53 protein-coding genes (1 of these 53 cut by a window edge) are annotated in these 57,671 nt (G+C 56.6%); 28 read left to right on the top strand and 25 right to left on the bottom strand.

The window, feature by feature from the left end:
* Nucleotides 1-2: 2 nt before the first annotated feature.
* The 10 genes from G7090_RS18320 to hypA form a co-directional block, all read right to left on the bottom strand.
* The gene (locus G7090_RS18320) at nucleotides 3-1,187 is read right to left on the bottom strand and encodes an MFS transporter (RefSeq protein WP_166183673.1); all 1,185 of its coding nucleotides are present in this window, start codon (nucleotides 1,185-1,187) and stop codon (nucleotides 3-5) included.
* Between the two features lie 200 nt (nucleotides 1,188-1,387).
* Complete coding sequence (proX, locus tag G7090_RS18315; protein ID WP_166183671.1) at nucleotides 1,388-2,383, bottom strand: glycine betaine/L-proline ABC transporter substrate-binding protein ProX; 996 nt, start codon at nucleotides 2,381-2,383, stop codon at nucleotides 1,388-1,390.
* 9 nt (nucleotides 2,384-2,392) lie between these two features.
* Nucleotides 2,393-3,463, bottom strand: coding sequence for a glycine betaine/L-proline ABC transporter permease ProW (gene proW, locus G7090_RS18310; RefSeq protein WP_166183668.1), 1,071 nt, complete (start codon nucleotides 3,461-3,463; stop codon nucleotides 2,393-2,395).
* Nucleotides 3,456-4,658, bottom strand: a complete 1,203-nt coding sequence (gene proV / locus G7090_RS18305; protein ID WP_166183665.1) for a glycine betaine/L-proline ABC transporter ATP-binding protein ProV — start codon at nucleotides 4,656-4,658, stop codon at nucleotides 3,456-3,458. The genes proW and proV overlap by 8 nt, the downstream gene beginning before the upstream one ends.
* A gap of 340 nt (nucleotides 4,659-4,998) precedes the next feature.
* Complete coding sequence (flhA, locus tag G7090_RS18300; protein ID WP_166183663.1) at nucleotides 4,999-7,086, bottom strand: formate hydrogenlyase transcriptional activator FlhA; 2,088 nt, start codon at nucleotides 7,084-7,086, stop codon at nucleotides 4,999-5,001.
* 43 nt (nucleotides 7,087-7,129) lie between these two features.
* Nucleotides 7,130-8,140 (bottom strand): hydrogenase expression/formation protein HypE, encoded by a 1,011-nt coding sequence (hypE, locus tag G7090_RS18295; protein WP_166183661.1) that lies wholly within the window; start codon nucleotides 8,138-8,140, stop codon nucleotides 7,130-7,132.
* Nucleotides 8,137-9,258, bottom strand: coding sequence for a hydrogenase formation protein HypD (gene hypD, locus G7090_RS18290; RefSeq protein ID WP_166183658.1), 1,122 nt, complete (start codon nucleotides 9,256-9,258; stop codon nucleotides 8,137-8,139). The genes hypE and hypD overlap by 4 nt, the downstream gene beginning before the upstream one ends.
* Entirely contained in the window at nucleotides 9,258-9,536 is a 279-nt protein-coding gene (locus tag G7090_RS18285; protein WP_106994529.1) for a HypC/HybG/HupF family hydrogenase formation chaperone, read from the bottom strand. The genes hypD and G7090_RS18285 overlap by 1 nt, the downstream gene beginning before the upstream one ends.
* Nucleotides 9,527-10,399, bottom strand: a complete 873-nt coding sequence (gene hypB, locus G7090_RS18280) for a hydrogenase nickel incorporation protein HypB (RefSeq protein WP_166183656.1) — start codon at nucleotides 10,397-10,399, stop codon at nucleotides 9,527-9,529. The genes G7090_RS18285 and hypB overlap by 10 nt, the downstream gene beginning before the upstream one ends.
* 3 nt (nucleotides 10,400-10,402) lie before the next feature.
* On the bottom strand, nucleotides 10,403-10,753 hold the full coding sequence (gene hypA, locus G7090_RS18275) for a hydrogenase maturation nickel metallochaperone HypA (RefSeq protein ID WP_106994531.1): 351 nt from the start codon (nucleotides 10,751-10,753) through the stop codon (nucleotides 10,403-10,405).
* A 233-nt stretch (nucleotides 10,754-10,986) separates the two neighbouring features.
* Between hypA and G7090_RS18270 the strand changes: the two genes are divergently transcribed.
* The 10 genes from G7090_RS18270 (at nucleotide 10,987) to G7090_RS18225 (ending at nucleotide 19,318) form a co-directional block, all read left to right on the top strand.
* Nucleotides 10,987-11,445: a transcriptional regulator gene (locus G7090_RS18270; protein ID WP_166183654.1), complete on the top strand. Its 459-nt coding sequence runs from the start codon at nucleotides 10,987-10,989 to the stop codon at nucleotides 11,443-11,445.
* 76 nt (nucleotides 11,446-11,521) lie between these two features.
* Nucleotides 11,522-12,127, top strand: a complete 606-nt coding sequence (locus G7090_RS18265; RefSeq protein WP_166183651.1) for a 4Fe-4S dicluster domain-containing protein — start codon at nucleotides 11,522-11,524, stop codon at nucleotides 12,125-12,127.
* On the top strand, nucleotides 12,127-13,950 hold the full coding sequence (gene hycC / locus G7090_RS18260; protein WP_166183649.1) for a formate hydrogenlyase subunit 3: 1,824 nt from the start codon (nucleotides 12,127-12,129) through the stop codon (nucleotides 13,948-13,950). The genes G7090_RS18265 and hycC overlap by 1 nt, the downstream gene beginning before the upstream one ends.
* 2 nt (nucleotides 13,951-13,952) lie before the next feature.
* Nucleotides 13,953-14,876, top strand: coding sequence for a respiratory chain complex I subunit 1 family protein (locus tag G7090_RS18255; protein WP_166183646.1), 924 nt, complete (start codon nucleotides 13,953-13,955; stop codon nucleotides 14,874-14,876).
* A gap of 15 nt (nucleotides 14,877-14,891) precedes the next feature.
* On the top strand, nucleotides 14,892-16,601 hold the full coding sequence (hycE, locus tag G7090_RS18250; protein WP_166183644.1) for a formate hydrogenlyase subunit HycE: 1,710 nt from the start codon (nucleotides 14,892-14,894) through the stop codon (nucleotides 16,599-16,601).
* Nucleotides 16,602-16,613: 12 nt separating this feature from the next.
* Complete coding sequence (locus G7090_RS18245; RefSeq protein ID WP_166183641.1) at nucleotides 16,614-17,159, top strand: formate hydrogenlyase complex iron-sulfur subunit; 546 nt, start codon at nucleotides 16,614-16,616, stop codon at nucleotides 17,157-17,159.
* Nucleotides 17,156-17,920 (top strand): NADH-quinone oxidoreductase subunit B family protein, encoded by a 765-nt coding sequence (nuoB, locus tag G7090_RS18240; protein WP_106994538.1) that lies wholly within the window; start codon nucleotides 17,156-17,158, stop codon nucleotides 17,918-17,920. Before G7090_RS18245 ends, nuoB begins: the two co-directional genes overlap by 4 nt.
* Nucleotides 17,920-18,330: a formate hydrogenlyase maturation HycH family protein gene (locus tag G7090_RS18235; RefSeq protein WP_166183639.1), complete on the top strand. Its 411-nt coding sequence runs from the start codon at nucleotides 17,920-17,922 to the stop codon at nucleotides 18,328-18,330. Before nuoB ends, G7090_RS18235 begins: the two co-directional genes overlap by 1 nt.
* Complete coding sequence (hycI, locus tag G7090_RS18230) at nucleotides 18,323-18,778, top strand: hydrogenase maturation peptidase HycI (RefSeq protein WP_166183637.1); 456 nt, start codon at nucleotides 18,323-18,325, stop codon at nucleotides 18,776-18,778. Before G7090_RS18235 ends, hycI begins: the two co-directional genes overlap by 8 nt.
* Nucleotides 18,779-18,943: 165 nt before the next feature.
* Entirely contained in the window at nucleotides 18,944-19,318 is a 375-nt protein-coding gene (locus tag G7090_RS18225) for a cell envelope integrity TolA C-terminal domain-containing protein (protein ID WP_166183635.1), read from the top strand.
* 191 nt (nucleotides 19,319-19,509) lie between these two features.
* Here G7090_RS18225 and G7090_RS18220 read toward each other — a convergent pair whose 3' ends face one another.
* Both G7090_RS18220 and G7090_RS18215 read right to left on the bottom strand, forming a co-directional pair.
* A complete protein-coding gene (locus tag G7090_RS18220) occupies nucleotides 19,510-20,007 on the bottom strand; it encodes a hypothetical protein (RefSeq protein WP_166183632.1) in 498 nt (165 codons plus the stop codon).
* A 291-nt stretch (nucleotides 20,008-20,298) separates the two neighbouring features.
* Nucleotides 20,299-22,140: a retron Ec67 family RNA-directed DNA polymerase/endonuclease gene (locus G7090_RS18215; protein WP_166183630.1), complete on the bottom strand. Its 1,842-nt coding sequence runs from the start codon at nucleotides 22,138-22,140 to the stop codon at nucleotides 20,299-20,301.
* Between the two features lie 750 nt (nucleotides 22,141-22,890).
* Here G7090_RS18215 and G7090_RS18210 point away from each other — a divergent pair.
* On the top strand, nucleotides 22,891-23,661 hold the full coding sequence (locus G7090_RS18210; protein WP_166183629.1) for a DUF3800 domain-containing protein: 771 nt from the start codon (nucleotides 22,891-22,893) through the stop codon (nucleotides 23,659-23,661).
* Nucleotides 23,662-23,952: 291 nt separating this feature from the next.
* Here the strand turns inward: G7090_RS18210 and G7090_RS18205 are convergent, their stop codons facing one another.
* Nucleotides 23,953-24,408 carry a hypothetical protein gene (locus G7090_RS18205; protein WP_166185440.1) on the bottom strand — a complete coding sequence of 152 codons (456 nt, stop codon included), beginning with the start codon at nucleotides 24,406-24,408 and terminating at the stop codon, nucleotides 23,953-23,955.
* A gap of 504 nt (nucleotides 24,409-24,912) precedes the next feature.
* On the opposite strand from G7090_RS18205, the gene hydN reads away from it, so the two are divergent.
* From hydN to cspA, 6 genes are all read left to right on the top strand, one after another.
* On the top strand, nucleotides 24,913-25,458 hold the full coding sequence (hydN, locus tag G7090_RS18200) for an electron transport protein HydN (RefSeq protein WP_106994900.1): 546 nt from the start codon (nucleotides 24,913-24,915) through the stop codon (nucleotides 25,456-25,458).
* Nucleotides 25,459-25,498: 40 nt separating this feature from the next.
* Nucleotides 25,499-27,649 carry a formate dehydrogenase subunit alpha gene (gene fdhF, locus G7090_RS18195; protein ID WP_166183627.1) on the top strand — a complete coding sequence of 717 codons (2,151 nt, stop codon included), beginning with the start codon at nucleotides 25,499-25,501 and terminating at the stop codon, nucleotides 27,647-27,649.
* A 3-nt stretch (nucleotides 27,650-27,652) separates the two neighbouring features.
* The gene (hypF, locus tag G7090_RS18190) at nucleotides 27,653-29,878 is read left to right on the top strand and encodes a carbamoyltransferase HypF (RefSeq protein WP_166183624.1); all 2,226 of its coding nucleotides are present in this window, start codon (nucleotides 27,653-27,655) and stop codon (nucleotides 29,876-29,878) included.
* Nucleotides 29,879-29,892: 14 nt separating this feature from the next.
* A complete protein-coding gene (locus G7090_RS18185) occupies nucleotides 29,893-30,912 on the top strand; it encodes a HoxN/HupN/NixA family nickel/cobalt transporter (RefSeq protein ID WP_166183622.1) in 1,020 nt (339 codons plus the stop codon).
* 161 nt (nucleotides 30,913-31,073) lie between these two features.
* A complete protein-coding gene (gene fdhF / locus G7090_RS18180; protein WP_166183620.1) occupies nucleotides 31,074-33,221 on the top strand; it encodes a formate dehydrogenase subunit alpha in 2,148 nt (715 codons plus the stop codon).
* Between the two features lie 425 nt (nucleotides 33,222-33,646).
* Nucleotides 33,647-33,859 carry an RNA chaperone/antiterminator CspA gene (gene cspA / locus G7090_RS18175; protein WP_106994905.1) on the top strand — a complete coding sequence of 71 codons (213 nt, stop codon included), beginning with the start codon at nucleotides 33,647-33,649 and terminating at the stop codon, nucleotides 33,857-33,859.
* Between the two features lie 121 nt (nucleotides 33,860-33,980).
* Here the strand turns inward: cspA and G7090_RS18170 are convergent, their stop codons facing one another.
* The 3 genes from G7090_RS18170 to G7090_RS18160 form a co-directional block, all read right to left on the bottom strand.
* Nucleotides 33,981-35,438 carry a GGDEF domain-containing protein gene (locus tag G7090_RS18170; RefSeq protein ID WP_166183618.1) on the bottom strand — a complete coding sequence of 486 codons (1,458 nt, stop codon included), beginning with the start codon at nucleotides 35,436-35,438 and terminating at the stop codon, nucleotides 33,981-33,983.
* On the bottom strand, nucleotides 35,439-37,688 hold the full coding sequence (locus G7090_RS18165; RefSeq protein WP_166183615.1) for an EAL domain-containing protein: 2,250 nt from the start codon (nucleotides 37,686-37,688) through the stop codon (nucleotides 35,439-35,441).
* 364 nt (nucleotides 37,689-38,052) lie between these two features.
* Nucleotides 38,053-38,952 (bottom strand): LysR family transcriptional regulator, encoded by a 900-nt coding sequence (locus G7090_RS18160; RefSeq protein WP_106994910.1) that lies wholly within the window; start codon nucleotides 38,950-38,952, stop codon nucleotides 38,053-38,055.
* A gap of 162 nt (nucleotides 38,953-39,114) precedes the next feature.
* Here G7090_RS18160 and G7090_RS18155 point away from each other — a divergent pair, with 162 nt between their 5' ends.
* Nucleotides 39,115-39,984, top strand: a complete 870-nt coding sequence (locus tag G7090_RS18155; RefSeq protein WP_166183613.1) for an aldo/keto reductase — start codon at nucleotides 39,115-39,117, stop codon at nucleotides 39,982-39,984.
* 41 nt (nucleotides 39,985-40,025) lie between these two features.
* Here the strand turns inward: G7090_RS18155 and nrdF are convergent, their stop codons facing one another.
* From nrdF to G7090_RS18130, 5 genes are all read right to left on the bottom strand, one after another.
* Nucleotides 40,026-40,985, bottom strand: a complete 960-nt coding sequence (nrdF, locus tag G7090_RS18150; protein ID WP_106994912.1) for a class 1b ribonucleoside-diphosphate reductase subunit beta — start codon at nucleotides 40,983-40,985, stop codon at nucleotides 40,026-40,028.
* A gap of 9 nt (nucleotides 40,986-40,994) precedes the next feature.
* Nucleotides 40,995-43,139, bottom strand: coding sequence for a class 1b ribonucleoside-diphosphate reductase subunit alpha (gene nrdE, locus G7090_RS18145; RefSeq protein WP_166183611.1), 2,145 nt, complete (start codon nucleotides 43,137-43,139; stop codon nucleotides 40,995-40,997).
* Complete coding sequence (nrdI, locus tag G7090_RS18140) at nucleotides 43,112-43,522, bottom strand: class Ib ribonucleoside-diphosphate reductase assembly flavoprotein NrdI (protein WP_166183609.1); 411 nt, start codon at nucleotides 43,520-43,522, stop codon at nucleotides 43,112-43,114. The genes nrdE and nrdI overlap by 28 nt, the downstream gene beginning before the upstream one ends.
* Nucleotides 43,519-43,779, bottom strand: a complete 261-nt coding sequence (gene nrdH, locus G7090_RS18135) for a glutaredoxin-like protein NrdH (RefSeq protein WP_166183607.1) — start codon at nucleotides 43,777-43,779, stop codon at nucleotides 43,519-43,521. The genes nrdI and nrdH overlap by 4 nt, the downstream gene beginning before the upstream one ends.
* 226 nt (nucleotides 43,780-44,005) lie before the next feature.
* The gene (locus tag G7090_RS18130) at nucleotides 44,006-44,332 is read right to left on the bottom strand and encodes a DUF883 family protein (RefSeq protein WP_032613488.1); all 327 of its coding nucleotides are present in this window, start codon (nucleotides 44,330-44,332) and stop codon (nucleotides 44,006-44,008) included.
* Between the two features lie 161 nt (nucleotides 44,333-44,493).
* On the opposite strand from G7090_RS18130, the gene G7090_RS18125 reads away from it, so the two are divergent.
* On the top strand, nucleotides 44,494-44,838 hold the full coding sequence (locus G7090_RS18125) for a DUF2002 family protein (RefSeq protein ID WP_106994917.1): 345 nt from the start codon (nucleotides 44,494-44,496) through the stop codon (nucleotides 44,836-44,838).
* A gap of 32 nt (nucleotides 44,839-44,870) precedes the next feature.
* On the opposite strand, the gene alaE is transcribed toward G7090_RS18125, so the two are convergent.
* The gene (gene alaE, locus G7090_RS18120; protein ID WP_166183605.1) at nucleotides 44,871-45,320 is read right to left on the bottom strand and encodes an L-alanine exporter AlaE; all 450 of its coding nucleotides are present in this window, start codon (nucleotides 45,318-45,320) and stop codon (nucleotides 44,871-44,873) included.
* Nucleotides 45,321-45,824: 504 nt separating this feature from the next.
* On the opposite strand from alaE, the gene stpA reads away from it, so the two are divergent.
* Nucleotides 45,825-46,229, top strand: a complete 405-nt coding sequence (gene stpA / locus G7090_RS18115; protein ID WP_106995043.1) for a DNA-binding protein StpA — start codon at nucleotides 45,825-45,827, stop codon at nucleotides 46,227-46,229.
* Between the two features lie 42 nt (nucleotides 46,230-46,271).
* Here stpA and G7090_RS18110 read toward each other — a convergent pair whose 3' ends face one another.
* Nucleotides 46,272-46,451, bottom strand: coding sequence for a hypothetical protein (locus G7090_RS18110; protein WP_106994919.1), 180 nt, complete (start codon nucleotides 46,449-46,451; stop codon nucleotides 46,272-46,274).
* A gap of 222 nt (nucleotides 46,452-46,673) precedes the next feature.
* Between G7090_RS18110 and G7090_RS18105 the strand changes: the two genes are divergently transcribed.
* Nucleotides 46,674-46,832: a YqaE/Pmp3 family membrane protein gene (locus G7090_RS18105; protein WP_032613478.1), complete on the top strand. Its 159-nt coding sequence runs from the start codon at nucleotides 46,674-46,676 to the stop codon at nucleotides 46,830-46,832.
* On the opposite strand, the gene G7090_RS18100 is transcribed toward G7090_RS18105, so the two are convergent.
* The gene (locus G7090_RS18100; protein ID WP_166183603.1) at nucleotides 46,829-47,761 is read right to left on the bottom strand and encodes a LysR substrate-binding domain-containing protein; all 933 of its coding nucleotides are present in this window, start codon (nucleotides 47,759-47,761) and stop codon (nucleotides 46,829-46,831) included. The two genes, G7090_RS18105 and G7090_RS18100, sit on opposite strands and share 4 nt — an antisense overlap.
* Nucleotides 47,762-48,080: 319 nt before the next feature.
* Here G7090_RS18100 and G7090_RS18095 point away from each other — a divergent pair, with 319 nt between their 5' ends.
* From G7090_RS18095 to G7090_RS18070, 6 genes are all read left to right on the top strand, one after another.
* Nucleotides 48,081-48,686 (top strand): ankyrin repeat domain-containing protein, encoded by a 606-nt coding sequence (locus G7090_RS18095; RefSeq protein WP_166183601.1) that lies wholly within the window; start codon nucleotides 48,081-48,083, stop codon nucleotides 48,684-48,686.
* A 104-nt stretch (nucleotides 48,687-48,790) separates the two neighbouring features.
* The gene (fdrA, locus tag G7090_RS18090; protein WP_166183598.1) at nucleotides 48,791-50,332 is read left to right on the top strand and encodes an acyl-CoA synthetase FdrA; all 1,542 of its coding nucleotides are present in this window, start codon (nucleotides 48,791-48,793) and stop codon (nucleotides 50,330-50,332) included.
* Entirely contained in the window at nucleotides 50,332-51,747 is a 1,416-nt protein-coding gene (locus G7090_RS18085; protein WP_181247306.1) for a DUF1116 domain-containing protein, read from the top strand. The genes fdrA and G7090_RS18085 overlap by 1 nt, the downstream gene beginning before the upstream one ends.
* 11 nt (nucleotides 51,748-51,758) lie before the next feature.
* Nucleotides 51,759-53,312 carry a xanthine permease gene (locus G7090_RS18080; protein ID WP_166183596.1) on the top strand — a complete coding sequence of 518 codons (1,554 nt, stop codon included), beginning with the start codon at nucleotides 51,759-51,761 and terminating at the stop codon, nucleotides 53,310-53,312.
* A complete protein-coding gene (locus tag G7090_RS18075) occupies nucleotides 53,309-54,256 on the top strand; it encodes a carbamate kinase family protein (RefSeq protein ID WP_166183594.1) in 948 nt (315 codons plus the stop codon). The genes G7090_RS18080 and G7090_RS18075 overlap by 4 nt, the downstream gene beginning before the upstream one ends.
* Before the next feature lie 47 nt (nucleotides 54,257-54,303).
* Complete coding sequence (locus G7090_RS18070) at nucleotides 54,304-55,692, top strand: amidohydrolase family protein (protein WP_166183593.1); 1,389 nt, start codon at nucleotides 54,304-54,306, stop codon at nucleotides 55,690-55,692.
* A 100-nt stretch (nucleotides 55,693-55,792) separates the two neighbouring features.
* Here G7090_RS18070 and G7090_RS18065 read toward each other — a convergent pair whose 3' ends face one another.
* Complete coding sequence (locus tag G7090_RS18065; RefSeq protein WP_106994927.1) at nucleotides 55,793-56,713, bottom strand: LysR substrate-binding domain-containing protein; 921 nt, start codon at nucleotides 56,711-56,713, stop codon at nucleotides 55,793-55,795.
* Nucleotides 56,714-56,928: 215 nt separating this feature from the next.
* Between G7090_RS18065 and G7090_RS18060 the strand changes: the two genes are divergently transcribed.
* On the top strand, nucleotides 56,929-57,671 hold the 5' portion of the coding sequence (locus G7090_RS18060; protein WP_106994928.1) for an MFS transporter. 589 nt of this gene lie beyond the right edge of the window; only the first 743 of its 1,332 coding nucleotides appear in the window; the start codon lies at nucleotides 56,929-56,931; the stop codon falls past the right edge of the window.

Here is a 57,671-nt window from a genome sequence, read left to right as displayed (position 1 = left end):
CCTTATTGAATAGCTTCCTGACGATGGTAGCCGCGCCACCACACCAGCAGGTTCAGGATCGCCATCACCGTCCCGGCCACACAGACGCCCGTCCAGCCGCCATGCTGCCACGCGTAGGCGGAGATCAGTGACCCGGCGGCACCGCCGATAAAGTAGCTGGTCATATACCCGGCCGTGAGGCGGTTACGGGCGTCCGGCTTGACGCGGTAGATCACGGTCTGGTTGGTGATATGCACCCCCTGCACGGTGAGGTCCAGCACCAGGATGCCGACAATCAGCGCCAGCACCGAGATGTGCCCGTACCAGATCGCCGCCCAGGAGAGGAGCAGCATCACCAGCCCGACGGTAGTGGTGATATGCGATTTGCCCTTGTCCGCCAGACCGCCCGCAGGACGCGCCCCCAGTGCCCCGGCAGCACCCGCCAGGCCGAACAGGCCGATCATCCCTTCAGAATAGTTGAATGGCGGAGAGGCCAGCAGGAAGGCCATCGACGTCCAGAGGATGCTGAAGTTGGCGAAGGTGAAACAACCCAGCAGCGCCCGGGTACGCAGCAGTTTATCGCGGGTGAACAGGCTAAAAACGGACCCCAGCAGCTGGGGATAGTTAAGATGCGTCTCAGACTTCACCTTCGGCAGGCCGCGCCACAGGGCGAGAGCCATCACCACCATCAGCACTGAGGCCACCCAGTACACGGTGCGCCAGCCGCCGATACCCGCCAGCAGACCCGCCACGGTACGCGCCAGCAAAATCCCCAACAGCAGGCCGCTCATGATGGTCCCGACCACCTTGCCGCGTTTTTCCGGCGAGGCGAGGGTGGCGGCGAGCGGGACTAAAATTTGCGCCACCACCGAGAACAGCCCGGTCAGGGCGGTACCAACGATCATCATTGCCAGCGACTGGCTGGAGGCGGTAATCAGCATCCCGCCAGCGGCCAGCAGGGTCATGGAGACAATCATCGCCCGGCGCTCGAACATATCTCCCAGCGGGACGAGGAACAGCAGGCCCACGGCATACCCCAGCTGAGCGGCGGTCACGATAAAACCGGCCGAGCTGGCAGACAGGGAAAAGTTGCGAGCGATGGTTTCCAGCAGCGGCTGAGCGTAATAGTTACTGGCGACTGCCAGACCGGTTGCCACTGACATCAGCAGAATGAGAGCAGGGCTAAGCCCTTGATTATTTTTTGTCATCAGGTTTTTGAAATCATTAGTTGAGTGATTATTTTTTCAGAAACCATAATAACGGATGAAGAAGGGAGGCGGGGAGTTGTTGAGTGATAGATCGTGCGGTCTGATCCCCTCACCCTAACCCTCTCCCAAAGGGAGAGGGAATTTGTACACCCTCTCCCTTTGGGAGAGGGCCGGGGTGAGGGGACACAGCGTGCAGTGACTTACTTCTGCGCAGCCAGCGCCTCATTCACCCACGCATCAAACTGCTGCTGGTGGGCTTTGATCCAGCCGTCAACGTGACCCTGGACATCGGCTTCAGAGGATTTGCCCGCGTGCATCATCGCGTTCTGGGCGTTGATATCCGCCAGCGGCAGCTTCATTACCGAGAACAGCTTCGCCGCAGCCGGGTTTTTCTCAGCCCAGGCTTTGTTGGCCACGATGTGCATGGTGTTGACCGGGAAACCGTAGTTCATGCCGTTAGGCAGTTTGGTGTCGATCTCTTTCTGCTCGCCCGGCAGGGAGGAGAATGGCACCTGCAGCCAGACCACATCTTTACCCGGCTTCAGCACGTCGCTCACCCAGTACGGCGTCCAGGTGTAGTAGATGACTGGCTTGCCTTCTTTAAAGCGGGCAATGGTGTCGGCCATCATCGCTGAGTAGTTGCCGTGGCTGACGTCGACGGTTTTCGCCAGGTCAAAGGTTTTGTTCTGGTGGTTAATCACCGCTTCGCAGCCCCAGCCCGGGGAGCAGCCCATCATGTCGGCTTTGCCGTCACCGTTGGTATCAAACAGTTTGGCGATCTTAGGATCTTTCAGCTGTTCGATGTTGGTGATGTGGTACTGATCGGCAGTCTTTTTGTCGATCAGGTAGCCCTGTGCGGCGCCGGAGACAAAGGTCCCTTCACGGTAGAACTTCTTATCGCCGCCCGCCGCGCTGTACATATCGTCATGCAGCGGCTGCCAGTTCACGGCCGTAAAGGTGGCATCGCCGGAGGCAATCGAGGTATAGCCCACGTTGTAATCCACTTCGCTGGGCTTGCTGACAGTATAACCCAGCTTCTCCAGCGCCCGGCTCACCAGCCCGGTCTGGAACGACTCTTCGGAGATTGTGCTCTGTACCGGTTGCACGGTAATGCCTTTGCCCGGCAGATCGGCAGCAAATGCGCTGGTGGAGGCAAGGGTGGCAAACGCTGTGGCAAAAATTACGCTATGTCGCATCGTTGTTCCTTATTTTACGAATGGGCGGGTGATTAACCCGACAGGGCCGGTGTTGTACCAGCGACGGTTGCCGCGACTGCGTGAATCACGACCGACAGCCTGGGTCAGGCGGTCAAGAATAATGGCGAGGATCACGATCCCGACGCCGCCTACGGTGGCCAGTCCCATATCGAGACGGCCGATCCCGCGCAGCACCATCTGGCCCAGACCGCCCACGGCGATCATCGAGGCGATCACCACCATCGACAGGGCCAGCATCAGGGTCTGGTTCACACCGGCCATAATGGTCGGCATCGCCAGCGGGAGTTGCACCTTAAACAGCATCTGGCGCGGGCTGGCACCAAACGAGCGTGAGGCTTCGATCAGATCCGCCGGCACCTGGTTAATCCCCAGAATGGTCAGACGCACAATCGGCGGCAGGGCGAAGATAATGGTCACCACCACGCCCGGCACGTTACCGATACCGAACAGCATCACGATCGGCACCAGGTAGACAAACGCCGGGGTGGTCTGCATCGCATCCAATAGCGGGCGGATAATTTTGGCTGCCCGCGGACTGCGCGCCAGCCAGATCCCCATCGGCAGGCCTATCACCACGCAGAAGAGCAGGGCGGTCAGCACCAGCGCCAGGGTGATCATCGCCTGCGACCAGGCGCCGATCGCGCCGATCAGGATCAGCGAGATCAGCGTCGCCACGCCCATTCCCGCGCTGCCAAACTGCCAGGCAATCAGCGCGAACAGCGCAATCGCCACCGGAGCAGGCATCCCCAGCAACATCTGCTGGAAGCCGTTCAGGATGTAATCCACCGGCACGCGAATGCCCTGGAACACCGGACGGAAGTGGGTGACCACCCAGTCGATCCCTTCGGTAACCCAGCTGTCGAGCGGGATCAGCGTCTTATGGAACGGGTCCATAATATTGAAATGCTCGGGTGCCGGCGCCGGCGCGCTGGTCAGCCAGTCTGCCGCGCCGCCATCGGTTGGCGCAGGAGCTGCGGTGGAAGAGCCCCACGCGTCAGCGGATTGTGCCGCGCTGTCCGCAGCCTCGGTGGTGCCCCACGGGTTTGATTGATCAGCCATTGTTTGCCCCCTCGCGATCTAAAGCCTGCAGCAACATGCGTTTTGAGATGATGCCGACGTACTGTTGTTCCTCTCCGACTACCGGTACCGCGCAGGGCGCCTGACCGACATGGGAGAGCAACTCGCTGAGCGGCGTTTCCGCGTCCACGGCAAGCGGAGCGTCAATTAACGCCGCATCGATACCCTGATTTTCGCCAAGGGCGGTTTTCAGAGAATCGATGGAGACAACACCCACAAATTTATTACCGCGTTCAACCAGATAGCCGTATTCGCGGTCTTCATCCTGCAGCAGTTTGAGCGCCGATCGCGGGCCGAAACCTGGCGTTTTACGGATAATGCCGTTCGGGGTTCGGCGGGCAATATCTTTGGCGCTGAACACCTGGCTAATATCGACTCCGCGGAAGAAGGTACGCACATAATCATTCGCCGGATTATTGAGAATTTCATCCGGGGTTCCCACCTGCACCACTTCGCCGTTTTGCATAATGGCAATCCGGTCGCCAATACGCATGGCTTCATCGAGGTCATGGGAAATAAAGACAATGGTACGTTGATGACGCGACTGCAGTTTTACCAGCTCATCCTGCATCTCGGTACGAATTAAGGGATCGAGCGCCGAGAAGGCCTCATCCATTAATAATATATCGGGATTGATCGCTAATGCGCGGGCTAATCCGACGCGCTGACGCATCCCGCCGGAAAGTTCATCCGGGTACGCGTGGGCGTAATTTTCCAGCCCTACCTGACGCAGTGCATCCAGCGCTTTTTCCTGGCGCTCATTGGCCGGTACGCCGGCTAATTCCATACCAAAGGCGGTGTTATTTAACACCGTCATATGCGGCATCAAAGCGAACGACTGAAACACCATCGCGATCTTTTTTCTGCGCACCTCGCGGAGCTCGGCGTCCGATATTTTGGCAATATCAACGCCATCTATCAGCACCTGTCCGCGGGTGGGTTCAATCAGGCGATTGAGAAGGCGAACCATAGTGGATTTACCCGAACCGGATAACCCCATGATGACAAAAATCTCGCCTTCTTCAATGGCCAGACTGGCGTCTTTAACGCCAAGCGACAGCCCGGTTTTTTCCAGAATTACTTCTTTTGAAAGGCCTTTTTCAATATATTTGAATGCGCGCTGCGGGTGCTCGCCAAATACTTTATAAAGATTCTTAACTTCTAATTTAATTGCCATGCAATAAAGAATGTCCCGTTATTTATTTATGTCGATATCATTACCAGTGAATATAATTAACCGGCCATACCCTAACATACTCAGAATCTGAGACAACCCTGGATCGGCTTGTGGCATGATTTTTGCCGCGCGCGAATCGGCGCAATTTCCCATGAGATAAGGGCTGAACGCGGTATGAATTTTTCTTGAGAAATGTCTTATTGTGACGAAATTCGCGGAGCGAAAACAAAAATGCAGAGGAATATGACAGGAGAATGACGCGGATGATGACAGGGAAATAGCACCCCGAAAACCTGAGTATTATATTCCACTCATGCGGGTGATATTTCCCTGCAGGGCCTTACAAAATAGCGTTCTTATCGATCCCCAGCCGCTTCATGCGCGACAGGAGCGTGGTGCGCTTCAGTCCCAGCCGTTTTGCTGCCCCTTTAGGTCCGGCGATCACACCGTTGGTCTCTTTCAGCACCCGCATAATGTGTTGATATTCCTCCTCGCCTTCGCGAATCGGACTGACTGGCGCCTCCGGCGTCGCGGTGCTGGCGAAGCGAGGATAATCGATATCCGGGAGCGACAGTTGCAGGACATTGCCACGGGTCAGGAGCACCGCGCGCTCAATCACGTTTTCCAGCTCACGCACGTTGCCCGGCCACTCCATTTTGCTGAGCTGACGCAGGGTATCCGCCGGGATGCTGTCGATATTGCGTCCCAGCCGGTGGGCGATCTTGAAGGTGAACGACTTCACCAGCAGGGGGATATCTTCCGGGCGTTCCCGCAGCGGCGGGAGGAAGATCGGGAACACATTGAGCCGGTAATAAAGGTCGCTGCGAAACTCACGATCGGCGACCATTTGCGTTAAGTCGCGGTTAGTTGCGGCAATCAGGCGCACGTCAGTGTGAATAGTGCGATTGCTGCCGAGCCGCTCAAACTCCTGCTCCTGGAGCACACGCAGCAGCTTGGGCTGCAGCTCAATGGGCATATCGCCCACTTCATCGAGAAACAGCGTGCTCTTGTCTGCCAGCTCAAAGCGGCCAATATGCTGGGCGCTGGCGCCGGTAAATGCCCCGCGCTCGTGGCCGAACAGGTCGCTCTCCAGCAGCCCGGCGGGCATCGCCGCGCAGTTCATCTTCACCATCCGCCGCTCGCTGCGTCCGCTCAGATTATGAATGGCGCGGGCAATCAGCTCTTTACCGGTCCCGGTCTCCCCCAGGATCAGCACCGTACTGTTGCTGTGGGCCACCATCTCCACCTGCTTCATCACCGTCATCATCGGCGAGCTGCGGCCAATGATTTCGCCAAAGTCGGTGGCGACATTGTTGATCTGCTCGGTCAGGGCGAGGTTCTCGTCGATCAGCCGCTCCTTGAGGTGGCTGATTTCGCGGTAGGAGAGGGCGTTATCCACCGCAATGGCGATGCGTTCGGCAATCTGGTTCAGCAGCTCCAGATTCGAGGCGGTAAACACCTGGGCTTTGCACTGGGCCAGCTTCAGGGTGCCGAGGATCCGCTCGCGGAAGATCAGCGGGAACAGGCACAGGGTCTGATCCTGTTCGCCCCACATATCAAACAGCATCCGTTCGTAAGGGGCGTGCTGGTCACGACTGTGCAGGTTAAGCATCAGCATCTTTTTGTTACGCATCACTTTTTCGGACAGCGTGCCTTTCTCGTCCACCTCGCTCTGATCGTACAGCGGGGCGTTTTTATCCAGGTAATGGGTGGAGTAGACGAGGAGCTTGCCCTTGCGCTCGCTGCGCAACACCATGCTGATGGAATCAATGCCGAAGTTGCGCTGGATCTCCCGGGAGACCTCCGTCACCAGCTCATCAAGGTCGAGTTTAGACAGCACCGCGTTGGTGATGGCGACCAGCAGGCGAAAGTCGTTGCGCTCCCGGCACAGCACATCGTAGCTGTCGCTGTTATTCTGCCGGGCCAGGATCTGCTCCACTGCCAGACCGGCTGCCTGGGTCAGGGTTTGCAGCCGGGAGAGATCGCTCTCGCACCAGGGCAGATCGTCGTCGCGCAGGAACTCGCAGCCGCCGAAGATCCGTCCGTCGGCGGCCAGCGGGGTCAGGCAGTAGTGGGCAAAGGGGGCATAAAGATCCAGCCCGGCCAGCGCTGGCCAGGTCTCTTTAAAGGTGTCCGCCTGACAGTGCAATACGTCCGGGCGCGACAGCATGCGGCGGAAAGGTCCGTTCGCCAGCAGCGGCTCATCTTCATAGCGGATATCCCGATCCTGCTCGTCAGTACCGTACAGACAGACGCGACGCTGCTCTAACTGCCAGAGCAGAATATGGGCGCGATCGGCCAGGTTCATCTGCCGGGCATGCCAGGTCAACGATCGCGCCAGGGCGCAGAGAGCGGGCTGTTGCAGCAGGGTACGGGTAATATCGAACAATCCTTGATCGAGGGGATCGTTCGTGGGTGTATACGACATGCGTTATATCCAGAAAATGAGAAGCTAATAGGTGCTGCCGGGGTCAGCAAATACGCGGTAGCGGTTCGGCATGCGGTAAGTTCAGGGTTCGCTTCACGCCGTACAGTCCGGTGAGCCGGACACCCTGGCGTTCCACCACCTCGCCGATGATGGCCGCGTCCTGGCCCAGAGGATGCTGGCGTAATAAGCCTAGCACGCGCTCCGCTTCATGGCGTCCGACCGCAATCACCAGCTTGCCTTCGTTGGCGAAGTTGAGCGGATCCAGGCCCAGCAGTTCGCACGCGCCGCGCACGGCGGGCTTCACCGGCAGGGCGTTCTCCTGTAATTCGATCCCACAGCCGCTGCTGGCGGCAAACTCATGGGCGACAGCATTCACGCCGCCGCGGGTAGCGTCGCGCAGGGCTTTGATGCCCGGCTCCGCCCGCAGCGCCTGAATCAGCGGCGTCAGAACGGCGCAGTCGCTTTGCAGATCGCCGTCCAGGCCTAAACCTTCACGCAGATTCAGGATGGTCGCGCCGTGATCGCCCAGCGTACCGCTGACCAGCAGCACATCGCCGACCGCAATCTGGCGCATGCCCCAGTTTACGCCCTCGGGAATCGAACCGATACCGGCGGTGTTAATAAACACCTTATCCGCCGCGCCGCGAGGAACCACTTTGGTATCGCCGGTCACAATGGTGATGCCTGCTTCAGAGGCGGCGGTGGCCATGCTGGTGACGATGCGTTCCAGCGTCGCCATCTCCAGCCCCTCCTCAAGGATAAAGCCGCAGGAGAGCCAGCGTGGGATCGCTCCGCTGACCGCCACGTCGTTGGCGGTGCCGCAGATCGCCAGCTTGCCGATATCGCCCCCGGGGAAGAACAGCGGGTCAATCACGTAGCTGTCGGTGGAAAAGGCCAGCCTGTCGCCCTGAGCGGTAAGCTCCTGCAGGGGAATACGGGCCTGGTCTTCCTGCTCGTTCAGCAGTGGGTTGGCGAAGGCGCGCATAAAAAGCTCGCCGATCAGCTGCTGCATGGCCTGGCCGCCGCTCCCGTGGGCGAGGGTTATCTGTTTCAACTTTCACACTCCTGAGAACGGTACTGATACCAGGCGCTACACGCCCCTTCGGATGACACCATCAGCGCGCCAAAGGCGCTTTGCGGGGTGCATTTATTACCAAACAGCGGGCACTGGGCCGGTTTGCAGCGCCCGGTCAGGACAGCCCCGCAGCGTGCCTCAGGATCGTCGCAGATGTCTTGCGCCCGGGTGCTGAAGTGGCGCTCGGCGTCAAACTGGCGATACGCTTCGGTGAGATGTACGCCGGAGTGTTCGATCACCCCCAGCCCGCGCCATTCGCTGTCGCCTTCAATGCCAAACACCTCGGCAATCGCGGTCTGCGCCACGGTATTACCCGCTTCCGGCACGATGCGGCGATACTGGTTTTCGACCTGGCTGACGCCGGCGATTTTCTGCTCCACCAGCATCAATACGCCCTGCAGCAGATCCACCGGTTCAAAACCGGCCACCGCCAGCGGGCGCTGATGTTCAGCGGCGATAAAATCGTAGGCGTGGGTGCCAATCACCATGCTGACGTGCCCCGGGGCCAGAAAAGCGTCGATGCCGTTCTCCGGCTGTTCCAGCAGGCTTTTCAGCACCGGGATCAGGGTGATGTGCTGACAGAAAAAGAAGAAGTTCTGCACCTGAGCGGCCTTAGCCTGACGCAGGGTCAGGGCGGTGGCGGGCATGGTGGTTTCGAACCCCAGGCCGAAGAAGACCACTTTACGATCCGGGTTCTGCTGGGCCAGCTTCAGGGCGTCGGCGGGGGAGTAGATAATCCGCACGTCCGCGCCGCGCATCCGGGCATCCAGCAGGGAGCCGTTTTTACCCGGGACCCGCATCGCATCCCCGAAGGTACAGAAGATCACCTCCGGGTGGCTGGCGATCTCAATGCAGGTGTCGATCCGCCCCATCGGCAGGACGCATACCGGGCAGCCGGGGCCGTGGATAAACTCAATATTCTCCGGCAGGAGTTGATCGAGCCCGAACTTAAAGATGGCGTGGGTGTGCCCGCCGCACACCTCCATAATCCGCAGCGGACGCTGGGGGGTATAAGGCAAGGCTTCGGCGCGGGTTTTCAGCGTCTCAATCAGGCGCATCACCTTCTGCGGGTCGCGGTATTCGTCAACAAAGCGCATCAGCGGGACTCCTCGCCAAACAGCAGCGGGCCGACGTCCGGCTCGACGTCGAACATATTCTGCAGGGCGGCGAGGGTATCCAGCGCCTCCTCTTCATTAATCACGCTCATGGCGAAGCCGACGTGGACTAACACCCACTGGCCGAGACGGCTGGTGCCGTTTTCGTCGTGAGCACCCACCAGGGTCAGATCCACATCGCGCAGCACGCCGCAGACCTCAACTTTGGCCTGCATACCGTCCACGATGGCGCTGATTTTTCCGGGTACGCCTATGCACATCGCTGCGCCTCCAGCCAGTCAAGCCAGGCGTCCATCCCGTCCCCGCGCGTGGCGGAAACCAGCAGGATCGCAATATCCGGATTCACTTCCCGGGCGGCGGCGAGGCACTTCTCCACGTCAAAGTTGAGGTACGGCAGCAGGTCGACCTTATTGAGCAGCATGATGGAGGCGGCAGCGAACATGTGGGGGTACTTCAGCGGCTTGTCCTCGCCCTCGGTAACGGAGAGCACCGCCACCTTGTGACGCTCCCCGAGATCGAAGCTCGCCGGGCAGACCAGATTGCCGACGTTCTCGATAAACATGATCCCGCCCTCATCCAGGGGTAGGCGCTGCATCGCGTCGTGAATCATCTGGGCGTCGAGGTGGCAGCCTTTGCCGGTATTGACCTGGATCGCCGGGGTGCCGGTGGCGCGGATCCGCTCGGCGTCGTTTACGGTCTGCTGATCGCCTTCGATCACCGCGCAGGGCACGCGCTGCTGTAAGCGCTTTAAGGTCTCGGTCAGCAGGGTGGTTTTACCGGAGCCGGGGCTGGAGACCAGGTTCAGCGCCAGCTGCTGCCGGGCGCTGAACCGCTGGCGGTTCTGCTTAGCGAGCTGATTATTTTTGCTCAGCACGTCGATCTCAATCTCGACCATCTTGCGCTGGCTCAGGCCCGGCGCGTGAGTGCCTGCGGCGCCCTGGCCGTAATCAAGCTGGCCCGGCTGGTGTTCTGAAGGGGCAAACTCCCCGCCGTCAATCCGCGTGACGTTAAACGCCTGGCGTGGTGCCGGAGAGAAGGGGGCGCTGCGAAAAGCGGAATGGGCATTCCGCTCGTCACCTTCTATATAGAGGTTGCCTTGGGCGCAACCGCAGGTGGTACACATGATTTACTCCTGTTCAATTTCCAGACGCGTGATATGCAGTCCGTCGTCGGCGACGATATTCAGACTTGCGCCGCCACAGTCGGGGCAGCGTCGTACGCGATGGGTAAGCAGCTGGACATAAGCCTGACAGTCCTGACACCAGCATTCCGCCTGCTGCTCTTCGAGATGCAGCCCGCAGCCTTCGGCCAGGGTGCCGCGGCACACCAGCTCAAAGCAAAATTCCAGCGCGCTGCTTTCGACGCAGGAAAAGGCGCCGACGCGCAGCCAGACATCCGTCACCCGCTTCGCGTGGTGCTGATGGGCCTGTTGTTCGATCAATTCCAGCGCCTGCTGGCAGAGGGTGATTTCGTGCATTGTGCTATTCCCGTTGAAGTCGTGGGGGTTAAGCAATATTGATGCCAGCTTTTAGAGAGGAGAAAGGGCGGGAAAAGCGTGAGCCCTGACAAAGATGACGAAATGACATGTCATTTTTTGTGATCGGGCAGGCTTCAAAAAATATTTATCATGAAATTCAGTGTGTTAAAAAATGGCATGGATCGTGCTTAGTGAAGCGAACTCTTTACATATGACGCATCAGGTACTTCACCATGACACTTACCGAATTGAGCGAAAAAGCCAATTTTATTGCCGGGCACCAGCGCGTGCTCCGCGCCCACTGGAATCACTACGGCAATTCACTGGTTCAGGCCATTACCCTCTCCAGAGCCAGTCTGCACCTGAGCGTGGGCTGCAATAACGACAATGGGCTGGGTTTCTGGCTGTTTGACCACTTCCTGATCCGCGTGACGCCTGAGCAGGCGTTCAACGGGCATATCTTCAATTACACCATTGAAGCGCGCGACGACGACGCGCGAGTGCTGATTGGTCGTGCCCGACTGAGCGATGACGGGATGCTGGACGGCACTATTCACATCGACCAGCGCGAGGCGGTGTTCAACCATTTCCTCGACAAAATCAACGGCGTCTATACCGCGCTGTATGAAGCCACCGAACGCGGCGAATCGCTGACCCTGGCGACACTCGCGCAGCACCACGCTGCGGTCTGAATTCGATGTCGTCAGGTGTCGAAAATGACACTTCCGCCATTTTTCGTCAAAAATGACTATCACCAGAGGACTCCAGGTGAATCGTTTTGTAATTGCTGATCCCACGCTGTGTATCGGGTGCCACACCTGTGAAGCGGCCTGCTCAGAAAACCATCGCCAGCATGGCCTGCAAAGCCAGCCGCGACTGAAAGTGATGCGCAACAACACCGACTCCGCGCCGCAGCTTTGCCATCACTGCGAAGATGCCCCCTGCGCCCAGGTGTGCCCGGTCAATGCCATCACCCGCATCGACGGCGCTATCCAGCTCAATGAAAGCCTGTGCGTTAGCTGCAAGCTGTGCGGTATTGCCTGTCCGTTTGGCGCCGTTGAGTTTGCCGGCAGCCGCCCGCGGGCCATTCCTGCCAACTGTAATACCAGCAAGGCACCGATGGCCCCCCCGGCACCCGCCCGCGTCAGCCCGTTCCTCGACTGGGTGCCCGGCGTGCGCGCCATCGCCGTGAAGTGTGACCTCTGTTACTTCGACCCCGATGGTCCGGCGTGCGTGCGTACCTGCCCGACCAAATCCCTGCGTCTGATTGATAACCAGGACATCGCGCTCGCCAGCAAACGCAAACGCGAACTCACCCTGCACACGGATCTGGGCGATCTGTCGCTGTTCCAGTCGCAACAAGGAGAGCTTTGATGAACGCCTTATCGTTAATTAACCAGGCGCTGGCGTGGTATGTCATCAGCGCAGTGCTGGCCCTCATTTTTTGCGCCAACCGCTCAGTCAGCTGCGCCATCGCCGGGATCGGCGGGGCGATTGCCAGCGCCATGGCGGTGGGGGCAGGGGCGATCGCGCTGCTCTCTTCGCAACCTCAGCACGCAGAGATGGCCTGGCTGCACCTCGGCATGCAGATGTCCGGCATCCGGGCGATATGGCTGATCGCCATCGGCCTGCCGATGTGCCTGATCAGCCTGTATACCATTGCCTGGCACCGCCACCCGCAGGCGAAAGCCAACGGCCTGCTGACCAACCTGCTGATGGCCGCCGCCGTGGCTGCCATCATGGTCGATAACCTCGGCTGGCTGGTGGTGATGGCCGAAGTGATGGCCCTCTGCGCCGCGTTTCTCACCGGCTGTGCCCAGTCCGGCAAGCTGTGGTTTGTGCTGGGGCGTCTGGGGACGATCCTGCTGGCTATTGCCTGCTGGCAGGCGTGGAGCTACTACGGCACCCTGAACTTCGGGGCGATGAGTGCCCTGGCTACCGCCCAGGCACCGGGGGCCAGCATCTGGCTGCCGGGGCTGGCGGGCTTTGGCCTGCTGGCCGGGGTGATCCCGCTGCACGGCTGGGCTCCGCAGGCCCATGCTAACGCCAGCGCTCCGGCTGCCGCGCTGTTCTCCACGGTGGTGATGAAGGTCGGTCTCTACGGCATGCTCACCGTGGCCCTGAGCGGGGCGTTACCGCCGCTGTGGCTCGGGGTACTGCTGCTGGTGATGGGGATGCTCACCGCCTTTATCGGCGGGCTGTACGCCCTGATGGAGCACAATATCCAGCGCCTGCTGGCGTACCACACTCTGGAAAACATCGGCATTATCCTGCTCGGCCTCGGGGCGGGCGTCACCGGTATTGCGCTGCACAGCAACCTGCTGATTGCGCTCGGCTTCACCGGCGGCCTCTACCACCTGGTCAGCCACGGCCTGTTTAAAACCACGCTGTTCCTCGGCGCGGGCGCGGTGTGGTATCGCACCGGTCATCGCGACATCGAGAAGCTCGGCGGCATCGGCAAAAAAATGCCGCTCATCTCGCTGGCGATGCTGGTGGGGTTGATGGCGATGGCGGCCCTGCCACCACTGAACGGCTTTGCCGGAGAGTGGGTGATCTATCAGTCCTTCTTTAATCTCGGCACCCACGACGCCTTTGTTGCCCGCCTTCTGGGGCCGCTGCTGGCGACCGGCCTGGCGATCACTGGCGCGCTGGCGGTGATGTGTATGGCGAAAGTTTATGGCGTCACCTTCCTCGGCGCACCGCGCACCGAAGAGGCGGAAAATGCCTGCTGCGCCCCGTGGCTGATGACCTTCAGCACCGTGCTGGCAGCGCTGTGCTGCGTGGCGGGTGGGGTGGCTGCGCCCTGGTTCCTGCCGATTATCAGTGGTCTGTTCCCGGTCAGCGGCGGGGAGATATCCACCGTCTCGCAACCGATGATGACCCTGCTGCTGCTCGCCGGTCTGCTGCTGCCGTTCATCCTGCTGGTGCTGTTCAAGGGCGACCGCCTGCCGAACCGCTCCCGCGGCTTTGCCTGGGTCTGCGGCTACGATCACGAGGCCTCAATGGTCATCACCGCCCACGGCTTTGCGATGCCGGTGAAAGAGTCCTTTGCCCCGGTGCTGAAGCTGCGCAAGTGGCTTAACCCGGTGCGCTTCATCCCTGGCTGGCAGTGCGACGGCACCGCCGTATTGTTCCACCGTATCGCCCTGATTGAGCTGGCGGTGCTGGTGGTTGTTGTTATCTCCCGAGGAGCCTGAGCATGACCCTCATCTTCGCACTGATTCAGGCGCTGGTGCTGTTTGCCGCTGCGCCGCTGCTGGCGGGCATTACCCGCGTGGCGCGTGCCCGTCTGCACACCCGTCGCGGGCCGGATATCTTCCAGGAGTACCGGGATCTGATCAAACTCCTGGGCCGCCAGAGCGTGGCCCCGGCGGCGTCCGGCTGGGTCTTCCGCCTGATGCCCTTTGTGATGGTGGCGGTGATGTTTGCCATTGCCACCGCGCTGCCGGTGATCACTATCGCTTCACCGATGCCTGCGCTGGGGGATCTCATTACTCTGATCTACCTCTTCGCCATCGCCCGCTTCTTCTTCGCCATCGCCGGGCTTGATACCGGCAGCCCGTTTACCGGGATTGGCGCGAGTCGTGAAGCGATGCTCGGCGTGCTGGTGGAGCCGATCCTGCTGCTGGGTCTGTGGGTTGCCGCGCAGGTGGCAGGCACCACCCACATCAGCGCCGTCACCGCGACGATCTACCACTGGCCGGTGGCGCACTCCGTGACGCTGGTACTTGCCCTGTGCGCCTGCGCCTTCGCCACCTTTATTGAGATGGGCAAGCTGCCGTTTGACCTCGCCGAAGCCGAGCAGGAGCTGCAGGAAGGCCCGCTGTCGGAATACAGCGGCGCGGGCTTTGCGCTCCTCAAGTGGGGCATCAGCCTGAAACAGCTGGTGGTGCTGCAGATGTTCGTCGGGGTGTTTATCCCCTGGGGACAGATGACGCAGTTCTCCGCAGGCGGCCTGCTGCTGGCGCTGGTCATTGCGGTGGTCAAGCTGGTCGTGGGCGTGCTGGTGATTGCTCTGTTTGAGAACAGCATGGCGCGTCTGCGCTTTAACGCCACCTCACGGATTACCTGGACCGGTTTCGGTCTGGCATTTTTAGCTTTCGTCTCCTTGCTGGCGGCGTGACTGTAGAGAATAACCATGTCTGAAGAAAAAGTTGGTCAACACTATCTCGCCGCACTGCATCAGGCCTTCCCTGGCGTGGTGCTGGATGAAGCCTGGCAGACCAAAGATCAAATCACCGTGACGGTGAAAATTAACTACCTGCCGGAAGTGGTCGAGTTCCTGTACTACAAGCTGGGCGGCTGGCTGTCGGTGCTGTTTGGTAACGACGAACGCCAGCTCTGCGGCAGCTACGCCGTTTACTACGTGCTGTCGATGGAGCAGGGCACCCGCTGCTGGCTCACCGTGCGCGTGGAAGTGGACGCTGACAAGCCGGAGTTCCCGTCCGTCACCCCGCGCGTACCCGCAGCAGTGTGGGGCGAGCGCGAAGTGCGCGACATGTACGGCCTGATTCCGGTGGGCCTGCCGGACGAGCGCCGTCTGGTGCTGCCGGATGACTGGCCGGACGAACTCTATCCGCTGCGTAAAGACAGCATGGACTACCGTCAGCGCCCGGCCCCGACCACCGACAAAGAGACCTACGAGTTCATCAACGAACTCGGTGACAAGAAAAATAACGTGGTGCCGATTGGCCCCCTGCACGTCACCTCCGATGAGCCGGGCCACTTCCGCCTGTTCGTCGACGGCGAGAACATCATCGACGCCGACTACCGCCTGTTCTACGTCCATCGCGGCATGGAGAAGCTGGCTGAAACGCGGATGGGCTACAACGAAGTGACCTTCCTGTCGGATCGCGTCTGCGGCATCTGCGGCTTTGCCCACAGCACGGCCTACACCACCTCGGTGGAGAACGCGATGGGGATCGTGGTCCCGGAACGCGCCCAGATGATCCGCGCCATCCTGCTGGAGGTGGAGCGTCTGCACTCGCACCTGCTAAATCTCGGCCTGGCCTGCCACTTTGTCGGCTTCGACTCCGGCTTTATGCAGTTCTTCCGCGTGCGTGAGACCTCCATGAAAATGGCGGAGATCCTCACCGGGGCGCGTAAAACCTACGGCCTGAACCTGATCGGCGGCATCCGTCGCGACCTGCTGAAAGAGGACATGATCGCCACCCGCCTGCTGGCCCAGCAGATGCGCCGCGAGGTGCAGGACCTGGTAGATATCCTGCTGAGCACGCCGAATATCGAGCAGCGCACCGTGGGCGTGGGCCGTCTCGACCCGCAGATCGCCCGCGACTTCAGCAACGTCGGCCCGATGGTGCGCGCCAGCGGCCACGCCCGCGACACCCGCGCCGATCACCCGTTTGTCGGCTACGGCCTGCTGCCGATGGAAGTCCACACCGAGCAGGGCTGCGACGTGATTTCCCGCCTGAAAGTGCGCATCAACGAGGTCTACACCGCCCTGAACATGATCGACTTCGGCCTCGACAACCTGCCGGGCGGCGAGCTGATGGTAGAAGGCTTTACCTATATCCCGAACCGCTTTGCGCTGGGCTTCAGCGAAGCGCCGCGCGGGGATGATATCCACTGGAGCATGACCGGCGACAACCAGAAGCTGTGGCGCTGGCGCTGCCGGGCGGCCACCTACGCCAACTGGCCGACGCTGCGCTACATGCTGCGGGGCAATACCGTCTCCGACGCGCCGCTGATTATCGGCAGCCTCGACCCTTGCTACTCCTGCACCGACCGCATGACGGTGGTGGATGTACGCAAGAAGAAAAGCAAGGTGGTGCCGTACAAAGAGCTGGAACGCTACAGCATTGAACGCAAGAACTCGCCGCTGAAATAACCCGGAGCACCCATGTTTACCTTTATCAAAAAAGTGATCAAAACCGGCACGGTGACGGCGTCCTACCCGCTGGAGCCGATTGCGGTCGACAAAAATATGCGCGGCAAGCCGGAGCACGACCCTAAGCAGTGTATCGGCTGCGCGGCGTGCGTGAACGCCTGCCCGTCGAATGCCCTGACGGTGGAGACCGATTTAAAGAACGGGGAGCTGTTCTGGCAGTTCAATCTGGGGCGCTGCATCTTCTGCGGACGCTGTGAGGAGGTCTGCCCGACCACCGCCATCAAGCTCTCCCAGGAGTACGAGCTGGCGGTGTGGAGCAAGGCCGATTTCCTCCAGCAGTCGCGCTTCGACATCTGCCACTGCCGGGTGTGCGAGCGCCCGTACGCGGTGCAAAAAGAGATCGACTACGTCATCGAACTGCTGCGCCACAACGGCGACAAACGCGCTGAACGTCACCGGGAGAGTTTTGAGACCTGCCCGGACTGCAAGCGCCTGCAGGGGCTGACCCCTTCGGACAAAATCCATCTGATCCGCGAGATGAAGGACGCGACACAATGAGCGAACTGTTAGGGCCACGTAACGAACAGGGGATCCCGGTGCCGGTGACGGTGGATGAGTCCATCGCCAGCATGAAGGCCTCGCTGCTGAAAAAAATCAAGCGCTCCGCCTACGTCTACCGCGTCGACTGCGGCGGCTGCAACGGCTGCGAGATTGAGATCTTCGCCACCCTGTCGCCGATTTTCGACACCGAGCGCTTCGGCATCAAGGTAGTGCCATCCCCGCGCCACGCCGACATTCTGCTGTTTACCGGGGCAGTCACCCGCGCGATGCGCTCCCCGGCGCTGCGGGCGTGGGAATCCGCCCCGGATCCAAAAATCTGTATCTCTTATGGCGCATGCGGCAACTCCGGCGGCATCTTCCACGACCTGTACTGCGTCTGGGGCGGCACTGACAAAATCGTCCCGGTAGATGTCTACATCCCCGGCTGCCCGCCGTCGCCAGCCGCCACCCTGTACGGTTTTGCCATGGCGCTGGGGCTGCTGGAGCAGAAGATCCACGCCCGCGAACCGGGGGCGCTGGACAACCAGCCCGCTGAACTGCTGCATCCGGAGATGGTTCAGCCCCTGCGGGTACGTATCGATCGCGCCGCGCGCCGCCTGGCGGGCTACCGTTATGGCCGCCAGATTGCCGACGATTTTATGCGCCATCTGCTGGAAGGGGATAAAAGCGTGGCGGACTGGCTGGCCCGGGAGAACGATCCGCGTCTGAACGAAATCGTCGGCAACCTCATCCAGGTGGTCGGGCAGGAGCGTATCTGATGAGCGAAACCGTGGTCTTCAGCCAGCTCAGCCGCAAGTTCATTGACGAAAATGACAACACCCCCGACGACGCCCAGCAGGTGATCTACTACGGGCTGGCCATCGGCCACCATCTGGGGGTCATCGACTGCCTGGAGGCGGCGCTGACCTGTCCGTGGGAAGAGTACCTGGCGTGGATCGCCACCCTGGAAACGGGGAGCGAGGCGCGGCGCAAAATGGAGGGCGTGCCGCGCTACGGGGAGATTGTGATCGACGCGAATCATATTGTGATGCTGGCCAGCGCCTTTGACGCCGCGATGACGCGACAGACGGCGCAGCAGCAGACGTGGAGCCGGGCGATGCTCGGCATGCTCCACGCCATTCACCAGGAAAACGCCATCTATCTGATGGTTCGGAGGCAACGTGACTGATGTTTTACTCTGCGTCGGCAACAGCATGATGGGCGACGACGGTGCCGGTCCGCTGCTGGCCGAGATGTGCCGCGAAGCGCCGCGCGGCGACTGGGTGGTGTTCGACGGCGGCAGCGCCCCGGAAAACGACGTGGTTGCGATCCGTGAGCTGCGCCCGGCTCGCCTGCTGATTGTCGATGCGACGGATATGGGGCTCAACCCCGGTGAGATCCGCCGCATCGACCCGGATGATATCGCCGAGATGTTTATGATGACGACGCACAATATGCCGCTTAATTATCTGGTGGATCAGCTTAAGGGTGATGTGGGGGATGTGATCTTCCTCGGGGTGCAGCCGGATATTGTGGGGTTTTATTATCCGATGACGGAGAAGGTTAAAGAGGCGGTGGAGACTGTTTATGAAAGTCTGCTAGACCGAGATGGGGTGCTGGTGTTTGGCGAACTGTAGTCGTTCAGGTTAGCGGGGTTTGTGAAAGGAGTTCGCTGATTTGCGGGCTCTTTTTTTGTTTCCGGACAAGGTAAAGTAGGCTGCCGTAGCTTGATAATCCGCCATGCCGGAAATAACTCGCCAACAATTTTAACAGGAGCACGCGAAATGCCAGGGAAGATATTCATGCTTGTGGTTGTGGTCAGCCTGATGGCAGGTTGTGCGGCCTTACATCCTTCCGGATGCCACAAAACCACGGCATTAGGGAGTTGCGGTTCTGGCCGCTGGGAGGATCAGGATGAATGGGGCGCGCAGGCGCGGGGGATTAAGGCTGCAATAGAAGATAAAATTGCTGAGCCACAACGCTGGAAGGGCAAAAAATGTCGGCTGCATATGGAATTTGCTCAGGATGGTAGGGCGTTGAAGGTATCAGCCAGCAAGGGCAACAAAGAGTATTGTGAGGCGGTGAAACTGGCGGCTCAAAAAGCGAAGTTTCCGGCGTTTAGCAATCCAGAAGTGTATCGGGATTTTCAAAAGGTTGGGTTTGATATGGAGGGATAGGCAGGGAATTATTGTATGGGCTGCTTTGTGCCAGAAGCCGACATTCATAGCACACAGTCTTGTTAACAACTAAAAATAAGCTTAGGAATAATTGTATATCTATTAAATATACAATTATTCAAATAAAAGAGACATTTTCGGCATGCTGGAAACAGTAATAAAAAAGGCGCAGGTTAATTATTTTTCATTAATTAACTTTTAAACCATAAGTTATCTCGATTGAGCAGACTAATTTTCGTTGCATCTTTTGATGCTAGAGTCGTACACTCTCCTTTATCAAACTCATCTAGACTCACAAATGTGAATTCATCACCATCTTTTTCTTTCGGAAACACCATGAAGACTACTTCGAAAGTACAATCATTATAAGCGTTTTTTAAGAATTGCTGAAGTGCTCGATACTTTCCTATTTCACAATCAGTAAGTGTAAAGGAGGTACACCCATCTGTTGAATGATACTTCGCATCTAAAAGAATATACGAGGAATCGTCAGTCTCAATAATAAAATCGGGGCGTTTCCCCCCATATGATTTCAAGTTTGCAGATAAGGTATTTGTTCCTTGCTCAACACATTCAAATTTCCACTTGGATTTTTCCAGCCATTTACTAGCATAGTTCTCACCATCTTGACCTGCTGTTATAGAGTTTTGTTTTCTTAACGCGCGGCGCATTTCGTCTAAATCTAACATAAATTACATCTTCTTTTTTTAGTTTAATTACTAATATCGGCAGCACTTAATAATTCTTTAAATATAAATTTTCAGGATCATGCCAATTATATCTGCAAGCATAACTATCAAGCATATCCGAGACTTCTGCAATTCGCTCAAAACGGGCCCCATCACCACCGTCCCCGTCTGCTCCGTGCCAAGATCGGACTGATACTTTCATGTTCGACCGCATTCGGTAAAACCCGCAGTTTATCGGCAATCAAAACCTTACCAGTACCTGGGTTTGATATCTACCTGCTATAAGCGAGATTACTTTATGGAATTATAGTGATCTATCACTTTTTCTATGCGTTCTAAAAGATGAGTAAACCGTGAAAAATCAATAATACCTTTCTGCGCCTTAACAATATGCGTCGCAAATGCTTCTTTACTTAGGTCATTAACTTTGTCACGGTCGGCGATCGTATTAAAACGCTTTCCTTTATGTTGCCTGAGCCGATCAGCATCACTAAAGAAATACTCAATATCAGTCTCAGAGCTTCCCGCTCCCTGAGGAGTGAGCACCAGATAAAGATTGCAAAAAATATGAACAAACTCAGACTGACGGATGTCGGCCACACCTACACCCGCCGGGAAAATATCAATGCTTTTAACTCTTTTAACTTCATTAATCAGGTTATTAGGTCCGGAGTCATTATCCACGAATATAATTACTGGGTACGATGGTTTAGGTGCTTTGTAAGCATTAAACAATTCTTTGTAATTGGCTACAAAATCCCTCAGATAATCACCACCACCAAAAAGTTCTAATAAGTATCGGGTTCGCTCATTATATTTGAAAAACTGAGTCAAAGTCTTATAAGGCTCTGTGGCACTTTTCCCAGTTGCCAGTTTAGGGAATTGGGCTGCGAGCTTCCATATTGCTGACTTTAAATAAATATTATCAGTCTGACCTTCAGTAAGAATCGTAGGTTTGGTGTTACCATAGAACCAGCGATAAAAAAGAAACTTACTAAATGTTGTCTCTCTGGACGTATGTAAATAACGCCTTCTTGATGGGTTACTTTTTCTGATGGCGTCTTTTTTTAAATGATACTTAGGATTTAACTTTTCGTTCTGACGAAGCCGGTTATAATGATCAACCTGGTCAATGAAAGTCAGTTTCCCTTCGAGCCTGTGAATGTTGCCAGTCACCTCAGCGCCATTTATCGTCTCTTTAAACTCGCCCGTGTTAAACAGATGATTGCACTGAGCGCGCACAAGCCGCCAGTATTCTTTTTTAGTATTTGGCTTTTTATTTACAACTAACCCCGTAACTTCCTGCCGGGAGTCTTTGTATTGATCCCTCGTTTTAGATTCATTAATCGAAAATCCTGAACGGCCAATCTCTCTTCTGATGACCTTCCCTGCAACAAAAGTATGATTATCTGATTTCGCTACAGAAGAGGGTAAACTTTTCTTCCTGGTTGAAAAAGTTATATCGTCTGCATATCTCGTATACGTACATGAATGTTTTGCGGCGACCGCCGCTAATTTAATATCTAAAGCATGAGTGATTAAATTAGAAATGACGGGCGAGCACGGACTGCCCTGAGGCAGTTCATTATTATAACATGCTATTTTTGCAATCACCGTGGCTATTTCTGGTTCAAGCAAAAAGTTTCCGTTTTTAATGAAAAAACCTCTCACCCTTCCGAAATTAAAACTACCGAAGAAGTTTTCTAAATCAATATTGAAGACGTGCTTTTTCCCTAAGTGCATCATTGCATTGGTAATAATTGAACGTTTTCTTTCAAATCCATGCGAAAGCGAGGGCTGTTTTGTTTCTGAGCCAGAGCACTTCACTTTTAAAAAAAGAGAGTTTTTTGCGTTTTGCCTCGTTATCTCTGAATCGGGGAACTTCAGAAAGATAATTTCATCCAGGCAGTCAAGTAATAAATCTGAAAGGGAGGATTGCAGGTTTTTTAGCATTCCTGAGGGAGCGCTGATAATTCTTTTACCCCCGTTTCTCTTGGGGATCTCGAATTGTAGGTATTGATTTTCAGGCTTAACGATATATAAGCAATGCGTTAATGTAGAAGGTTTTACGCCTAAAATTCTTGCTAAATCCGGCTTTGTCTTTGCCGATTTTAATAATAAAAGTCTATTCACTATACGTCACCATTTAAAAAGGTTTATGGGCACTCTTACGCAAACTTGACAAGAATCTAAGAAGCGCCAGGACAATGAGTTCCTGAAAGGGCAATCCTACCGGACATTTTTTTCACTGATCGCGAAACGCGACCCAAAATCTGCCCATAAACCATCTTCAATATATCAAAAATTGGGCGGCTTGCAATTTCTCTGTTCCTGCCCGACTGACATTTTGTGATTTCAGCAGCATCCGCTTCTTGTACGGAGGGACGTTGTTAACATTTCACGGCCTGACCGCCCCTGATGTTTTTTCTTTCCTTTCGGTAAAACGCCAATTCTATCGAATCGCCCTGCTGCAACGCTGAACGCTACATATTGTGCCTCTCTCAGTCAGGAGACATACCAGATATAGGGGGCTGGCGGTCATCACCGGGCAAGAACGCGCCGGTTTGCCTACTACGCCATTCGGTAAAACTCCGGCAGCGGAGGCTTGGAACGAGTACGATTTACCGCCAGCGGAGCTTTTCACCTTGCTTTTTTACAGACTTCACAAGGGTTAGGTGGAGTTAGAAAATGTAATTGCTGACATTAATCAAATGTCCGCTTTTCGCTCATAGAAGACCTTTGTCCTACCCGTCAAGTGCCGTGAGTAGATTTTGCGAGCGTATGGATACACTAGATACCTAAAGCTCTTGAGCAGACCTACAAACATTGTCTGTCGCTTGGGTTGAGCATAAAATAGCCATTCAATTTTATGTGGGTTTTTATATGGAATACGTGGCTTTTGGTGATGAGAGTGGTACGACAGGGAGTGACCGCTGTTATGGCATTGGTTTGCTGTGTGTGCGTAAAGACACGTTGCACATCTTCAATGAGCGCGTCCAGAAATTAAAAGATAAGCACGGGATTGTCGGTGAGTTGAAGTGGTCCAAGATTAAGAACAGTGCAGGGCAGGCAAACATCTGCATTGAACTGCTGGCTATGGTGCTCAAGAACTCGTGTTGCTTCCACTCGATTGTTGTAGTTAAGAACATTTACAACAACTGGCAGACGGACAGGGAGTTGGCTTTTTACCAGACGTATACAATGCTCGTTAAGAACGTTGCTAAACAGATTAAGAGTGACGTAGACGTAATCATTGACCAGAAGATTGATAAATACAAAAAGAACGATGAAGTGACAGGTATTGTTGCTAACAACATGCTGGCCAAGGCAGGGATGAAGAAGCTGGTTAAGTCTGTGACGATGCACGACTCTAAGCATCATCTTGGATTACAAGTTGTCGACATTCTGACCGGAGCTGTGAACTCTGGATACTTGAAGTACCTTAATCCTCGGTTGGAACTATCAGTGGCTAAGGAGCTAGCTTTTGAACGTATGGCTGCTTTGCTTGGCTGGGATTTATTCCATTACGATACATTCCCGAACAAGGATTTTAATATCTGGCATTTTCCGCAAGAGATGCGAGCCATGCCGGGTTCAAAGAGTATTCGACCTGATTACAGCGTTCCATTGGTTAAGCGGGAAGAGCTGTCCTAACCTTGACTTTAAAAATCGATTGTTAATGTATAGGCCGACCAGATTTAAAGGATAGGCATCAATCGATAATGTTGTGGTGTACTAAATTTGGCCTCTGGAACAAATATGTAAATGTACGATTCTCGTTTATACCAAGTTCATTGTTTCTCATATATTACAGTCGAAGTTGTTTGCTTTTAAAAAATCGAACTCCAGTCCCCAACGCCACCCTATCCTTAATGTATTCAGGGGCCCACCACAGCCCCTTATCAAACCTGAAATAAGTCAGCCTTCACCAACTTCCAGCCGCACTCAATGCACCGTAATATACGGCTCCTTCACAAACTCATTAACCAGCCAGACCAGATCGTGCAGCAGCCCCGACAGTTCTTTCTCAACACTTGCGGGCAAGGTTCCACCCAGAATTGCCTGCGCCAAAGCCAGCGCATAATCCACCTGAGGAGCGGTTTCCTGCCAGCAGTCCGGCATACAGGAGGTGAGTGTTTCCCCCTGGATCAACTGGGCGATAAGGTGCGGCGGGAGTTCGGCATCACAGCGTTCACGCAGCTGACGCAGTGCGTACAGCAGACCTTCACAGAGCGCAGTGCGGGATGCTCTGTCGTCAGTTTCGATCAATACGCTCACCAGTGCGGCGCAGCGATCGGCGACCTCAAAGAGATCCGCAGCAGCAGAAAGCGGCGTAGTCAGGGAAGCGGGAATAACCTGTTCGTCAGATTGCGGGTAAGTCAGGGTTAGGATAGTAGTCATCATGACATCCTCTACATGCTATTTAAATTAGCCACCCTATGAGTTCCTACGCTCGAGGGAGGCAGCGCTGACGGAGGTAGGAATACCGCGCACATAGAAAACGGCCAGCCTCTCGGCTGCTCCGCCAGCGCCACCGTGATTGTAACGGGATAAACGCTGCCACGACATAGTGAATGTCGATACATGCTAACGGGTTCCTACACCCGATTGCGGATGTGCCGCAACGCAGTCACTTTACGAGCCTGATTACGGGAATAAAAGCCTTAACCCTGAATTACATAAGGTTACTTTGAAGTTTGCGAGGAGCTTTCCAGAAAGGCCATGCCGGGGGCGCTTCGCTTGCCCGGCCTACAAGGACTAAAGCAAATCCGTCAATCCTGTCATCGTCACTTATGACGATGACAGCTACACCCCCAAATAAAAACCTTTAATTTCATCAACTTAATATCTGGCCCAATTTATGCATACCTCCGGCAAGCTAACCATCATTCCCGGAGAGTAAGGATGAACCGTTTCATCATTGCCGATGCCAGCAAATGCATCGGCTGTCGTACCTGTGAAGTGGCCTGCGTGGTGTCGCACCACGACACCCAGGACTGCGCCTCGCTGACCCCGCAGAACTTCCTGCCGCGCATTCACGTCATTAAAGGCGTCAACGTCTCTACGGCCACCATGTGCCGCCAGTGTGAAGACGCCCCTTGCGCCAGCGTCTGCCCGAACGGGGCGATCACCCGCGATAACGACTTTGTTCACGTCCACCAGGAGCGCTGCATTGGGTGCAAAACCTGCGTCGTCGCCTGCCCATACGGCGCGATGGAAGTGGTGCTGCGTCCGGTTGTGCGCAGCATCGGTGCCGGGCTGAACGTGATGTCGGAGAAGGCCGAGGCCAACAAGTGCGACCTCTGCTACCACCAGCCGGACGGCCCGGCGTGCATTCAGGCCTGCCCGACCAATGCCATTGTCTGCATCGACAGGCAGAAGCTGGAGCAGCTGAGTCTGGAAAAACGTCGCCGTGCGGCGCTCGACAACATGTCTTCGCTGGCGCTGTAAGCGTCAGCATTACTTTTCACTTTTAGCAGGTCTGTTACTGATGAAAAAAATCACCAGCGTCTGCCCGTACTGTGGTGCGGGCTGTAAGTTAAAACTCGTCGTCGATAACAATAAAATTGTTCGTGCGGAGGGCGCGCAGGGCGTCACCAACCAGAATCAGCTGTGCCTGAAGGGCTATTACGGCTGGGATTTTCTCAACGATACCCGGCTGCTGACGCCGCGCCTCACCCAGCCGATGATCCGCTATCAGAAAGGCGGCAAGTTTGTGCCGGTCTCCTGGGACGAGGCGATTCGCTACACCGCCCGCCGCCTGAGTGACATCAAAGCCAGTCACGGGCCGCGCGCCATCATGACCACCGGATCGTCCCGCGGCACCGGGAATGAAACCAACTACGTGATGCAGAAGTTTGCCCGCGGGGTGCTCAACACCAACAACGTTGACTGCTGCGCCCGCGTCTGCCACGGCCCGAGCGTGGCCGGACTGCAGGAGACGCTGGGCAACGGGGCGATGAGCAACTCCATCAGCGATATCGAAAACTCAAAATGCCTGCTGATCTTCGGCTACAACTGCGCCGACTCGCACCCGATCGTCGCCCGCCGGGTGATCAAAGCCAAACAGAACGGTGCCCGGGTGATCGTCTGCGATCCGCGCAAAATTGAAACCGCGCGCATTGCCGACCGGCATCTGCAGATCAACAACGGCTGCAACATGGCGCTGGTGAACGCCTTCATTTACACCCTGCTGGACGAGAGCCTCTACAACGCCGACTACGTGGCCCGCTATACCGAAGGGCTGGACGCGCTGCGCGCAACGGTCAGCAATTACGCCCCGGAAAACGTCGAGGGGATCACCGGGGTCAGCGCCCGGCAGATCCGCGAGGCGATGCGTATATACGCTGCCGCGCCGTCCGCCACCGTGATGTGGGGGATGGGCGTGACCCAGTTCGGGCAGGCGGTGGACGTGGTGAAAGGGCTCTCCACTCTGGCGCTGCTCACCGGCAACCTCGGGCGCGAACACTGCGGCGTCGGCCCGGTGCGTGGACAGAATAACGTCCAGGGGGCATGCGACATGGGGGTGATCCCCAACCAGTTCCCTGGCTATCAGGATGTCACCGACCCGCAGGTGCGGGAGAAATTCGCCCGGGCGTGGGGCGTCGATCCCGCGTTGATGGATGACCAGGTCGGGGTGCGGATCACCGAAGTGCCGCACCTCGCGCTGGCGGGCAAGGTCAAAGCCTATTACATCATGGGGGAAGATCCGCTTCAGACCGAAGCCGACTTAGGGTTGGTGCGCAAAGGGTTTGACGCGCTGGACTTCGTGGTGGTGCAGGACATCTTTATGACCAAAACCGCCGAGGCGGCGGACGTGCTGCTGCCCGCCACTTCCTGGGGCGAACACGGCGGGGTCTTCACCTGCGCCGACCGCGGCTTCCAGCGCTTTGAAAAAGCCGTTGAGCCGAAGGGCAACGTCAAGCGCGACTGGGAGATCATCAGCCTGATCGCCACCGCGATGGGCTACCCGATGGCGTACCGCGATAACCAGCAGATCTGGGACGAAATGCGCGAGCTCTGCCCGCTGTTCTACGGCGTGACGTACGAAAAAATGGGCGACATGGGGCATATCCAGTGGCCGTGCCCGAGCCTCGACCACCCGGGCACGCCGTGGCTCTACGAGGGCAACCGCTTCGACACCCCGAGCGGCAAAGGCCAGCTGTTTGCCGCCCCGTGGCGCAAACCGGCGGAGATGCCGGACGCCGACTATCCGCTGGTGCTCTGCACCGTGCGCGAGGTGGGGCACTACTCCTGCCGCTCGATGACCGGCAACTGCGCCGCATTGCAGACTCTGGCGGATGAGCCGGGCTTTGTGCAGATGCATCCGCAGGATGCACAGAAACTCGGCATCCGCGATCGCCAGCTGGTGTGGGTCAGCTCCCGTCGCGGGAAGGTGATCAGCCGCGCGGAGGTGAGCGAACGCATCAATCAGGGGGCGGTGTACATGACCTATCAGTGGTGGATCGGGGCCTGCAACGAGCTGACCCAGGACAACCTCGATCCGGTCTCGAAAACCCCGGAAACCAAATACTGCGCGGTGAAGATCGACCCTATTGCCGATCAACACTGGGCGGAAAATTATGCCCAGACCACCTACAGCGCGATGAAACAACGCCTGCGAGAGGCGGTAGAGAGTTAACGCATGTGTACAAACGGCACGCTGCTGCGCATTCGCGGCAAAGTCCAGGGCGTGGGGTTTCGTCCCTGGGTCTGGCAACTGGCCCGGCAACTGGGGCTGAAGGGCGACGTCTGCAACGACGGGGCAGGGGTGGTGGTACGCCTCACCGGCGAGTCGCAGGACTTCATCACCCGGCTGGCCGCCGGAGGCCCGCCGCTGGCGCGGATTGACGACATCAGCGAACAGCCGTGGCACTGGGCGCCGCTCCCGCTGGATTTCACCATTCTGCCCAGCCGGCAGGGGCAGATGACCACCCAGGTGGTGCCGGATGCTGCTACCTGCCCGGCGTGCCTGGCCGAGATGAACGATCCGCGCGAGCGTCGCTACCGTTATCCCTTTATCAACTGCACCCACTGCGGGCCGCGCTTCACCATTATCCGGGCGATGCCTTACGACCGCCCGGCCACCACCATGGCGGAGTTTGCGCTCTGTCCGGCCTGCGCGGCGGAGTATCGCGATCCGGCTGACCGGCGCTTCCACGCCCAGCCGGTGGCCTGCCCGGACTGCGGGCCGCAGCTGAGCTGGGTGTGCGGCGAGGAGCATAAAGAGAAGGAGAGCGCCTTGCAGGCCGCAGTGGCCGCCCTGAAGCAGGGCGGGATTGTGGCGGTGAAAGGTCTCGGCGGCTTCCATCTGGCCTGCGATGCCCGCAATGAGCAGGCGGTGAACCGGCTGCGCGAGCGCAAGCGGCGTCCGACGAAACCGCTGGCGGTGATGATCCCGCAGCGGTTAGCTGTTGCGCTTCCGGCAGAAGCTCAGGCCCTGCTGCGTTCAACCGCAGCACCGATTGTGCTGGTGGATAAACGCGATATCGCCTGCTGCGAAGCTATCGCCCCCGGGCTGAACGAGGTGGGGGTGATGCTGGCGGCCAATCCGCTCCAGCACCTGCTGATGCAGGATCTGGACTGCCCCCTGGTGATGACCTCCGGCAACCTGAACGGCTGTCCGCCTGCGCTGACCAACGACCGGGCCAGGCAGGATCTGGACGGGATCGCCGACGGCTGGCTGGTGCATAACCGCGACATCGTCCAGCGCATGGACGACTCGGTGCTGCGCGCCAGCGGCGACATGCTGCGCCGCTCCCGGGGCTTTGTCCCGGACGCGCTGCCGCTGCCGCCCGGTTTTAATAATGTGCCGTCGCTGTTGTGTCTCGGCGCGGATCTGAAAAACACCTTCTGTCTGGTGCGCGGCGGGGAGGCGATCCTGAGCCAGCATCTGGGCGATCTGGACGATGACGACGCCCTGGGCCAGTGGCAGCAGGCCCTGACTGCCCTGCAGGATCTCTGGCAGTTTAGCCCCGAGGGCGTGGTGACCGACGCCCATCCCGGCTATCGCTCCACTCGGCTGGGAGAGCAGATGCCGTATCCGCACCATCAGGTGCTGCATCATCACGCCCACGCCGCGGCCTGTCTGGCGGAGCACGGCTGGCCGCGCGATGGCGGAGATGTTATCGCCCTGGTGCTTGACGGTATCGGCCAGGGGGAAAACGGCGCGTTATGGGGCGGGGAGTGTTTGCGGGTCAACTACCGCAGCTGTGACCGGCTCGGTGGCCTGCCTGCGGTGGCACTTCCCGGCGGTGACCTCGCGGCACGTCAGCCGTGGCGCAACCTGCTCGCCCAGTTCCAGGCCTTTGTCCCCGGGTGGCAGACGTTGCCGGAGACAAGTCACCTGGCCGATAAACCCTGGCCGCCGCTGGCCCAGGCGATCGCCCGTGGGGTCAATTCCCCGCTGGCCTCGTCCGCCGGACGGCTGTTTGACGCCGTGGCCGCGGCTACCGGCTGCGCCCCGGCGCAACTCAGCTACGAAGGGGAGGCCGCCTGTCGGCTGGAAGCGCTGGCGCAGCGCAGCGGGCCGATCAGCCACCCGGTCACGCTGCCGATCATCGACGGCGAGCTGGATATGGCCACCTTCTGGCAGCAGTGGCTGGGCTGGCAGGCCGCTGCCGGGGAACGCGCCTGGGCATTTCACGACGCGCTGGCTAACGGGCTGGCGACACTGGCGGCAGAGCATGCCCGCCGCTGTAACCTCGACACCATCGTCTGCAGCGGTGGTGTCATGCATAACCGACTCCTGCGGGAACGCCTGCAGTTGTGGCTGAGAGATTTTACCGTGCTGGTTCCCGGGCGGCTGCCCGCCGGAGACGGCGCGATTGCATTTGGACAGGCAGTGATCGCTGCCGCGTCTCTTTCTTAAATTGGGATATCACGATGTTTATCAAATACTTCAATAATCAACCCAAAGCCATGGCGCTGATGCTGGCCTTGATCGTCACCAATATTGTCGCCTGGGGGACCGCGTTTTACCTGTTTCACACCACCCCGTCGCTGATGGCGGCCAGCCTGCTGGCCTGGTGCTACGGCCTGCGTCACGCGGTGGATGCCGACCACATCGCCGCCATTGATAACGTCACCCGCAAGATGATGCAGCAGGGCAAGCGCCCGTGCGGGATAGGGGCCTGGTTCTCGCTGGGCCACTCCACCATCGTGGTGCTGGCCTCGATTGCCATCGCTGCGACCGCCACCGCCTTCAGCCGCAACATGGAGTGGTTCCATGAGACCGGGGGCATGATCGGCACGGCGGTGTCGGCCTTTTTCCTGCTGGCGATGGCGCTGGTCAACCTGGTGATCCTGCGTGACGTCTGGGGCAGCTTTAACAAAATGAAGCGCGGCGAGAAGGTGCCGGAAGAAGTGTCATTTGCCCGGGGCGGGGTGATGAACTGGCTGTTCCGCTCGGCGTTTCGCCTGGTGACCCGCAGCTGGCATATGTATCTGGTGGGCTTTCTGTTTGGTCTCGGCTTTGATACCGCCACCGAGATCGGGGTGCTGGGGATCTCGGCGGCCGGGGCCTCCAGCGGCATGTCGGTATGGGCGATCATGGTCTTCCCGCTGCTGTTTACCAGCGGCATGGCGCTGATCGACACCCTCGACAACCTGATTATGGTGGGTGCTTACGGCTGGGCCTTCAACAAGCCGCAGCGCAAGCTCTATTACAACATGACCATCACCGGCACCTCAGTGGTGGTAGCCTTGTTTATCGGCGGGCTGGAAGCGCTGGGTCTGCTGGCGGATAAGTTTGGCCTGACGGGCGGACTGTGGAACGGCGTGGCCGCGCTGAATGACAACCTCGGTAACGCCGGGTTTGTTGTGGTCGGGCTGTTTATCCTCTGCTGGATCGCCTCGCTGATTAACTACCGCTTCAAAGGCTACGACGCGCTGGTCGTCCGCTAACGTCATCGCTGCCCGTTCGTCATGACATTTATGACGAACGGCTTTCTCTTCGCAAAACCTCTCCCGCATTTTTGCACTATTTCAGCCACTTAACTTCAAAATGCAGGCTGGCACACTTCATGCATACCGCTGAGGACATATTACTAACGGAGTAACTACCGATGAAGAAAGTCGTCACGGTTTGCCCCTATTGCGCATCGGGTTGCAAAATCAACCTGGTGGTCGATAACGGCAAAGTCGTCAAGGCTGAAGCGGCACAGGGTAAGACCAATCAGGGCGATCTCTGCCTGAAAGGCTATTACGGCTGGGATTTTATCAACGATACGCAGATCCTGACCCCGCGCCTGAAATCACCGATGATCCGTCGCGAGCGCGGCGGCAAGCTGGAGGCCGTCTCCTGGGACGAGGCGCTGGATTACGTTGCCACTAAGCTCAACGCGATTAAAGCGGCACACGGCCCGGATGCGATCATGACCACCGGGTCATCCCGCGGCACCGGGAATGAAACCAACTATGTAATGCAAAAATTTGCCCGCGCGGCAGTCGGCACCAATAACGTCGACTGCTGCGCGCGCGTCTGACACGGCCCATCGGTTGCAGGTCTGCACCAGTCGGTCGGTAACGGCGCAATGAGTAACTCCATTGTTGGCATTGAGAATGCCGATATGGTCTTTATTTTCGGCTATAACCCGGCGGATTCGCACCCTATCGTGGCGAACCGGGTGATCAAAGCCAAACGCAAAGGGGCGAAGATTATCGTCTGCGATCCGCGCAAAATCGAAACCGCGCGCATTGCCGATATGCACATCGCCCTGAAAAACGGCTCCAACATCGCGCTGCTGAATGCGATGGGGCACGTGATTATCGAAGAGCAGCTGTACGACCGCGCCTTTGTGGCGGCCCGTACCGAAGGCTTCGAGGAGTATCGCAAAATTGTCGAAGGCTATACGCCGGAGTCCGTGGAAGCGATCACCGGGGTTAGCGCCCAGGAGATCCGTCAGGCGGCACGGATGTACGCCGCAGCGGAAAACGCGGCCATTCTCTGGGGCATGGGCGTGACCCAGTTCTACCAGGGCGTGGAAACCGTGCGTTCCCTGACCAGCCTGGCGCTGCTCACCGGCAACCTCGGCAAGCCGTACGCGGGAGTTAACCCGGTGCGCGGTCAGAACAACGTCCAGGGCGCGTGCGACATGGGTGCGCTGCCGGATACCTATCCGGGCTATCAGTACATCAACAACCCGGAGAACCGGGCGAAGTTCGCCAAAGCCTGGGGTGTGGACGCTCTGCCTGCCCATACCGGGTATCGCATCAGCGAGCTGCCGCACCGGGTTGCGCACGGCGAAGTGCGTGCTGCCTACATCATGGGGGAAGATCCGCTCCAGACGGATGCCGAGCTGTCTGCGGTGCGTAAAGCGTTTGAAGAGCTGGAACTGGTCATTGTGCAGGATATCTTTATGACCAAGACCGCGGCCGCCGCCGATGTGATCCTGCCGTCCACCTCCTGGGGTGAGCACGAAGGGGTCTACACCGCCGCCGACCGTGGTTTCCAGCGCTTCTTCAAAGCGGTCGAGCCGAAGTGGGACCTGAAAACCGACTGGCAGATCATCAGCGAGATCGCCACCCGGATGGGCTATCCGATGCACTATGACAACACCCAGCAGATCTGGGATGAACTGCGTCATCTGTGCCCGGATTTCTTCGGTGCCACCTACGAGAAGATGGGCGAGCTGGGCTATATCCAGTGGCCGTGCCGGGACGAGTCAGAGGCCGATCAGGGGACGGATTACCTGTTCGAGAAAGAATTCTCCACCCCGAACGGGCTGGGGCAACTCTACACCTGCGACTGGGTTGCGCCGATCGACAAGCTCACCGACGAGTACCCGCTGGTGCTGTCGACGGTGCGCGAAGTCGGCCACTACTCCTGCCGCTCGATGACCGGTAACTGTGCGGCGCTGGCCGCGCTGGCGGATGAACCGGGCTATGCGCAGATCAACACCGCCGACGCGAAGCGCCTCGGTATTGAAGACGAAGCCCTGGTCTGGGTCACGTCGCGCAAAGGCAAAGTCATCACCCGCGCCCAGGTGAGCGATCGCCCGAATGTTGGTGCGGTGTACATGACCTACCAGTGGTGGATTGGTGCCTGTAACGAGCTGGTGACCGAGAACCTGAGCCCGATTACCAAAACGCCGGAGTATAAGTACTGCGCCGTGCGCGTGGAGCCGATTGCTGACCAGCAGAGGGCGGAACAGTATGTGATTGATGAATATCACAAGCTGAAAAAGCACCTGAAGGAACTGGCAAAAGGGTAAGCGCAGCGCCACCCGGCATAAAGGCAAGCGTTATCATATACAGCAGCCCTCAGGGCTGCTTTTTTAATTGGCACATTAAATTAAAAACCAGAGGCATCTCATTCTTTAATCGGGAATATATTCCTTCGGTCGGAAAAGCTGAAAAATATAACTGGCAGGGGAGGGCAGCCATTCAGCCATCCGGGTGTTTACATGGGTAAAATAAATAATATAAACATTGCGCAGTTAATTTATCTGTGTCTTAATAGCGCCATCGGTTTGGAAAACAGACCTTACGAAAGCAGTTTTAGTAAAGCAGTCCTCAGTTCAAGTGTTATCCAAAGATACCCTTCTTCATGAGTCTCCTCCTAAGTGCCAGGTAAGTAACTCTCGCAATACAGGCCATCATCGCCGCGGTTAAGTGGCTCATCATTAAGGAATTATCTATGTCTAATAAAATGACTGGTTTAGTAAAATGGTTTAACGCAGATAAAGGTTTCGGCTTTATCACCCCTGATGACGGCAGCAAAGATGTCTTCGTACACTTCTCTGCTATCCAGAGCGACAGCTTCAAAACGCTGGAAGAAGGCCAGAAAGTCTCTTTCACCATTGAAAATGGCGCGAAAGGTCCTGCTGCCGGAAACGTCACAGTCCTGTAATCTGCGTTAATTATCAGTAGTTATTACGATAGCGATGAAGGTAATAGCCTGAGCAGTTAATCTCCGCTGATAATAAAATAAACCCGCCCTGAGCGGGTTTTTTATTTTCTTCATTTGCTGACTATTGTGCCTGCCGCTTTTTCATTTTGTACATCTCCTTATCAGCCAATAAGATGCTGGTTTTGAGGTCCCGGTTAAACCTGCTCACCCCATATGAAATGGTGCTGGTTATCACGTCGTCATTCACCCCAATCGACCGCCGGGCAATCTCTTCAGCGATTCGTTCCATCACCAGCAGCGCATCGCTTTTCTGTTCGGTTTTGATAATGATCAGAAACTCATCCCCGCCATAACGAATGGCGATATCTTCTTTACGGATCGTCTGTTTAATCACGTCGGCGACCATCTGTAGCACTTTGTCGCCAACGGCATGACCGTACCTGTCATTAACGATTTTGAATTTATTACAGTCAACCAGCGCAAAAAAACGTCTTTCAAGGGTGGCGGGCTTGAGTTCAGATTCGATTTTCCTGCTGTACAGACCGGTTAAGTGGTCGATTAATGTGTGTCTTGCAACACGCGTCAGATAGCGTGATGTCAGTTTTACCATCAGCATAAACAGCAGCAAGGTGACCGGGATAAGCAGCTTAAACATCACGCTGTGATAAACAGACCCGAACATGTCGATATGGGTTATCACCTTAAACTGCGATGACAGCCCTGATTCAACGTTAGTCTGGAAATGATGATCGATATCGCAGCCAAAAATGCACAACTCGTTCAGGCTACCCGTCTCACGCAGCGTGATCCTCACCCATTTATTATGGCGGAACAGGGTATCCGCCAGGCCGTGAAGCTCTTCAAGATTGTGATCGTAGAGCAGGTAGGCGACCGGCACATTGCTACTGTTCAGGTCATAGATAAAACTCACCACGCTGTAGGCGTTGGATTTAGTGATCATGTCGTGATAAATGGGGGTCGCGACTGTGCCCTTTTGCGTCAGTTTATGGGTCAGTTTGCGCTTATAGTAATCCGGCATGGTGGGAATATAGAATTGAAGATTATTGAACATGATTGAATCTTCAATGGCAAAATTGTCTGTATCGATGCGACTAAAAAAATAGAACATTTTTTGCCGTGTGGAAATGATATAGCGAAACCCCTCTTTAGTGGAAAGATCGCTTTTCGCAATATTGTCCCGCACAAAAATCGCCGACGAGAGCAGGCATCGCTCATTTAAAGTGGGCTGGGTATTCATAAACAGGCTGCCATGATCCCCGGCGGCACTGGATTTCTGCCAGTGCCACTGGTCATTATCCTGTACCAGCGCCGGGATTTTACACCCGCCATTTTGCAGGGAGGTGGTATATTTGGTCGTAATCGCATCGGCTATATTTTCATTTTCATCAAATATGTTCAGCAGTTTAGCCCGCACCTCATTGGTCAGCTTGATGGCTTCATTCTTTTGATGGAGGAAAATAAACGCCATCATGATCGCTAAAAATATTACGCAGGCTGCTGCGGAGATCGAATAGACTTTGCTGGCGATTTTCTTTCTGGAAAAGAGATACATAACCATTTACCCCGGATAATCTTCACTGGATGCTGCTTTTTCTTTCATAATGCACGCCAGCGGCAGCGGTTTCGCGATGTGATATCCCTGGAGATAATCAACGCCAAGCTGCGATAACAACACCTTGTGTTCCTGCGTCTCCACATACTCAGCCACGACAGACATCCCCCTGGCCCGGGCAATATCAATGATCGACTTCACAATCAGCTGATCCACTCTGTTACTGATAATCTCTCTGATAAACATCCCGTCGATTTTGACGATGTCGGCATCAAGATTTTTCAGCCTTTCATAGTTAGCATACCCGGTACCAAAATCATCAATAGCAATTTCAAAGCCATAATGACGCAAGCTGTTAATGTTGTTAATGACATTTCTTTCATTTAAGAACAACTGTTCTTCCGTCACTTCAAAGACAATGTTGTCTGGTTTTTTATTCTTATTCTCAAACATGGTGATAATTCTTTCCGCCGTATTTTCATCCGCCAGAGTTTCCGGCGTGATATTCAGTGAAAAACGGATGTGTTGGCACGTAAGCACATTTTGATGATAAAAATCGATAAAGGCCTCCAGCACCTTGAAGTCGAGCAGTCCGCACAGACCAAACTCCGTAATCGTCGGAATAAATTTATCCGGTGTCACGATCTTTCCGTCGAGTTTCATCCTGCAGAGGATCTCATAATACTGGGTGTCGCAAAGAGTATGTTCTATTTTTTGTGCATACAGCACGAGGTCATTATGAAGCAAGGCGTGCTTCAGTTTTTGCAAAAACGCGATATCCAGCGTCATATGTTGCTCAATGAAATGAAGGTTTTTATCCAGCGCACTAATGTGATCCTGGCCTTTGGTTGTCGCAAGATAATCAAGCTCAGAGATAGACTTGCTTAAATCAACCTGCGCGTTAAAGGTCATCCAGGAGAGGCCGAACGCGACGTCCACGTCGCTCACCCTGGTAGAGGATTTTGCCTGATTCAGTTTCTTCAGCAGCCCCTGCATGACGCTGCGGCCCTCTTTCTCCGGCAGAACAACCAGCAAATCGCCATACGGAACGGAATAGACGCTGCAGTTTTTTGGCAGGAATTTTTTCAGTAGATAATAAACGGCGACCTTGGCGTTAACCCGGAAGGTAAAGCCAAGATGCTTATCAAGATTATCGGCAGAAAATATTTTTACGTAACAGAGCATAGCCGGATGGGTAAGCTGCTGCAGATCTTTATTCAACAGCATCATGTTCGGCAGCATGGTCAGCGGCTCCCTGAGGGCGGCGCTGGTTATTTTTACGTTCGCCTGCTTCAGGTTTCGCTTCATCGTGGCGAGATAGGCATTGGCGATAGTGAACACGATAAAAAAGGCGGAGAAAGAGGTTAAGAGCTGACCTTTTTCGACAGTTTTAATAAACTGAGGATTCCCGGTGATAAGTATAAAGATGGCAAGCGGCCATGTCAGCGAGATGATCGCCGCACTAAAATTAATGACGCCGTACACAAAAGCCAGAAAGACCAGCGGAATGGCATAGCTGGAGATAACCGGGTACTGGCTGACGCTCGTATAGGTACAAATCAGCACGCTAATAACGAACATCCAGACGATTAATGCATTCCGGTTGCTGGCATCCAGAATATTCTTTGTGCAGAACTTACGGGTATAATTCCATGAGGTCAGTAATCGTAATAAATAGTATAAACCGGAGCTGAAGACCACGGCGGGCATCATCAGGCTTTGCAGGTTGAGGATCAACAGACGAATTTCGCTGGCGGAAAAGTAGTATTGAAAATCGTCCGGGATGAGGGTTAGCGCGCCAACAATATACATTGCCGCCTGGGCGAGAATAGGATAAATAAAACCATAACACCACAGCCGGGAAAAAATCCCCGTACTGTTGGTGATATCTATTCTGGCATAGCGCCCCAGTCTTTTATGTAATATAAACTGGGCAACCGCCAGGGGGATCATTAGGCTGAGCGTTACCGCCCAGGTCTGGGTGGCGTTGAGGAGCAATTCCCGGTGCAGGGACCAATATGTTGCCAGCGTTAGCGCAGGCAACACGCTGGCACCATAAATACCTACCAGCGCGATAAAAAGACTGATGGGCAGATACGCCACGTAAATAACAGTATGATCTATCGCCACGCGCGGAGAAAATTCTCGCAACACAGGCAGAAAAAGCAATACCGTAATAAATGTGATCACTGTGTGAAGAATTTTGCTGCTTTTGTATAAATTATAGTGAGACTTTATAGATTCAATAATTTTCATAAAATGTTCGTTACAGATTAGAGTTACCCTGAAGCAATGTGCGGCATCCCTTCTGGTTCGATAACATGCATATCATATGCAGATTAATCTTAACGCAAATTTGTTTTTTATGAAAATGATTATCCTGGTTTCCGCTATTCGCTTTCGAATAAAGATATAGTCCTTATAAATTGAAAGCGTGCAAAGCGATATTTCCAAAAATATAACCCCGCCAGCCTTCATTTTCCGACGGCAAACCACCGACCGATGGGATTAATGAAATTGTCTCATTTTTCTATTCTGATAATGGCTATTAACACGTCGTTTTATTCTGTTAACAATAGCTGGAATAATCTCCCTAATACCGTATCCACCGTTTCATTCGTCAGGGATGCTTATAGTGGCGTAGCGCGTCCACCACCAGCTGGAACGCTTTCGACAGATTGCGATTTTCCGGGTAGTAGATGTAATACCCCTCCCAGTAGGGACACCAGTCTTCGAGCACGCTAATCAGTTCCCCGCGGGCGATGTGCTTTTCGGCGATATCCCGCGGAACATGCGCCAGTCCATACCCTTCCACAGCCGCCTGGAGATTCTGGTAAATACGGCTGAATACCAGCTGACCGCTGACTTTAACATTCAGGCATTTTTCCTCTTTCTCGAACTCCCAGACGTACAGGTTACCGTGGGTGGGAAAGCGCAGATTGATGCAGTTGTGATCGATGAGGTCGTGAGGATGCTGCGGGTAAGGGTTGCGGGAAAAATAGTCCGGCGAGCCGACGACGGCAAAGCGCACATCCGGGCCAATGCGCACTGAAATCATGCCGTTGGAAATTTGCTCTCCCAGACGGGTTCCGGCATCGAACCGGCCAGAAACGATATCCGTCAGGGCATAGTCATCAATCAACTCGAGATTAATATCCGGGTAGTCCCGGAGCAGCGGTTCAAGTTTCGGCCAGATGACCGAGCTGATGGCATAATCCGAGGTGGATATTCGCACGGTGCCGGCGGCTTTGCTGTTGAGATCCTTCAGCGACTGTAACCGTCCCTGGATGCCATCGATGTACGGACCCAGATCGTCCAGCATGGATTGGCCGATATCGGTTAACGCTATGCTGCGGGTGGTACGCGTCAGGAGTTTCATCCCCAGACGGGATTCCAGGGTTCGCATGCTGTGACTGAGGGCGGATTGTGAAATGCCTAACTGGGCCGCCGCTTTGGTAAAACTCTTTTCCCGTGCGACAACGATAAACGTCATCAAATCATTCAGGTTTTCCCGCGCCACGTTCTGCCCCTTACTGCCGAAAAAATGAAAAGCCAGTGTAGCGCAACGTCAAACGGAAGTGATTCATGAATTATTTGCATAATTCATATCAGGTTCCATCGCCTAATCACTGTCGTCTTTTCATTTTAGAATGGACGTTTGACAGGGCAGAGGAGTGCAAGCGTGGAATATGCAGAATTAAGCAACAGCCTGAAAATGCCGATGGCCGGTTTTGGTGTTTTTCAGGTCACCGACAAAGACGAGTGTAAACAGTCCGTATTGAGCGCGATCCGTGCAGGCTACCGTCTGATCGATACCGCTGCGGTCTATGGCAATGAAGATGCCGTGGGTAACGCCGTTCGTGAAGCCATTGCCGAAGGTCTGTGCACCCGCGAGGAATTGTTCATCACCTCAAAACTGTGGGTACAGGACATGGCCAGCTACGAGACCGCTAAAGCCGGTATCGAGGCGTCGTTAGAAAAATCGGGACTGGAGTATTTTGATCTCTACTTACTGCATCAGGCCATGCGGGACTACTTCAGCGCGTGGCGGGCGATGGAAGCGGCCTATGAAGCCGGTAAACTGAAAGCCATCGGCGTGTCCAATTTTTATGCCCATGTATTAGCCAACTTCTGTGAAACTGTCCGAATCAGGCCGATGGTCAATCAGGTCGAACTGCATCCGTACTTTGCCCAGCCTGCCGCCCTGGACACCATGCGCTATTACAACGTGCAGCCTGAAGCCTGGGCCCCGTTGGGCGGCGGGCGACACAAGCCGTATGACAATGAGATGCTGCAGGGCATTGCCGACGCCCATAACAAAACCATTGCTCAGGTGGTCCTGCGCTGGAACGTCCAGCGTGGCGTGACGGTGATTCCAAAATCGACCCATCAGGAGCGCATTGAAGAGAATTTTGCCATCTGGGATTTCTCCCTGACGGAGAGCGAAATGGCCCGGATCGACGCCCTCGACCTGGGTTACGTCGGGGAGTCCGTGAAGCATTTTAACCCCGACTTTGTTCGCGGTTGCCTGGGCGTCAAAATTCACGACTGAGCGGATGCGCCAACGTTTCACCCCTTCCCGGGGTGAAACCATCAGAAATTCCAGTCCTCGTCCTCGGTCTCCACCGCTTTCCCCATCACGTATGACGAGCCCGATCCCGAGAAGAAGTCGTGATTTTCGTCGGCATTCGGTGACAGCGCGGCGAGGATCGCCGGATTCACCTCCGCCATCTCCGGCGGGAACAGCGCCTCGTAGCCGAGGTTCATCAGCGCCTTGTTGGCGTTGTAGCAGAGGAAGGCCTTCACATCCTCCTCCCATCCGGTTCCGGCGTACAGCTCCTCGGTATAGGCCAGCTCGTTGTCATACAGATCCATCAGCAGATCCAGCGCAAAGCCTTTTAACGCCTCCCGCTCCGCCTCGCTGACTTTCTCCAGCCCTTTCTGGTACTTATAGCCGATGTAGTACCCGTGTACCGCCTCATCGCGGATGATCAGCCGAATCAGGTCCGCGGTGTTGGTCAGCTTGCCCCGGCTCGACCAGTACATCGGCAGCCAGAAGCCGGAGTAGAAGAGGAATGACTCCAGGAACACGCTGGCGATCTTCTTCTTCAGCGGCTCGTCGGCGCGATAGTGTTCCAGTACTCGCTGGGCTTTACGTTGCAACGCGTCGCTCTCTTCGCTCCAGCGGTAGGCGGCATCCACGTCTTTGGTCTGACAGAGCGTCGAGAAAATCGAGCTGTAGGAGCGGGCATGCACCGCCTCCATAAAGCTGATGTTCGACATCACCGCCTCTTCGTGCGGGGTCAGCGCATCGGCGATCAGCCCCGGCGCGCCCACCGTGTTCTGCACCGTGTCGAGCAGGGTCAGGCCGGTAAAGACGCGAATGGTGAGCTGCTGCTCGGCGTGGCTCAGGGTGGCCCAGGCCTGGACGTCATTCGACAGGGGCACCTTTTCCGGCAGCCAGAAGTTGCTGGTCAGGCGGTTCCACACCTCCAGATCCTTATCGTCTTCAATCTTGTTCCAGTTAACGGCCTGTACCCGTGACAGTTTCATCCTCTCTCCTTACAGCGCGCAGGACACGCAGCCTTCTGTTTCGGTGCCTTCCAGCGCGAGCTGGCGCAGGCGAATGTAGTACAGGGTTTTGATCCCTTTCTTCCACGCATAAATCTGCGCTTTATTGATGTCGCGCGTGGTAGCGGTATCCGGGAAGAACAGCGTCAGCGACAGCCCCTGATCGACGTGCTTCGTCGCCTCGGCATAGGTATCGATAATCTTTTCCGGGCCGATCTCGTAGGCGTCCTGATACAGAGCCAGATTCTCGTTGGTCATAAACGGGGCAGGGTAGTAAACGCGCCCGGTTTTGCCCTCCTTGCGGATCTCGATTTTCGACACGATAGGGTGAATGCTGGATGTCGCATGGTTGATGTACGAGATCGACCCGGTGGGTGGCACCGCCTGCAGATTCTGGTTGTAGATGCCGTACTGCATCACGTCGTCCCGCAGCTGCTGCCACATCTCCCGCGTCGGCAGGGTCACGCCCGCCCGGGCGAACAGGGCGCGCACCTTCTCCGTTTTCGGCTGCCAGTCGTTTTCCAGATACTGACTAAAATAGGCCCCGCTGGCGTAACGCGATTGTTCAAAGCCCGCGAAACGCTGCCCCTTTTCGCGGGCCAGCATCATCGAGGTATGCAGGGCGTGCCAGGTGATGGTGTAGAAATAGAGGTTGGTGAAGTCCAGCCCCTCCGGGCTGCCGTAGGCGATCCCCTCCCGCGCCAGATAGCCGTGCAGGTTCATCTGCCCGAGGCCGATGGCGTGGGAGGCGGCATTCCCGGCCTCCACCGACGGCACGCTGCGGATGTGGCTCATGTCCGACACCGCCGACAGGCCGCGCACCGCGGTCTCGACGGTGCGGCCAAAGTCCGGCGAATCCATGGTGTGGGCAATGTTCAGCGAGCCCAGGTTGCAGGAGATATCGTGCCCGACGCGGGTGTAGTCCAGATCCTCATCGTAGGTCGAGGGGCTGTTGACCTGCAAAATCTCAGAGCACAGGTTGCTCATGTTGATGCGCCCGGCAATGGGGTTGGCGCGGTTCACCGTATCTTCATACATGATGTACGGGTAGCCGGACTCAAACTGGATCTCCGCCAGCCGCTGGAAGAAGTCGCGGGCGTTGAGCCAGGTCTTCCGGACCCGCGCGTCCGCCACCAGGTCGTCATACAGCTCGCTCACCGCCACATCACCAAACGGCTTGCCGTAGAGACGCTCCACGTCGTAGGGGGAGAACAGCGCCATGTCGGCGTTCTCCTTCGCCAGACGGAAGGTGATATCCGGGATCACCACCCCCAGCGACAGGGTTTTGATGCGGATCTTTTCGTCGGCGTTTTCGCGTTTGGTATCGAGGAAACGCAGGATATCCGGGTGATGAGCGTGAAGATAGACCGCCCCGGCTCCCTGGCGTGCGCCGAGCTGGTTGGCGTAGGAGAAGGCATCTTCCAGCATTTTCATCACCGGGATCACCCCCGAGGACTGGTTCTCAATGCGCTTGATCGGCGCCCCCGCTTCCCGCAGGTTGGAGAGTAAAAACGCCACGCCGCCGCCGCGTTTGGAGAGCTGCAACGCCGAGTTCACCGCCCGGCCAATCGACTCCATATTGTCTTCAATGCGCAGCAGGAAGCAGGAGACCAGCTCCCCGCGCTGGGCTTTGCCGCAGTTGAGGAAGGTGGGCGTCGCGGGCTGAAAGCGTCCGGCGAGCATCTCGTCGGTGAGCTGGCGGGCGAGGGCCTCATCCCCCTGGGCGAGGGTCAGGGCCACCATCACCACCCGATCCTCAAAGTGCTCGAGGTACCGCTTGCCGTCGAAAGTTTTCAGCGTGTAGCTGGTGTAAAACTTCCAGGCGCCGAGGAAGGTCTGGAAACGAAAACCGCTGGCGTGAGCGTGGGCGAACAGGCTCAGCACAACGTCGCTGTCGTAGCGCGACAATACCCGGGGGTCGTAATAGCGCTCGCTGACCAGGTAGTCGAGACGCGCCTGCGGGCTGGCAAAGGCCATGCTGTTGGGGTAGACGTGGGCGTTAAAAAAGGCGTCCACCGCCTCATGATCTTTGCTGAACTGGATCTTCCCGTCCCGATCGTACAGGTTCAGCATGGCGTTCAGCGCATGGAAATCGGTCGATCTCTGCATTACGCGCTCTGCGGTTGTCGTTGCCAAAATTCGTTCACTCCTTTACGCACATTGTCGACGTCCTGCTGGGTCCCCATCAGCTCGAAGCGATAGAGGTACGGCACGCCGCATTTTTGTGAGATGACGTCCCCGGCGCGGCCAAACGCCTCACCGAAATTACGGTTGCCGGCGGCAATTACCCCACGGATAAGCCGCCGGTTATGCGGATCGTTGAGAAAGCGGATCGCCTGCCGCGGCACCGCCCCGGCCGTTCCACCTCCGCCGTAGCTGGGCACCACCAGAATAAAAGGCTCGTCTACCTGGATCCGCTCCCGCTCGTTGAGCGGAATGCGTACGGCGGGCAGCCCGACACGCTCGATAAAACGGTGCGTGTTCTCCGAGCTGCTGGAGAAGTAGACGAGCAGGCTCATGCCCGGGCGGCCTGGGCTGGCTGCGGAAGACGGTTAATCAGATCCGGGCGGAAGCCGGACCAGCTGGTCTCCCCGGCGATCACCACCGGCAGCTGACGGAACCCCTGAGCTTTGAGCGTCTCTGCCGCGTCAGGAACCAGGTCAACATTCACCATTTCAAAGGTCACGCCCCGGCTCTCCATGGCGCGTTTGGTGGCATGGCACTGCACACAGTCGTTTCGAGTGTAAATAATAATGCGCATGATTCGTATTTCCATTTAGAATAGGAGTCCGACGCCAGTGAGTGCGTCACCCAGAGTCTGTCTTGCTTAAAGGAATACTAGATGTAGTTGTCTTAAGTTTCAACCATACAAGATATGGGAAAATTTGCCAGATTGACTGTCGTTGTCAGGTTCAGCGGGAGAGGGAACGCACGGGCTAAAAAAAGAAAAACCCCCATACCGCAGGGCATGGGGGCTGAGAAGGATTGAGCCGGATCGGGGATTATTTGCGCAGGGCGAGCAGCGCGCCGATAAAGATCCCCACCGCGGCGACGGTACCTACCGCACACATCGGACGTTCACGGATAAAGGTGTTCGCGCAGCCGATAGCATCGCAGGCGGCCTGCTTGCCGGTGGAACGACCCTGCAGACGCGCACGGGTTTCGCGCAGCAGGGACTTAGCTTTACGTCTGGCGTCATCCGCTTCGCCCTTCGCATCCGATCCCCAGGATTTCAAAACGCTTTCCAGCGAATCCGCTAATTTCCTGACATCGTTATGGATATCCTGAACATCGTCATCAACATCGTTTCGGTTCGAACGGTTAAACATATGCTTCTCCCTTGAATTTGCGGTAATTAACAGTTTAGACCACCTTTTTAATATCTGAAGCCGGTCACGGCTTATCAGGCCGTTTATGGATTTTTCTGAAAGCGCTGCTATTGCTGAATACGGTAAGGTTGCCCCGCAGGAAATGATAACGAGGAAAGAATATGTATTTACGACCCGATGAGGTTGCGCGCGAACTTGAAAAAGCGGGATTTACCGTGGATGTGGTAACCCAAAAAGCATACGGGTACCGTCGTGGCGATAATTATGTTTATGTGAACCGGGAAGCCCGTATGGGGCGCACGGCGCTGATCATTCACCCGACGCTGAAAGAGAAAAGTCTTACCTTTGCGGATCCTGCGTCAGAGATGAAAACCAGCGACCATTATCAGCAGTTCCCGCTCTATTTAGGGGGCAACAACCAGGAGCATTATGGTATTCCCCACGGCTTCAGCTCCCGCATGGCGCTGGAACGTTTTCTGAAAGGCCTGTTTGGCGACTCGCAATAACGACGCGACTGGCTTTCGCCAGTCGCTGTGCCTTACGCTTTGACCTGATGATACTGGCTGACTTTGAACAGGCGTCGGCAGTAATCGAGGAAATAGCCGTACACCGCCCCCATCAGCATCGACACCACGATATTCGAACTTACCGCCGCGGCGATCTGGTGCCAGTCGGCGCCTACCGTGAGCAGAATCGCGACATAGACCGGCGACTGGAAGGTAACATAGGCCACCACGTCCGCCAGATTTTTCATCCAGCCGGAAGGCGAGTAGCGACGGGCAACGCGCATTACCGCATCACGGTAGAAACCGTAGGGCCATGCAATAAGGATATTCACCGGGACCGCCACCAGTCGGGAGGAAAGCGACTGCTCGAAGCTCATTCCGGAGAGGAATATTTCAATCAGCATGTTCACCACCGAACAGTAGACCACCATGGCAAAGGTATCCGCTACCGCGTGGCGCAGGCGAGACTGCCGAGAGAACATGTCCTGACTCCTTGAAGGTCATATAACAGAGAGGCTAAAGCGGGTTAGGTTAGTGCTTTAGTTTGCTTTATTTTTCGTGTATAGCGTATCTCTCTGCATTGAAACCTACAATTAGTGATAAATTTTTATTTAATGGCGTTTTGTCCCTAAAATTCTCTAAACGAATCGGTTTTGCCAGCGCGGCGGCATTTTCTCTTCGCTCTTTAACTTTCCTGATGACAAACAACGGGTTATGTTTTTATTTCTCGGCGTCCGGCACGCGCTGTGTTCAGGGGGTGATTTACGGGAAATTTCCCTGGAAATGTTCAGGAATTAAATAATCATCAAACGGTTTATCAGGATAAATCATACAAAAAGAGAAGCACCGCGCTTTATATTTTCTATATTTGATTTAATTTGACATAAATTATATTTTCGTGCGCTGTTGTCTGGATGTTCATAAACAAATGAATTACCATGGCCGCTATTGCTTATTTTATCGACTTGAAAAGGTTTTCATTTAATATGACTTCGCTGTTACAGAATCTTAATAATATTCGTACCCTGCGCGCAACGGCGCGCGAATTCTCGCTGGACGTGCTGGAAGATATGCTCGAAAAGCTTCGCATCGTCACGGAAGAGAAACGTAATGAACAGGCTGAAGTTGAACAGCAGCGTGCCGCGCAGAGTGAGAAAATTAACGCCCTGCTGGAAAAAATGAAAGCCGACGGTATTTCAGCAGAAGATCTGCTGGGTTCCGATCTGCTGAACACCCCGGCGCAGCCGAAAAAACGCCAGGCGCGTGCGGCAAAATATCGCTTTACCGATGTCGATGGTCAGGAAAAAACCTGGACCGGTCAGGGCCGTACGCCGAAGCCTATTGCCACGGCACTGGCAGAAGGCAAATCCCTGGATGATTTCCTGATTTAATCTCTGCCTGCGGGCGGAATTACACCGCCCGCCAGCGTCTGCTTAGCAGACGCCAAAATCACCTTCTTCTTTATACAGCGTCACGTCCGCTGCCTTGAGGGTGAATTTCTCACCTTGTTCGTTACTCGCCTGCACCGCCACAATCTGATCGTCGTGCACTTCGATCACTTTCAGTTTCGGGCCGCCCATACGCGGTTGTACATAATCGCCAACAGAAAACATGGTTATCTCCTCATGATTGTTTCGACCCTAACAGTAGCCCACCCGCAGGCCGGGGTACAGCGTCCCGCGCGGATTACTCCTAAATCGCCAGCCTAAACCTGTGTAAAGAGGGTAAAAGAGGGTAAAACTGCACGCGAACGCTGGCAGGTCTGCGTAGACTCACTACGCTTAGAGTTAAAATCTCTTTTTATACAATGACCTGACTGCTTGCATGGAGAATTTATGGGTTTCTGGCGTATCGTAATTACCATCATTTTACCGCCCCTTGGCGTGCTGCTGGGCAAAGGCTTTGGCTGGGCGTTTATCCTGAACATCATCCTGACGCTGTTGGGCTACATCCCGGGCCTGATCCACGCGTTCTGGGTCCAGAGCCGCAGCTAATAATCTCGCCACAGTAAATCGCTGTAGATCCCGGTCAACACCCCCTGGGACGCAAACTGCTGTTTGATCCAGCGGGTGACCTGGCCGGTAGCCGCATGCTGCGTGGCGAGCAGCATGCGCGAGTCCTGGCGCGGGTTATTAATCCGTCGCGTGACCAGCAGTCCCGCCTCCATCGCCTCTCTCGCCATATGCTCCGGTAAAAACCCAATCCCTTCCCCCAGAATCTGACACTGACACTTGGTATTAAAATCCGGGACCAGAATCGCCTCCTGACCGTGCAGCAGCCAGCCCACTTTTTTGTTGATGGTGTGGGCGGTGTCTTCCACCATGATGTTGGGGTACAGCCGCAGCTGGCTCTCGGCCAGCGGCTCCGGGGCTAGCGCCAGCGGATGGTCCGGGGCGATGGCAAACACCCAGCGGATGGCACCAATCTCGGTGTAATCGATCCCGCCGCCGTCCAGCAGAGTATCCGGGGCACCGATGGCGATATTCGCCTGGTTATTGATGATCGAATCCCAGACGCCGTTGTACACCTCGGTGGTGACGGTGATCTGGCAGGTAGGGAACTGCTTTTTCAGCACCTGCAACAGGCGGGCGGTGTGGCGGGGGGTATAGAGCAGCTGATTGATGCAGATCCGCACCCGGGTCTCAATGCCCTGCGAGATGGTATCGATCCCGCGCTTGATGGCGTGGAAGTCATTCAGCAGGTCTATGGCTTTGCGGTAGAAGTAGAACCCCGATTCGGTCAGCTCGATGCTGCGGGTGTTACGCACAAACAGCACCACGTCGAGGCCGGTCTCCATCCGTTTGATGGTGTAGCTGATGGCCGAGGTGGTCACCCCCAGCTCGGTGGCGGCTTTGCTGAAGCTGCCAAAACGCGCCGCGGTGGTGAAGGCCAGCAGGTTCTCTTCGGTAAAGATGGAATTCATATCATGGCTCCGGACACCCATCAGTTTTGAACATATTTTAACAACGCAGTTACAACTCACTTGATGTCGGTCACAGTTCTGCTAATTTGCTGCAGGCCGCGCGGCGCAAGGGCTGCGTAAACATAAGCAGAATGCAGTTTAAGGGCTTAAAAAGCGGTAAAACATAAGGAAAAGGTTGCACAGACGCACATTTTGACTCCACTGTTAAATTTAACTCAACAATGAATTGGCTGTCGATGAATCATTTTTAAGCGGATTCTTTTCTGACCAGGCCGTTGCTATGCTCAGTCCATCAGAAAGAAAAACCAGGAGTGTGGATATGTCCAACAATGAGCTCGTCACTGAATTTCTGCTGGCCGCCGAACAGGGAAATGGTGACGCATTAAAAGCCTGTCTGGAAAAAGGGGTGGATATTAACGCCACCAACCGTCAGAAAAGAACCGCCATTATTATTGCCAGCCTGAATAAACATTATCCCTGCGTGGAATTGCTGATTGCCGCCGGGGCCAATATCGACCAGCAGGATCAGACCTGTTTCAACCCGTTCCTGATTAGCTGCCTGACCAACGATCTCACTCTGCTGCGCCTGGTGCTGCCGGCCAACCCGGATCTCGACAGGCTGACCCGCTTCGGCGGCGTGGGCATCACCCCGGCCAGCGAGAAAGGCCATCTGGAGGTGGTGCAGGAGCTGCTGACCCACACCGACATCAACGTCAATCACACCAACTTCGTGGGCTGGACGCCGCTGCTCGAAGCCATCGTCCTCAATGACGGCGGTGCCCGCCAGCAGGCGATTGTGAAATTACTGCTCGACCACGGCGCCAACCCGCACATGACCGACAAATACGGTAAATCCCCTCTCGAACTGGCGCGGGAAAAAGGCTTCAACGAGATCGCCGATCTGCTGCTCGCCGCCGGCGCGTAATACCCCGGCCAGCCATGTCCGGCTGGCCTGCACTAAAAACAGCCTTTTCCATCATGCCTTCAGGCGTGATGTGGCCCCCTTTTGCCCGCATCCAGGAGGACGTAATGCCCACCAAAATCGTTATAAAAAAGAATACTTATTTTGATTCCGTATCGCTGATGTCGGTTTCCACCAAAGCCAATAAATTACCCGGCGTGGAACAGGCCTTTGTCGCCATGGCCACCGAAATGAATAAAGGCGTATTAAAAAATCTCGGCCTGCTGACGCCGGAATTAGCCGATGCCAAAAACGGCGACCTGATGATCGTCATTAAAGGCGAGGCCGCCAACGACGAAACCCTGGCCGCCATCGAAGCCCTGTTCACCCGCAAAGAGAGCGGCGGCTCACACGAATCGCGTTACGCCACCCTCGCCAGCGCCAAAACTCACCGCCCGGACGCCAATCTGGCGGTGATTTCGGTCAACGGCACCTTTGCTGCCCGCGAGGCGCGTCAGGCGCTGGAGAACGACCTCAACGTTATGCTCTTTTCCGATAATGTCTCCCTCGACGACGAGCTGGCGCTCAAGCAGCTGGCCCACGAGAAGGGGCTGCTGATGATGGGGCCGGACTGCGGGACTGCCATCATTAACGGGGCAGGGCTGTGCTTTGCCAACGCGGTACGCCGCGGGCCGATTGGTATCGTTGGCGCGTCGGGCACCGGTAGCCAGGAGCTGAGCGCGCGCATCCACGAGTTCGGCGGCGGTATCTCCCAGCTGATCGGCACCGGCGGTCGCGATCTGAGTGAAAAGATTGGCGGGCTGATGATGCTCGACGCCATCGCCATGCTGGAGGCGGACGACGCCACCCAGGTCATCGCCCTGATCTCCAAACCTCCTGCGCCTGCGGTGGCGGAGAAAGTGCTGGCCCGCGCCCGCGCCTGCCGTAAACCGGTGGTGGTCTGTTTCCTCGGTCGCAACCAACCGCCTGCCGATGAAGCGGGATTAGAGTTTGCTCGCGGCACTAAAGAGGCAGCGCTGAAGGCGGTCCTGCTCACCGGGATTAAAAAAGAGTCGCTGGATCTGCACCCGCTCAACTGGCCGCTGATCGAAGAGGTGCGCGCCCGTTTGACCCCGCAGCAGAAGTACATCCGCGGTCTGTTCTGCGGCGGCACCCTGTGCGACGAAGCGATGTTCGCCGCGCTGGAAAAATATGACGACGTCTACAGCAACATTCAGCCGGATCCGACCAAACGTCTGGCAGATATCAACGTTAGCCAGGCCCACACCTTCCTCGACTTTGGCGATGACGATTTCACCAACGGCAAGCCGCACCCGATGATCGACCCGACCAACCGCATCAGCCGGCTGCTACAGGAGGCCCGCGATCCCGAAGTGGGGGTGATCGTCATGGACTTCGTCCTCGGGTTCGGATCGCACGAAGATCCGGTCGGGGTGATGATCGACGCGATCAAGGAGGCGCAGGCGATCGCCAGAGCCGACAACCGTCCGCTGGAGATCCTCGGCTACGTGCTCGGCACCGACCAGGATACCCCGTCGCTTACCCAGCAGTGCCAGCTCCTGACCGATGCGGGCGTGATCTGGGCCAGCAGCAGTACCAACACCGGATTACTGGCACGTGAATTTGTCTGCAAAGGGGAGAAAGCCTGATGACCACCTTATTTAACCAGCCGCTGAACGTCATTAACGTCGGCATCGCCATGTTCAGCGACGACCTGAAAAAGCAGCACGTCCCGGTCACCCATCTCGACTGGACTCCGCCGGGGCAGGGCAATATGCAGGTGGTCGAGGCCCTCGATCAGCTGGCGGATAAACCGCTGGCGGAGAAAATCGCCGCCGCCAACAAGATTGCCCTGGAGCGCATTATCCAGTCCCACCCGGTGCTGGTGGGCTTCGATCAGGCCATCAACGTGGTGCCGGGCATGACCCGCACCACCATCCTGCACGCCGGTCCGCCTGTCGCCTGGGAAAACATGTGCGGGGCGATGAAGGGCGCGGTTACCGGGGCGCTGGTGTTTGAAGGGTTAGCCAAAGACCTCGAAGACGCGGCACGGCTGGCGGCTTCTGGCGACATTACCTTCTCGCCGTGCCATGAGCACGACTGCGTGGGCTCGATGGCGGGCGTGACATCTGCGTCGATGTTTATGCACATCGTCGAGAACAAAACCTGGGGCAACCGGGCCTTCACCAACCTCAGCGAGCAAATGGCGAAGATCCTGCGCATGGGCGCCAACGACCAGAGCGTCATCGACCGTCTGAACTGGATGCGCGACGTGCTCGGCCCGATGCTGCGCGACGCCATGAAGATCATCGGCGAAATCGACCTGCGTCTGATGCTGGCTCAGGCCCTGCACATGGGCGACGAGTGCCACAACCGCAACAACGCCGGCACCACGCTGCTGATCCAGGCCTTAACCCCGGGGCTGATCCAGGCGGGTTATCCGGTGGAGCAGCAGCGCCAGGTGTTTGAGTTTGTCGCCAGCAGCGACTACTTCTCCGGTCCGACGTGGATGGCGATGTGTAAAGCCGCGCTGGATGCCGCCCACGGCATCGAGTACAGCACCGTGGTTACCACCATGGCGCGCAACGGCTACGAGTTCGGCCTGCGCATCTCCGGCCTGCCGGGGCAGTGGTTCACCGGTCCGGCCCAGCAGGTGATTGGCCCGATGTTCGCGGGCTACAAACCGGAAGACTCCGGGCTGGATATCGGCGACAGCGCCATCACCGAAACCTACGGCATCGGCGGCTTTGCGATGGCGACGGCCCCGGCGATTGTCGCTCTGGTGGGCGGTACGGTGGAAGAAGCTATCGACTTCTCCCGTCAGATGCGCGAGATCACCCTCGGGGAAAACCCGAACGTCACCATTCCGCTGCTGTCGTTTATGGGCATCCCCACCGCTATCGACATCACGAAAGTGGCGGGCAGCGGCATTCTGCCGGTGATCAACACCGCTATCGCCCACAAGGACGCCGGGATCGGCATGATTGGGGCGGGCATCGTTCACCCGCCGTTTAGCTGTTTTGAAAAGGCGCTGTTGACCTTCCGCGATCGCTACTTCTTATAAGGTAAGCATCCATGAAAAGCATGAAACTGGAGTGGAAAAGAGGTGACTGGGCGGCGTACTTCGGGTTGATGACCAACAACCTGACCAACCTGCTGACCATGATGGGGCTGCTCATTTTTGTCGTCGGCATCCCGAAAGAGATTGTTTATGGACGTATTGCGCCGGCCTTCGGGCTGGCGGTACTGGTGGCGAGCATCTGCTACGCGTGGTTTGGTTTACAGATGGCGCGCCAGACCGGGCGCACGGATGTGACTGCACTCCCGTCGGGGCCGAGCGCCCCGTCGATCTTTACCGTGACGTTTCTGGTACTGATGCCGGTCTATCAGCAGACCGGCGATGCGGATTTCGCCATCCAGATTGGTCTGGTGTGGTGCTTCGTGGAGGCGATGATCCTCGCGGGCGGTTCTTTCCTCGGGGAGACCATCCGCAAGATGATCCCGCGTACCGTGCTGCTGTCGTGCCTGTCTGGTCTGGGTCTGCTGCTGCTGGCGATGAACCCGATGCTGCAGGCCTTCGAAGCGCCGACGGTCTCCTTCATCGTGCTGCTGCTGATCTTTATCAACTGGTTTGGTAAAAAGCCGATCTTCGCCCGTATCCCTACCGGTCTGCTGCTGCTGGTGGCCGGGACCGCGCTGGCGTGGATCTCCGGTATGCAGAGCCCGGAAGCGATCAAAGCTTCGATGTCCTCCTTCGGTTTTAACCCGCCGGAAGTGCATATCGACAGCTTTATGCAGGGACTGCCGCACGCGTTGCCGTACCTGGCGTCTGCGGTTCCGCTGGGGCTGGCGAACTACATCTTTGACCTTGAGAACATCGAAAGCGCCCACGCGGCGGGAGATGAGTACCCGACCCGCAAGGTGATGCTGGCCAACGGTCTGGCCTCGATGCTCGGCTGCCTGATGGGCAACCCGTTCCCGGTAACGGTCTACGTCGGCCACGCGGGCTGGAAAGCGATGGGGGCGAGCATCGGCTACACGCTGGCCTCCGGCGTAACCATGTTCATCGTGCCGCTGTTCGGGCTGGGGGCCTTTATGCTCGCCATCATCCCGATGACCGCTATCGTGCCGATTCTGGTGTTTATCGGCGTGGTTACCGCCAACCAGGTGGTGAGGGAAACGCCCAAAATAGAGGTGCCTGTCATCTTCATCTGTCTGTTCCCGTGGATCGCCAACTGGGCGTTAACCATGATGAACAGCGTGATGGGGGCGGCGGGGACTAACGCGGCGAAAATCGGCACCGACGTGCTGCACAGCAAAGGGATTTACTACGAAGGGCTGATGCATCTGGGTAACGGCGCTCCGCTCGCCAGTATGCTCTGGGGCTGCATTGCGATCTTCTCCATCATCAACAAGCCGCTACGCGGTGCCATCGCCGCCGCCGTCGGTGCGCTGCTGGCCCTGTTCGGGGTGATCCACGCCCCGGTGGTCGGCTTCGCCGAGGGCAGTTCGCTGACCTTCGTGCTGGCCTACCTGATGATGAGCGGCATGTTTGTGCTGAAGCATTTCCTCGATAGCCGTGAAGCAGTGAGCGTTGAACCCGTCCCTGTTGCGAAGGAAAACGTATGAAAGAACTCATGGTCGTCGCCATCGGCGGCAACAGCATTATCAAAGATAACGCCAGCCAGTCGATTGAGCACCAGGCGCAGGCGGTAAAAGCGGTCGCGGAATCGGTACTGGAGATGCTGGCCTCGGACTATAACATCGTCCTCACCCACGGCAACGGCCCGCAGGTGGGGCTGGATCTGCGCCGGGCGGAAATCGCCCACGAGCGCGAAGGGCTGCCGCTGACCCCGCTGGCGAACTGCGTGGCCGATACCCAGGGCGGGATCGGCTATCTGATCCAGCAGGCGCTGAACAACCGCCTTGCCGCCCGCGGCGAGCAAAAGGCGGTGACGGTGGTCACCCAGGTCGAGGTCGACAAAAACGACCCCGGTTTTACCCATCCGACTAAACCGATTGGCGCCTTCTTCAGCGAAGCCCAGCGGGATGAACTGCAGCGCGCCCATCCCGACTGGCATTTCGTCGAGGATTCTGGCCGGGGATACCGTCGCGTGGTGGCTTCGCCGCAGCCGGTGCGCATCGTCGAAGCCGACGCCATCAAGGCCCTGACGCAAAAAGGCTTTGTGGTAATTGGCGCGGGCGGCGGCGGCATTCCGGTGATCCGCAGTGCAGAGGGTGACTACCAGAGCGTGGATGCGGTGATCGACAAAGATCTCTCCACCGCGCTGCTGGCCCGGGAGATCCACGCCAACGTGCTGGTGATCACCACCGGCGTCGAGCAAGTGTGCATCAACTTCGGCAAGCCCAACCAGCAGGCGCTGGAGACGGTGAGCGTGGCGCAGATGACGCGCTACATGGAAGAGGGCCACTTCCCGGCGGGCAGCATGCTGCCGAAAATCGTTGCCAGCCTGGAATTCCTGCATCACGGCGGCACGCGGGTAATCATCACCTCGCCGGACTGTCTGCCTGCGGCGCTGCGTGGCGAGACCGGTACCCATATTGTGGCTTAACCCCGGCGGGCTTCCAGCCCGCCGCGAGACAATACAAGGACAAGACAATGAGTGAGAATAAAAGCCGCCGGGAGTTTCTCAGCCAGAGCGGCAAAATCGCCACCGCTGCCACCGCCTGTGCGCTGTTTGGCGCCACCGGCTCCGTCGCGTATGCTGCCGACACAGCAAAACCGACCTGCGAGACGGGCAAACCGATGAACATCACCGCCACCCACTACTATCTGGACAACGTGCTGCTGGAGGCCGGGTTTAACTTTGACGGCGACGTGGCCGTCAGCACCCGCACCGAGCTGAAAACCCTGGAGATCAAGGACGGCAAGATCGCTGCCCTGCTGGATAACAACAGCCACGCCGACGCCACGCTGCCGCACTACGATGGCGGCGGCAAGCTGCTGCTCCCGGCGATGCGCGACATGCACATCCATCTGGATAAGACCTTCTACGGCGGTCCGTGGCGCTCGCTGAATCGCCCGGCGGGCACCACCATTCAGGACATGATCCGCCTTGAGCAAAAGCTGCTTCCGGAGCTGCAACCTTACACCCAGGAGCGGGCGGAAAAGCTGATCGACCTGATCCAGTCGAAGGGCTCCACCATCGCCCGCAGCCACTGCAACATCGAGCCCACCTCCGGGCTGAAGAACCTGGAGAATTTACAGGCGGTGCTGGCGCGGCGTAAGCCTGGATTCGACTGCGAGATTGTCGCTTTCCCGCAGCACGGCCTGTTGCTCTCGAACGCGGAAAAGCTGATGCGTGAGGCGATGCAGGCCGGGGCGCACTACGTTGGCGGCCTGGACCCCACCAGCGTCGATGGCGCGATGGAAAAATCCCTCGACCTGATGTTCCAGATTGCGCTGGATTACGACAAAGGGGTGGATATCCACCTGCACGAAACCAGCCCGGCGGGGGTGGCGGCGGTGAACTACATGGTGCAAACCGTGGAGAAAACCCCCGAGCTGAAGGGCAAGCTGACCATCAGCCACGCCTTTGCCCTGGCGATGCTTAATGAGCAGGAGGTGGATGCCCTGGCCCCGCGCATGGCGGCGCAGCAGATCACCATCGCCTCGACGGTGCCGATTGGCACGATGCATATGCCGCTCAAGCAGCTGCGCGATAAGGGGGTGTTTGTCATCAGCGGCACCGACAGCGTGATCGACCACTGGTCGCCGTATGGTCTGGGGGACATGCTGGAAAAAGCCAATCTGTATGCCCAGCTCTATATCCGCCCGAACGAGCAGACGCTCTCCCGCGCATTGGGTATTGCCACCGGCGACGTGCTGCCGCTGAACGACAAAGGCGAGCGGGTATGGCCCAAAGCCCAGGATGCCGCCAGCTTTGTGCTGGTGGATGCCTCCTGCTCCGCCGAAGCGGTGGCGCGTATTTCCCCGCGCACCGCCACCTTCCATAACGGGAACCTCGTGTGGGGGACGGTGGGCTAAGGTAAAAGCAAAACGGTAACGCCAGTTACCGTTTTTAGTGTTTGCGCCCTCTCCCTGTGGGAGAGGGAGGGGTGAGGGCAACAGACCGCATTGTAGTCCGTTAAAGGTGATACCCCGACAACCGCAGCTCCCGGTCTATCCACTCGACAAACCGCTGGATCTTCCAGCTGCGCTCGTTCATGTGCGGCATCACCAGATGATGGGCGTTAATGGCGATACCCGGCTCGTCGGGAAAAACCTCCACCAGCGAGCCGTCGTTCAGGTGGTCGGTGGCCATCATTTTACTTTCCAGAATAAAACCCAGCCCCATGCGGGCAGCTTCAAAGCTCATATAGGAACGGTCGAAGCTCAGACTGAAGTTGAGCCACGGCCTGTCAATGTTGTGCCACGCGAACCACTTCTCCCAGTTCACCAGCGTGCTGGTGGACGAAATCAGCGCCTGCGACAGCAGATCCTGCGGTGCCTGTAGGGGGTGCTCCCGCAGATAGTCCGGCGAGGCCAGCACCACCAGGGCATCGTTTTTAATGGTCATCACCCGATAGGCGTCCCAGTCCGGAATGCCGTGACGAATATCGATGTCAATGTTATCCCGGGCGAACTGCAAATTTTCATACGAGCAGGTCAGGTTCACGGTGATATCAGGATATTCGGTGCGGAACTTACCCAGGCGGCGCAATAGCCAGGATAAACCGAAGGTCGGAGAGGAGTGGACCCGCAGCACGGCGTTATCTTTCTCTTTAATAATCTGATCGGTGGCACGCCCGATGGCGCTCAGTGCTGCTGACACTTCCCGCAGATATTTTTCGCCCGTAGGGGTGAGCTGAACGCCCTTGCCGCTGCGAATGAACAACTTCTTACCCATCCACGATTCCAGCGACGCGATTTGATGGCTCACCGCAGAGGGGGTGACATTGAGCTGCTCGGCCGCCTGATGGATGCTCAGCGCGTTGGCCACCGCGACAAAAGCCTGAAGATTTCTGAGCGAAGGCAGTGCTAACGTCTGGCGATCCTGGGCGGTCATCATCTGCTCCTTTCGTGTTTAATGATAAAAAACATAACATTGAGCCGCGGTGCGGGCAATTTCATGATGATCTTATTTTTTTGAGCTGTATCGCGAATCAAATTTATCTCAGCAATAAATGAGTTTTATTGAATGGTGTTTCAAACCTAAGCCGATATATTGACGTTGAACGCGAAATTAAAACGACTCACGTTGTTCGAATAATGAGGTAAAACATGTCTCGTATAGAACAAGCTACCCCCTACATAGCGACTAAAAAAACCAATTATCGCTTCGTGGTACTGGCGTTGATATTTATTGTGTATGCCATTAATTATGCTGACAGAACAAATATCGGGGCCGTGCTTCCCTTTATCATCGACGAGTTCCATATTAATAATTTCGAGGCCGGTGCCATCGCCAGTATGTTTTTTCTGGGCTATGCGCTGAGCCAGATCCCGGCGGGCTTTTTTATCGCTAAAAAAGGCATCCGCGGTATGGTAGCCCTCTCCATTTTTGGCTTCTCCGCCTTCACCTGGCTGATGGGTACCGCAACATCGGTGCTGGGGCTGAAGTTTATTCGCCTCGGCCTCGGGCTGACGGAAGGGCCGTGCCCGGTTGGGCTCGCTTCGACCATCAACAACTGGTTCCCGCCGAAGGAGAAAGCCACCGCGACCGGGGTCTATATCGCCGCCACCATGTTTGCGCCGATCTTTGTTCCCCCCCTGGCGGTGTGGATCGCCATGACCTGGGGCTGGCGCTGGGTCTTTTTCTCCTTCGCCATCCCGGGGCTGGTCATCGCTGTGGTCTGGTATCTGCTGGTGCGCACCAAACCCGGTGAAAGCGCATTCGTCTCCAAAGCCGAGCTGGACATTATCTCTGAAGGGCAAGATACGACCGTGTCCCGACGGGAAAACATTGTTATCGAACCGCGGTTTAACTTGCTCGACCGCCTGATCCGCGTTCGCGACCTCACCCC

It is taken from the genome of Leclercia sp. 29361, from assembly GCF_011290365.1.
Classification (GTDB): domain Bacteria; phylum Pseudomonadota; class Gammaproteobacteria; order Enterobacterales; family Enterobacteriaceae; genus Enterobacter; species Enterobacter tamurae.
Note: the sequence above shows the minus strand (reverse complement) of the source record. Positions and strands in the feature narration are given on the sequence as shown.

Coding starts and splice junctions, on each gene's coding strand:
- G7090_RS18320 (WP_166183673.1), bottom strand. CDS start 1,187: ATGACAAAAAATAATCAAGGGCTTAGCCCTGCTCTCATTCTGCTGATG.
- proX (WP_166183671.1), bottom strand. CDS start 2,383: ATGCGACATAGCGTAATTTTTGCCACAGCGTTTGCCACCCTTGCCTCC.
- proW (WP_166183668.1), bottom strand. CDS start 3,463: ATGGCTGATCAATCAAACCCGTGGGGCACCACCGAGGCTGCGGACAGC.
- proV (WP_166183665.1), bottom strand. CDS start 4,658: ATGGCAATTAAATTAGAAGTTAAGAATCTTTATAAAGTATTTGGCGAG.
- flhA (WP_166183663.1), bottom strand. CDS start 7,086: ATGTCGTATACACCCACGAACGATCCCCTCGATCAAGGATTGTTCGAT.
- hypD (WP_166183658.1), bottom strand. CDS start 9,258: ATGCGCTTTGTTGACGAATACCGCGACCCGCAGAAGGTGATGCGCCTG.
- G7090_RS18285 (WP_106994529.1), bottom strand. CDS start 9,536: ATGTGCATAGGCGTACCCGGAAAAATCAGCGCCATCGTGGACGGTATG.
- hypB (WP_166183656.1), bottom strand. CDS start 10,399: ATGTGTACCACCTGCGGTTGCGCCCAAGGCAACCTCTATATAGAAGGT.
- hypA (WP_106994531.1), bottom strand. CDS start 10,753: ATGCACGAAATCACCCTCTGCCAGCAGGCGCTGGAATTGATCGAACAA.
- G7090_RS18270 (WP_166183654.1), top strand. CDS start 10,987: ATGACACTTACCGAATTGAGCGAAAAAGCCAATTTTATTGCCGGGCAC.
- hycC (WP_166183649.1), top strand. CDS start 12,127: ATGAACGCCTTATCGTTAATTAACCAGGCGCTGGCGTGGTATGTCATC.
- G7090_RS18255 (WP_166183646.1), top strand. CDS start 13,953: ATGACCCTCATCTTCGCACTGATTCAGGCGCTGGTGCTGTTTGCCGCT.
- hycE (WP_166183644.1), top strand. CDS start 14,892: ATGTCTGAAGAAAAAGTTGGTCAACACTATCTCGCCGCACTGCATCAG.
- G7090_RS18245 (WP_166183641.1), top strand. CDS start 16,614: ATGTTTACCTTTATCAAAAAAGTGATCAAAACCGGCACGGTGACGGCG.
- nuoB (WP_106994538.1), top strand. CDS start 17,156: ATGAGCGAACTGTTAGGGCCACGTAACGAACAGGGGATCCCGGTGCCG.
- G7090_RS18235 (WP_166183639.1), top strand. CDS start 17,920: ATGAGCGAAACCGTGGTCTTCAGCCAGCTCAGCCGCAAGTTCATTGAC.
- G7090_RS18225 (WP_166183635.1), top strand. CDS start 18,944: ATGCTTGTGGTTGTGGTCAGCCTGATGGCAGGTTGTGCGGCCTTACAT.
- G7090_RS18220 (WP_166183632.1), bottom strand. CDS start 20,007: ATGTTAGATTTAGACGAAATGCGCCGCGCGTTAAGAAAACAAAACTCT.
- G7090_RS18210 (WP_166183629.1), top strand. CDS start 22,891: ATGGAATACGTGGCTTTTGGTGATGAGAGTGGTACGACAGGGAGTGAC.
- G7090_RS18205 (WP_166185440.1), bottom strand. CDS start 24,408: ATGACTACTATCCTAACCCTGACTTACCCGCAATCTGACGAACAGGTT.
- hydN (WP_106994900.1), top strand. CDS start 24,913: ATGAACCGTTTCATCATTGCCGATGCCAGCAAATGCATCGGCTGTCGT.
- fdhF (WP_166183627.1), top strand. CDS start 25,499: ATGAAAAAAATCACCAGCGTCTGCCCGTACTGTGGTGCGGGCTGTAAG.
- hypF (WP_166183624.1), top strand. CDS start 27,653: ATGTGTACAAACGGCACGCTGCTGCGCATTCGCGGCAAAGTCCAGGGC.
- G7090_RS18185 (WP_166183622.1), top strand. CDS start 29,893: ATGTTTATCAAATACTTCAATAATCAACCCAAAGCCATGGCGCTGATG.
- cspA (WP_106994905.1), top strand. CDS start 33,647: ATGTCTAATAAAATGACTGGTTTAGTAAAATGGTTTAACGCAGATAAA.
- G7090_RS18170 (WP_166183618.1), bottom strand. CDS start 35,438: ATGGTTATGTATCTCTTTTCCAGAAAGAAAATCGCCAGCAAAGTCTAT.
- G7090_RS18165 (WP_166183615.1), bottom strand. CDS start 37,688: ATGAAAATTATTGAATCTATAAAGTCTCACTATAATTTATACAAAAGC.
- nrdF (WP_106994912.1), bottom strand. CDS start 40,985: ATGAAACTGTCACGGGTACAGGCCGTTAACTGGAACAAGATTGAAGAC.
- nrdI (WP_166183609.1), bottom strand. CDS start 43,522: ATGAGCCTGCTCGTCTACTTCTCCAGCAGCTCGGAGAACACGCACCGT.
- nrdH (WP_166183607.1), bottom strand. CDS start 43,779: ATGGAAATACGAATCATGCGCATTATTATTTACACTCGAAACGACTGT.
- G7090_RS18130 (WP_032613488.1), bottom strand. CDS start 44,332: ATGTTTAACCGTTCGAACCGAAACGATGTTGATGACGATGTTCAGGAT.
- G7090_RS18125 (WP_106994917.1), top strand. CDS start 44,494: ATGTATTTACGACCCGATGAGGTTGCGCGCGAACTTGAAAAAGCGGGA.
- alaE (WP_166183605.1), bottom strand. CDS start 45,320: ATGTTCTCTCGGCAGTCTCGCCTGCGCCACGCGGTAGCGGATACCTTT.
- stpA (WP_106995043.1), top strand. CDS start 45,825: ATGACTTCGCTGTTACAGAATCTTAATAATATTCGTACCCTGCGCGCA.
- G7090_RS18110 (WP_106994919.1), bottom strand. CDS start 46,451: ATGTTTTCTGTTGGCGATTATGTACAACCGCGTATGGGCGGCCCGAAA.
- G7090_RS18105 (WP_032613478.1), top strand. CDS start 46,674: ATGGGTTTCTGGCGTATCGTAATTACCATCATTTTACCGCCCCTTGGC.
- G7090_RS18100 (WP_166183603.1), bottom strand. CDS start 47,761: ATGAATTCCATCTTTACCGAAGAGAACCTGCTGGCCTTCACCACCGCG.
- G7090_RS18095 (WP_166183601.1), top strand. CDS start 48,081: ATGTCCAACAATGAGCTCGTCACTGAATTTCTGCTGGCCGCCGAACAG.
- fdrA (WP_166183598.1), top strand. CDS start 48,791: ATGCCCACCAAAATCGTTATAAAAAAGAATACTTATTTTGATTCCGTA.
- G7090_RS18085 (WP_181247306.1), top strand. CDS start 50,332: ATGACCACCTTATTTAACCAGCCGCTGAACGTCATTAACGTCGGCATC.
- G7090_RS18080 (WP_166183596.1), top strand. CDS start 51,759: ATGAAAAGCATGAAACTGGAGTGGAAAAGAGGTGACTGGGCGGCGTAC.
- G7090_RS18075 (WP_166183594.1), top strand. CDS start 53,309: ATGAAAGAACTCATGGTCGTCGCCATCGGCGGCAACAGCATTATCAAA.
- G7090_RS18070 (WP_166183593.1), top strand. CDS start 54,304: ATGAGTGAGAATAAAAGCCGCCGGGAGTTTCTCAGCCAGAGCGGCAAA.
- G7090_RS18065 (WP_106994927.1), bottom strand. CDS start 56,713: ATGACCGCCCAGGATCGCCAGACGTTAGCACTGCCTTCGCTCAGAAAT.